This window comes from Corynebacterium sp. KPL2825 (genome assembly GCF_037908445.1).
Taxonomy (GTDB): domain Bacteria; phylum Actinomycetota; class Actinomycetes; order Mycobacteriales; family Mycobacteriaceae; genus Corynebacterium; species Corynebacterium kefirresidentii.
Map to the genome: position 1 here is coordinate 1 of NZ_JBBMGI010000011.1, position 57,671 is coordinate 57,671.

At 57.1% G+C, this 57,671-nt stretch carries 46 protein-coding genes and 1 pseudogene (1 of these 47 running past the window's edge); 20 read left to right on the forward strand and 27 right to left on the reverse strand.

The window, feature by feature from the left end:
- Positions 1-137: 137 nt before the first annotated feature.
- The 7 genes from WMQ00_RS09235 to WMQ00_RS09265 all read right to left on the reverse strand — a co-directional run bounded on the left by WMQ00_RS09235 (position 138) and on the right by WMQ00_RS09265 (position 4,234).
- The gene (locus WMQ00_RS09235) at positions 138-599 is read right to left on the reverse strand and encodes a hypothetical protein (RefSeq protein ID WP_340440963.1); all 462 of its coding nucleotides are present in this window, start codon (positions 597-599) and stop codon (positions 138-140) included.
- Positions 593-1,513, reverse strand: coding sequence for a helix-turn-helix domain-containing protein (locus tag WMQ00_RS09240; RefSeq protein ID WP_340440964.1), 921 nt, complete (start codon positions 1,511-1,513; stop codon positions 593-595). The genes WMQ00_RS09235 and WMQ00_RS09240 overlap by 7 nt, the downstream gene beginning before the upstream one ends.
- Positions 1,513-1,836, reverse strand: coding sequence for an HNH endonuclease (locus tag WMQ00_RS09245; protein ID WP_340440965.1), 324 nt, complete (start codon positions 1,834-1,836; stop codon positions 1,513-1,515). Before WMQ00_RS09245 ends, WMQ00_RS09240 begins: the two co-directional genes overlap by 1 nt.
- Before the next feature lie 206 nt (positions 1,837-2,042).
- Positions 2,043-2,783, reverse strand: a complete 741-nt coding sequence (locus WMQ00_RS09250) for an ERF family protein (RefSeq protein ID WP_340440966.1) — start codon at positions 2,781-2,783, stop codon at positions 2,043-2,045.
- Positions 2,783-3,343 carry an NUMOD4 motif-containing HNH endonuclease gene (locus WMQ00_RS09255; RefSeq protein WP_340440967.1) on the reverse strand — a complete coding sequence of 187 codons (561 nt, stop codon included), beginning with the start codon at positions 3,341-3,343 and terminating at the stop codon, positions 2,783-2,785. Before WMQ00_RS09255 ends, WMQ00_RS09250 begins: the two co-directional genes overlap by 1 nt.
- A gap of 3 nt (positions 3,344-3,346) precedes the next feature.
- Positions 3,347-3,928, reverse strand: a complete 582-nt coding sequence (locus WMQ00_RS09260) for a hypothetical protein (protein WP_340440968.1) — start codon at positions 3,926-3,928, stop codon at positions 3,347-3,349.
- A gap of 81 nt (positions 3,929-4,009) precedes the next feature.
- A complete protein-coding gene (locus WMQ00_RS09265; RefSeq protein ID WP_340440969.1) occupies positions 4,010-4,234 on the reverse strand; it encodes a helix-turn-helix domain-containing protein in 225 nt (74 codons plus the stop codon).
- 132 nt (positions 4,235-4,366) lie between these two features.
- Between WMQ00_RS09265 and WMQ00_RS09270 the strand changes: the two genes are divergently transcribed.
- The gene (locus tag WMQ00_RS09270) at positions 4,367-4,744 is read left to right on the forward strand and encodes a helix-turn-helix domain-containing protein (protein ID WP_340440970.1); all 378 of its coding nucleotides are present in this window, start codon (positions 4,367-4,369) and stop codon (positions 4,742-4,744) included.
- Here WMQ00_RS09270 and WMQ00_RS09275 read toward each other — a convergent pair.
- From WMQ00_RS09275 to WMQ00_RS09290, 4 genes are all read right to left on the reverse strand, one after another.
- Positions 4,694-5,947, reverse strand: a complete 1,254-nt coding sequence (locus WMQ00_RS09275) for a tyrosine-type recombinase/integrase (RefSeq protein ID WP_340440971.1) — start codon at positions 5,945-5,947, stop codon at positions 4,694-4,696. The two genes, WMQ00_RS09270 and WMQ00_RS09275, sit on opposite strands and share 51 nt — an antisense overlap.
- A 226-nt stretch (positions 5,948-6,173) precedes the next feature.
- Positions 6,174-6,473, reverse strand: a complete 300-nt coding sequence (locus WMQ00_RS09280) for a hypothetical protein (RefSeq protein WP_239206591.1) — start codon at positions 6,471-6,473, stop codon at positions 6,174-6,176.
- Positions 6,474-6,486: 13 nt separating this feature from the next.
- Positions 6,487-8,175, reverse strand: a complete 1,689-nt coding sequence (locus WMQ00_RS09285) for a VanW family protein (protein ID WP_316360686.1) — start codon at positions 8,173-8,175, stop codon at positions 6,487-6,489.
- A 34-nt stretch (positions 8,176-8,209) separates the two neighbouring features.
- On the reverse strand, positions 8,210-9,370 hold the full coding sequence (locus WMQ00_RS09290) for a glycoside hydrolase family 3 N-terminal domain-containing protein (protein WP_340440972.1): 1,161 nt from the start codon (positions 9,368-9,370) through the stop codon (positions 8,210-8,212).
- 58 nt (positions 9,371-9,428) lie between these two features.
- Here WMQ00_RS09290 and WMQ00_RS09295 point away from each other — a divergent pair, with 58 nt between their 5' ends.
- From WMQ00_RS09295 to WMQ00_RS09305, 3 genes are read left to right on the forward strand one after another with little or no spacing between them, the layout of a single operon-like run.
- The gene (locus tag WMQ00_RS09295) at positions 9,429-9,935 is read left to right on the forward strand and encodes a universal stress protein (protein ID WP_316360684.1); all 507 of its coding nucleotides are present in this window, start codon (positions 9,429-9,431) and stop codon (positions 9,933-9,935) included.
- A 22-nt stretch (positions 9,936-9,957) separates the two neighbouring features.
- Positions 9,958-10,155 carry a DUF2613 domain-containing protein gene (locus WMQ00_RS09300; RefSeq protein WP_005325448.1) on the forward strand — a complete coding sequence of 66 codons (198 nt, stop codon included), beginning with the start codon at positions 9,958-9,960 and terminating at the stop codon, positions 10,153-10,155.
- A 2-nt stretch (positions 10,156-10,157) separates the two neighbouring features.
- On the forward strand, positions 10,158-13,226 hold the full coding sequence (locus tag WMQ00_RS09305) for an alpha-(1->3)-arabinofuranosyltransferase domain-containing protein (protein ID WP_316331051.1): 3,069 nt from the start codon (positions 10,158-10,160) through the stop codon (positions 13,224-13,226).
- Here the strand turns inward: WMQ00_RS09305 and WMQ00_RS09310 are convergent.
- Positions 13,147-14,307, reverse strand: a complete 1,161-nt coding sequence (locus tag WMQ00_RS09310) for an acyltransferase family protein (RefSeq protein WP_340440973.1) — start codon at positions 14,305-14,307, stop codon at positions 13,147-13,149. The two genes, WMQ00_RS09305 and WMQ00_RS09310, sit on opposite strands and share 80 nt — an antisense overlap.
- A gap of 9 nt (positions 14,308-14,316) precedes the next feature.
- Here WMQ00_RS09310 and WMQ00_RS09315 point away from each other — a divergent pair, with 9 nt between their 5' ends.
- Both WMQ00_RS09315 and WMQ00_RS09320 read left to right on the forward strand, forming a co-directional pair.
- Positions 14,317-15,474: a DUF3068 domain-containing protein gene (locus WMQ00_RS09315; RefSeq protein WP_340440974.1), complete on the forward strand. Its 1,158-nt coding sequence runs from the start codon at positions 14,317-14,319 to the stop codon at positions 15,472-15,474.
- Complete coding sequence (locus WMQ00_RS09320; RefSeq protein ID WP_340440975.1) at positions 15,464-16,882, forward strand: hypothetical protein; 1,419 nt, start codon at positions 15,464-15,466, stop codon at positions 16,880-16,882. The genes WMQ00_RS09315 and WMQ00_RS09320 overlap by 11 nt, the downstream gene beginning before the upstream one ends.
- Here WMQ00_RS09320 and WMQ00_RS09325 read toward each other — a convergent pair.
- On the reverse strand, positions 16,797-17,906 hold the full coding sequence (locus WMQ00_RS09325) for a glycosyltransferase family 4 protein (protein WP_340440976.1): 1,110 nt from the start codon (positions 17,904-17,906) through the stop codon (positions 16,797-16,799). The two genes, WMQ00_RS09320 and WMQ00_RS09325, sit on opposite strands and share 86 nt — an antisense overlap.
- Before the next feature lie 24 nt (positions 17,907-17,930).
- Between WMQ00_RS09325 and WMQ00_RS09330 the strand changes: the two genes are divergently transcribed.
- On the forward strand, positions 17,931-18,674 hold the full coding sequence (locus WMQ00_RS09330) for a class I SAM-dependent methyltransferase (protein WP_316360493.1): 744 nt from the start codon (positions 17,931-17,933) through the stop codon (positions 18,672-18,674).
- Positions 18,675-18,718: 44 nt separating this feature from the next.
- Here the strand turns inward: WMQ00_RS09330 and WMQ00_RS09335 are convergent, their stop codons facing one another.
- Entirely contained in the window at positions 18,719-20,542 is a 1,824-nt protein-coding gene (locus WMQ00_RS09335; protein ID WP_316360492.1) for a phosphoenolpyruvate carboxykinase (GTP), read from the reverse strand.
- 347 nt (positions 20,543-20,889) lie between these two features.
- Here WMQ00_RS09335 and trmB point away from each other — a divergent pair, with 347 nt between their 5' ends.
- From trmB to WMQ00_RS09360, 5 genes are read left to right on the forward strand one after another with little or no spacing between them, the layout of a single operon-like run.
- Positions 20,890-21,666, forward strand: a complete 777-nt coding sequence (gene trmB, locus WMQ00_RS09340; RefSeq protein ID WP_259825190.1) for a tRNA (guanosine(46)-N7)-methyltransferase TrmB — start codon at positions 20,890-20,892, stop codon at positions 21,664-21,666.
- Positions 21,667-22,260 (forward strand): NYN domain-containing protein, encoded by a 594-nt coding sequence (locus WMQ00_RS09345; protein ID WP_023020053.1) that lies wholly within the window; start codon positions 21,667-21,669, stop codon positions 22,258-22,260.
- 12 nt (positions 22,261-22,272) lie between these two features.
- Entirely contained in the window at positions 22,273-24,426 is a 2,154-nt protein-coding gene (locus WMQ00_RS09350) for an MMPL family transporter (protein WP_316360491.1), read from the forward strand.
- A complete protein-coding gene (locus WMQ00_RS09355; RefSeq protein ID WP_316360490.1) occupies positions 24,427-25,443 on the forward strand; it encodes a lysylphosphatidylglycerol synthase transmembrane domain-containing protein in 1,017 nt (338 codons plus the stop codon).
- The gene (locus tag WMQ00_RS09360) at positions 25,440-25,769 is read left to right on the forward strand and encodes a DUF3054 domain-containing protein (protein ID WP_239208205.1); all 330 of its coding nucleotides are present in this window, start codon (positions 25,440-25,442) and stop codon (positions 25,767-25,769) included. The genes WMQ00_RS09355 and WMQ00_RS09360 overlap by 4 nt, the downstream gene beginning before the upstream one ends.
- 196 nt (positions 25,770-25,965) lie before the next feature.
- Here WMQ00_RS09360 and WMQ00_RS09365 read toward each other — a convergent pair whose 3' ends face one another.
- The 7 genes from WMQ00_RS09365 to WMQ00_RS09395 all read right to left on the reverse strand — a co-directional run bounded on the left by WMQ00_RS09365 (position 25,966) and on the right by WMQ00_RS09395 (position 38,897).
- Entirely contained in the window at positions 25,966-27,522 is a 1,557-nt protein-coding gene (locus WMQ00_RS09365; RefSeq protein WP_340440977.1) for an acyl-CoA carboxylase subunit beta, read from the reverse strand.
- Positions 27,497-32,191, reverse strand: coding sequence for a beta-ketoacyl synthase N-terminal-like domain-containing protein (locus tag WMQ00_RS09370; protein WP_340440978.1), 4,695 nt, complete (start codon positions 32,189-32,191; stop codon positions 27,497-27,499). Before WMQ00_RS09370 ends, WMQ00_RS09365 begins: the two co-directional genes overlap by 26 nt.
- A 78-nt stretch (positions 32,192-32,269) precedes the next feature.
- Positions 32,270-33,982: a fatty acyl-AMP ligase gene (locus tag WMQ00_RS09375; RefSeq protein ID WP_340440979.1), complete on the reverse strand. Its 1,713-nt coding sequence runs from the start codon at positions 33,980-33,982 to the stop codon at positions 32,270-32,272.
- Between the two features lie 59 nt (positions 33,983-34,041).
- Complete coding sequence (locus WMQ00_RS09380; RefSeq protein ID WP_023020061.1) at positions 34,042-34,956, reverse strand: cutinase family protein; 915 nt, start codon at positions 34,954-34,956, stop codon at positions 34,042-34,044.
- Positions 34,957-34,978: 22 nt separating this feature from the next.
- On the reverse strand, positions 34,979-35,410 hold the full coding sequence (locus WMQ00_RS09385; protein ID WP_301716238.1) for a hypothetical protein: 432 nt from the start codon (positions 35,408-35,410) through the stop codon (positions 34,979-34,981).
- A gap of 2 nt (positions 35,411-35,412) precedes the next feature.
- Positions 35,413-37,359 (reverse strand): alpha/beta hydrolase-fold protein, encoded by a 1,947-nt coding sequence (locus tag WMQ00_RS09390; RefSeq protein WP_023027781.1) that lies wholly within the window; start codon positions 37,357-37,359, stop codon positions 35,413-35,415.
- Between the two features lie 137 nt (positions 37,360-37,496).
- On the reverse strand, positions 37,497-38,897 hold the full coding sequence (locus WMQ00_RS09395; RefSeq protein WP_340440980.1) for an NAD-dependent succinate-semialdehyde dehydrogenase: 1,401 nt from the start codon (positions 38,895-38,897) through the stop codon (positions 37,497-37,499).
- A 342-nt stretch (positions 38,898-39,239) separates the two neighbouring features.
- On the opposite strand from WMQ00_RS09395, the gene WMQ00_RS09400 reads away from it, so the two are divergent.
- From WMQ00_RS09400 to WMQ00_RS09425, 7 genes are all read left to right on the forward strand, one after another.
- Positions 39,240-39,626, forward strand: coding sequence for a hypothetical protein (locus tag WMQ00_RS09400; protein ID WP_340440981.1), 387 nt, complete (start codon positions 39,240-39,242; stop codon positions 39,624-39,626).
- Between the two features lie 738 nt (positions 39,627-40,364).
- Positions 40,365-41,195: a GDSL-type esterase/lipase family protein gene (locus tag WMQ00_RS09405; protein ID WP_198010438.1), complete on the forward strand. Its 831-nt coding sequence runs from the start codon at positions 40,365-40,367 to the stop codon at positions 41,193-41,195.
- A 48-nt stretch (positions 41,196-41,243) separates the two neighbouring features.
- On the forward strand, positions 41,244-42,044 hold the full coding sequence (locus WMQ00_RS09410) for a GDSL-type esterase/lipase family protein (RefSeq protein ID WP_232212561.1): 801 nt from the start codon (positions 41,244-41,246) through the stop codon (positions 42,042-42,044).
- Positions 41,927-42,985: an SGNH/GDSL hydrolase family protein gene (locus tag WMQ00_RS12030; protein WP_084278981.1), complete on the forward strand. Its 1,059-nt coding sequence runs from the start codon at positions 41,927-41,929 to the stop codon at positions 42,983-42,985. Before WMQ00_RS09410 ends, WMQ00_RS12030 begins: the two co-directional genes overlap by 118 nt.
- A 1,155-nt stretch (positions 42,986-44,140) precedes the next feature.
- Positions 44,141-44,338 carry a hypothetical protein gene (locus tag WMQ00_RS09415; protein ID WP_445293066.1) on the forward strand — a complete coding sequence of 66 codons (198 nt, stop codon included), beginning with the start codon at positions 44,141-44,143 and terminating at the stop codon, positions 44,336-44,338.
- Positions 44,339-44,395: 57 nt separating this feature from the next.
- Positions 44,396-45,004: an IS3 family transposase gene (locus tag WMQ00_RS09420; protein ID WP_239208197.1), complete on the forward strand. Its 609-nt coding sequence runs from the start codon at positions 44,396-44,398 to the stop codon at positions 45,002-45,004.
- A gap of 57 nt (positions 45,005-45,061) precedes the next feature.
- Positions 45,062-45,217, forward strand: a complete 156-nt coding sequence (locus tag WMQ00_RS09425; protein WP_234288152.1) for an IS3 family transposase — start codon at positions 45,062-45,064, stop codon at positions 45,215-45,217.
- Between the two features lie 102 nt (positions 45,218-45,319).
- Here WMQ00_RS09425 and WMQ00_RS09430 read toward each other — a convergent pair whose 3' ends face one another.
- The 3 genes from WMQ00_RS09430 to WMQ00_RS09440 all read right to left on the reverse strand — a co-directional run bounded on the left by WMQ00_RS09430 (position 45,320) and on the right by WMQ00_RS09440 (position 51,501).
- On the reverse strand, positions 45,320-47,005 hold the full coding sequence (locus tag WMQ00_RS09430) for an AMP-binding protein (RefSeq protein WP_239208196.1): 1,686 nt from the start codon (positions 47,003-47,005) through the stop codon (positions 45,320-45,322).
- 38 nt (positions 47,006-47,043) lie between these two features.
- Positions 47,044-50,313 (reverse strand): cytochrome P450, encoded by a 3,270-nt coding sequence (locus tag WMQ00_RS09435; RefSeq protein WP_340440982.1) that lies wholly within the window; start codon positions 50,311-50,313, stop codon positions 47,044-47,046.
- A gap of 378 nt (positions 50,314-50,691) precedes the next feature.
- A complete protein-coding gene (locus tag WMQ00_RS09440; RefSeq protein WP_198010439.1) occupies positions 50,692-51,501 on the reverse strand; it encodes a GDSL-type esterase/lipase family protein in 810 nt (269 codons plus the stop codon).
- A gap of 885 nt (positions 51,502-52,386) precedes the next feature.
- Between WMQ00_RS09440 and WMQ00_RS09445 the strand changes: the two are divergent.
- Positions 52,387-53,579 (forward strand): annotated as a pseudogene (locus WMQ00_RS09445) (IS1249 family transposase).
- Positions 53,580-53,908: 329 nt separating this feature from the next.
- Here the strand turns inward: WMQ00_RS09445 and WMQ00_RS09450 are convergent.
- The 3 genes from WMQ00_RS09450 to WMQ00_RS09460 all read right to left on the reverse strand — a co-directional run.
- A complete protein-coding gene (locus WMQ00_RS09450; protein ID WP_023020077.1) occupies positions 53,909-54,922 on the reverse strand; it encodes an alpha/beta hydrolase in 1,014 nt (337 codons plus the stop codon).
- Positions 54,923-55,059: 137 nt separating this feature from the next.
- Positions 55,060-56,754, reverse strand: a complete 1,695-nt coding sequence (locus tag WMQ00_RS09455; RefSeq protein ID WP_316360324.1) for a hypothetical protein — start codon at positions 56,752-56,754, stop codon at positions 55,060-55,062.
- Between the two features lie 53 nt (positions 56,755-56,807).
- Positions 56,808-57,671, reverse strand: the 3' portion of a protein-coding gene (locus tag WMQ00_RS09460; RefSeq protein ID WP_023020079.1) for a decaprenyl-phosphate phosphoribosyltransferase. The gene runs 117 nt beyond the window's last position; the window shows 864 of its 981 coding nt (coding positions 118-981); the start codon falls outside the window, past its right edge — the gene reads right to left on this strand; the stop codon is at positions 56,808-56,810.

Here is a 57,671-nt window from a genome sequence, read left to right on the forward strand (position 1 = left end):
CGTCTTGTCACAGTAGTCATTCTGGCTTATCTCCTTATGCAGGTTGGAAACCCACACACAAACCATCAGACACTCTCTACCCTTGTTTACTTTTTGTAAAATTGTGGGTTGAGGTGAGCACAAACTCACCCAACCAACTACCCCCGCGCAGCCCTCAACCGGCCAGCAATAGCCCGAATATCCTCCACACTCGGCTGAGAAACCGGAGCCTCAACCTCCAACGGCCTATACCCCCGCACTCGGCCAAAAGTCCCCTCAGCCAACTGCCTATCACGCTCCACACGCAAACGCTCACGATGTGCTGCCAACTCACGCTTCTTAACCGGATCGTGCTCCCAACGCTCAATCACCAGCTTCGCCGCCCGCTTCATCTCACGAGGAGTCACCATACGGTCACCCACTAGATCCGTAGCCCACAACTTCACGGCCTCGGGCCATACCTCAGTCGGGAACGGCATACCCTCCAAGACGCTCGCCCACGCGTCCACTGCCTCAACCGATGGCGGTGGGAACCTATCAGGGGCCAGGCGCTTGCCGTATTGCAGCACGTTTGCCGCAAGCTCCCGCGCCTCCTCACGCGACTTGATGCGAGTTACCACGGCAGCTCACCTCGCGACTCCCAACCGAACGGCGGGGTAGTATTCCGCTGCCTATCCTCATGGAGGAGGTCTACAAAATCTTTCTTCTGCTGCGCAGCCGGAGCCTGCTGGCTACGAATATCCTCCACCGTGATTTCCTCATCATCCCACGATTCCGCATTCAACCACGTTGCCGGGTAAGGCATCTTATCTTTCGGCCTGTTCTCAACCGCCCAGGAGCGCTTAGAGCGGTCTAACCCAGCCTTGAGGACATCTACCTCCACACCGTTCTTACGAGCCTTGATAAAGGCTTTACGCGCCGCGCCCTTACCAGTCTTACGAGGATAATCCGTGTACCAATCGTCGAACTCAGACTCGTGCGTGGATTGCTGAGATGCGCGCTTGTCTTGCGAAGTAAACACGTCTTCACCTCGTTCAGAGCGCTCAGGGGCATATATATCTAGTTCACTTGGATCTAGTTCTATTGGATCTAGTTCTGTATGCTCTCTCGAGGTATACTCCCTCCCTCTAGAGTGGTAAGGGGTAGTGCTCTCACGAGGTACACCCCCTACTTCCTGAGTGGTAGGGGTATACCTCATGTCTAGTAGACGGTATCCATTCGACGTTTGCTCGGGGTACTCCTCCGAACGCTCGTAGGATATTTCCCCCTCCTCGTTCTTAAATCGGGGGAATGTTTGCAGCACGCCAATCTCTTTCAGCCTCGTGATGTACTGGTCAACCGGCGTAGCGGATTTATACCCTAGGTGGCGCGCCAGCGTGCGGCGGGACGGGTGCGCCAGCTTAGTGCGATGATTGGCGTATTTTTTCAGCCACGCGTACAAGGCTAAGGCGCGGGAGTCCCCATCCAGCGCCTCCATGACCTCAAAAGGAAGCATGACGAACTGGCGGGTTTCATCGTAAATATCGGCAGCCATTATGGTCGCACCTCCGTCCGGGTGGTGGTGCCGTCCTCGTTGAGGAGCACCCACACGCCACGTACGCACATCGGCACCTCAGCAGGGTTCGGGTGGTGCGAGTGAACAATCAGCCCGCGCTCGCGGCCCGCCTGCGGCGACTCATGAGTGATGTGGTGGTGGCATGCGTGGCAAAGCGCCGCCCCATTGCTCACAACATCATTCCCCCGCTGGCGACGCTGCCTGTGGTGCCATTCCTCCGGGGCGCCAGTACAGCCCTTTAGACCGGCCTCACAGCGGCCCCGCGCCCTATCCATGACCAGCATGTAAACCTGCTGCGGCATTGCACCTCCCCTACGTGGGCGACGCTTCATAGGGGTGCGTTTAAGTGGTGTTCGCTTCACCATGTTTCCTTTCTGTGTCACTCCCCAACCTGTGCGCTTGCAGGCACACAGTGGGTACAAGAATTTGAGTATAAGGGACGTTGAGGGCATTAAAAATAGCCCCACCCGGCTTGCGGGCAGGGCCACCCTCAGAAAAGCGCTAGGCGCTAAGCCGCCTCAGTATTCTGTTCCTCGACCACTTCACCATCAAGAACGGTCTGAACATTCTGCTGAGCCTGAGCGCGCTGCAAACGCTGTAGGGTTTCCTGCGCCATGCTGACTAGCTGGCCGTCGCCCTTTTGCTGGTAGTAGCGCAGCGCGGAGTTGAGCTTATCCACATCGTGGTTCTTCTCAGCATCCATCAGGCCCTGCGCCTGCTTAGATACGTACCCCTTACGCGCTGCGGCCTGCTGCTGGGGGTTAGTCTGCTGCGGGTACTGATTACCCGGCTGGGACGAACCCCGCTCAAAATAGGACTCATCCGGATCGGGTTCCTGAGTAGGCAGCGCCAGAGTCTGAATGTAGGCGGTACGCAACGCCACGGAATGCGCCTTGGCGGTCGCCTTGTCCGACATGTCGAAAGCCTCGCCCCACGTCACGGTGCGCAGGCCCTCGTCTACCGGGTGGCCCGCCAGCAGCCACACAACTTCCAACTCCAACAGAACGTGAGTCATGTTGCCGCCGTTCTTACGCGGAACCACATCCTTGATGTGCTGAAGTGCGCGGGGAGCCGCCACCACACCATGTTTGCGTAGAATGGGGCCGCAGGCGTTCAGCACGCCGTCAATACCACGGAAGTTGAAATTCTGGGCGTTATTGCGTCCGTCCTTACCCACGGCAGGCAAATCCACCATGATGGCGTTGAGCGCGGTAATAATATCTGGGTGCTTGGTTGTTTCGGTAGCCATTACTGTTCCTCCATGATCTTTTCGAGATATGCGTCTGATATTTCCTGGTAGCGAGGTTTATCCTCGGGGTGGCGTTTCACCCATGAAGTGGTGCGGCGGCATGTTCTACATGCTCTGCGGCGATTGTCTGGGCCAAACATGATGAGGTTTGCCCCGGTGTATGGATGCCCATATTTGCAGTGCGTTTTACGGGTTTGCCAATGAGTTTTCTGGTTCGCAGCGTCGTACATGTTGTCGCTGCGCGTGCCGTAGTAGAGGTTTGAAGGCTGGTTGTTAGCCGGGTTCCCGTCCTTGTGGCAGATTTCCTTGTTTTCTGGGTAGGGGCCAAGAAATGCCAGGGCCACTACTTGGTGAACGAGGGACGGGATTGTCTTTCCATCTTTTCGGAGGTCAATTCTCAGGTGACCAGAGGGCATAACCGTTCCTTTTAGTACACGGCCCTTTAAGTGGTATACGCGTCCGTCTGACCTTAAAATACTTCGGTCAACCGACCGTATATAGCCCGCGTCGCTAGCCTCATACAATCCCTCAAAGCCGGGGACTGGTATCCACTCACTCATGGTTTATTTTCCGTCTGTGATTTCAGCAAGAGAGTTAGATGCGCTGGTGATCATGTGCTCAATAGCAGCCTTAGCCACCTCGTCCGTGCCCTTGCGGATAGCCATGCGGGAAGCTGAGCTGTCCTTGATTTCCCAGCCGGGAGCAAGGTCGCCGTTAATCTGCCACTCCTTTAGCACGTGGTCTGCGAGGTGCTTTTCATCTTCTCGGGAAATACCGGAGTCCAGCAGGTCGGGGCGGGTCTCAAAAAGCAGGTCAATGATTTCTTGGTGGCGCGGATCGTCTGGGGCGGGTAGCGCGTCGATGATTTCCAGCCCGTGATCGTCTGCCATTGCTAGGAGTACCGAGTGGTCGGTGCAGACTGCTTTCTTATTAGGCTGGCTCATGGACGCGGTGCCCAGCTTCACACCCTGGTTGTTAGTGACGGTGCGCTTATCGCCGGGGGCGAGCTGCTTTTCCAGCTCCCGCTTCTCTTCCTTGTGCATCTCGTACAGCTTGCCGAGTACAGCGGATTGGAGTACTACACGCTGGGCGAGGTCAAGACCATTCGCTTTAACGTGGTCGGGGGTGTTATCCTGAGTGTGCATCAGGTTTTCAGTTTCCTTTCTGACTGGTGCAAGCCTCCACATTTATGGTGTTGCAGCGCCGTGGGGGCTTTTCTTATGCGCTTAGGCTGCGGCGGCTAGTGCCTGCTCCGTCTCGATGAATGTGTCGAGGTCGCGGCGGGTAAACAGTAGCTTGCGTCCGGGGCGGGACGCTTTAATTAGTCGGTTTTCGTTGGCGGGGCGGTTCATGTACGAGTACACGGTAGTGCGGCTAATTCCTCCGAGGTATTGCTGCGCTTCTTTGATGTCTAGCAGTCCCTCGGGGTGGCCTTTGATGTAGATAGCCAAGGGGTTTTCCTTTCTGACTGGTGGTTCGCCTTGCAGGGCGGGGCTATTCCTTAACCCTGTACTAAACTGTACTATACGGTACTCCGGTTTGTAAAATCCCCCGCCCCGCAACGAACTTGATAATCTAAGCCCATGACAACCCCCGACCAATGGCTCCCCGGCCAACTCCTCCAACAAGCGCGAGAATACAACGGCCTATCGAAAGCAGAAGCCGCCCGCCGCTCCGGCCTATCCGAATCCTGGTGGAGACGATTAGAAACCGGAATCAACATCCGCAACGGACAAAAAATCAGAGTCACCGCCACCCCAGAAGCACTAGCCAAAGCAGCCCAAGGCGTAAACCTACCCGTCAACCAAATATTCGAAGCCGCAGGACTAGAAACCACAACCCCCACCAACCTCAGCGACGAAATCACCACCGAAGCCAAACGCCTCCCACCCCGCCTACAACGAGAAGCCTTAGCCTTTATCCGAGGCCTCACTGTAGCCGCTAGGCAAACCGAGGAATGAAGAATAATCACTCAAAGCCCGCTGAGCCTGCGCCGCATTCACATGCACATAATTAAACGTGGTATCCACCTTAGAATGCCCAAGAATCGACGCGATAACCTCCGGCCCTACACCACACTCACGCAAAAGTGACGCAGCCGTATGGCGAGCTGTATGCAGGTCAACAATCGGCAATCCAGCATCCCGCAAAGCCGCCTTCCACCTGATAAGCGCCCGCTCAGGACGAATAGGCAACCTTTTCTCAGACACCCACACCAGCCCCCACTCATTACTAGGCGTGGCTGCAATATGCCGCCTCAGAACCTCGTCAAGCGGAGACGGAACAGGAACAATACGACGCGATTTAAACGTCTTAGGGCGAGCCAAAATCATCGACCCATTCAGCTCCTCCCACTCGTACCCTGGCGGCACCGCATGACGTTTAATCGGACACCACCGGGCGCCCGCCCCACCGCCACACTTGCAACCCCGACCATGCTCCCACGGCACACTGGAAGCAGCCCACGAAAGATCAATCTGAGCCATACCAGAAACGAGCGACACCCGATCGCGGGTGAGGCCTAATAGCTCACCTTTTCGAGGACCAAGGAAGAGATACGCCGCCCATAATGAAGCCAGCGGGTCGCCATTTTGTGAGGAGTGAAGAATGAGGTGCCGCGCCTGGTCGACACTCAAGGCGGTGCGGGGTCGGGATACGGCACGGGGCCTATCAACACGCGAGCACGGGTTAACCTCAATGAGTCCCCGGCGTACCGCATCGGCCATGCAGGTTGAGAAAGTGGAGTGGATTATCTGCACGGTTCGGTCTGAGCATCCAGAATTGCGCACAGATTGGTCTAACTCCCTCACTTCATCGGCCCCTACATCTTTCAGTGCGTACTGGCCGAGGGTGGGAATAATGTAGTTCCGGCAGTGACCTTTAACGTTTCTTAGTGAGTTGGGGGAGTACTTTTCAACCGCTGTGGAGGATAGCCAGCGGGTGACAAAGGTTTCCACGGTCATTTTTTGGGGTGCGGACGCGCCCTGTTTTAGTTGTAGATACAACTCATTGCGGCGGCGAACGCACTCCACTTCTGTCTTAGCTGAGACGGTGCGACGCACCTGGCGACCTTTACCGTCCCAGCCGATGGTGATAGCAGCGCGCCAGCGCCCATTTTTGGTTTGGTAGATGGAGCCGAGTTTCAGGTCTTTTACTGGTTTCATGGTTGTGTAGCTGACTTGGTAGCTGTGTGGTGGTAGCTGTATTGGTAGCTGCCACCCTGTACTGGTTCGGACACCATAGTACAGTTTGTGAGCTGCCAAGAAAATACCCACCGCCAGAAACCGACCCTGTACTGGTACAGTCCAATAACCGACTATCAAATTCCCAAGCTGCTAGCGCGGGTTCGATTCCCGTCGTCGGCTCCAATTTTCGGGGGGAATTTTCTTGCTAGTCTGTGGCGCTTAACCACTGGGCAAGTTCTTTTTGTGCCCGCTCTACCCCTCCTGGATAGTGCGCCTCTAGTTCTGCGGCGGCCGGCTTCAAGAATCTCTCCACAAGCTCGGCCATATCACGCTGAGGCACGGTGCCACGGATATTATCCAGCGGGGCACGGAACGTCACTCCCAGGTCAGTCCGGAGCTGATATCCGCGCCAATCTTCGCTGTAAACGCGCAGCTCTGCCCCGCGCAGGTTCGATTCGATAACCACATTGCCAAAGATGAGCGTTGTCAGAGTTCTCTCTTCCATGGCTCCGAGCCTACTAGCCGCAGCGGACGATGGGCTGCGGGTCGTAGACCGTGGTGGTGGTCTCGCGGGAGAGCTCTTTGCCGCCGAGGTCCTTGATGATGCGGGTATCAGACGTCGTAAAGCCTGGCGCACCAGAGGAAGGCGAGCAGTCGCTGCCTGGCACAGACATCGGCTGTGGGTCGGTATTGGCCCAGCGGCCATTGTTCACAGACTCAACGTCAACGGTCTTGGTGCCCTTCAAACGCACGGTAATCTTGCCGCCCCCGAAGTCGGTCTCAATGCGGACCGGGGTGTTGAAGGTATTGGTGAACTGCAGGTCGATGGCGCCTTCGTAAACGGTGGCCTCGCGGCCGGCGGGGTAGCGCGAAATATAGTACGAGTGCGGGGTGTGGGCGGTATCTTCCATGCCCGCAAAGTAGGCAGCGTTGTACAAGGTAGTGGCGAATTGGGAGATGCCACCGCCGACGGCGGAACCGGAGTGGCCATCAATAATGATGCCGGATTCCACATAGCCCTGGGCAGTGCCGCGGGGGCCGGTGTAGCCATTGAGGGAGAAGGTCTCGCCGGGGTTGACTACAGCGCCGTTGACCTCTTGGGCCACCAGCTCGATGTTCTTGCCCGAGGCAGCGGAATAGCCCTCGGTTGTGAACTCGCCAACGGTATCGTTAAAGGTCGCCTTCTTGGCGTCTTCGGTGGTGAACTCGGCAGGGTCCGGCTTATAAGTAGCGTCCCACTCGCGGTCGTCACCGGTCACACGCTTGTCAAAGTCCTTCATGGTCGGCTCCCAGTCGATGATTTCGCCATCTTCGGACGGGGTGACCTGCTTGTCGTTGCCGTTGAAGGAAATCTTGGCATTCACACCGGGCACATCGGCGCCCTCAGAGCGCTCCGCCAACAGCTCCTGCGCGCGGTTGGTATCCACGGCGAGCTTGAGCTTGCCGTCCTTCTTTTCAATGCTGGTGAATTGGGAGATTTCCGGCTTATTCAGGGTAGCCGTGACATTATTTTTAGCCTTCAAGGTAATCGGATTATCCAGCGCCTTAGCGGCGTCGCCGGTGCGCATGGCCTCGATGGCCGCATCATTGATGGCCGGTTCTACCTCTTCTGGGTCCACGTCCACGCCCTCGGAATCGAGCCAGTTTTCTGTGACCGCGTTGTGCAAGGAGCCGGCATCCACGGTTTGGCCAAGCTTCGGGTCGGTGACCTTGAGCTCGCCGTTGTTAAGCTCCAACATGCCATCGACAGGGTGGGTGGAAAGGTTTTTCTTCACCCGCTCCAAGGCAGGCTGCAGCTGGGCTTCATCTACGTTGGTCTCTACCGGAATATCCCGGGTGGAACGGAAGAAGCTATACAGGCGGGTGAAAGGGTTGAGGGAAGGCTCCTTAATATTGTCCACGGCCCGCTGGTTATCCAGGGCAAGGCCCGATTCGGAAGGGACGAGTTCTGTGTGAAGGTCACCGGAGGTGACGGAAACGGGTTCGGTCTCTACGCCCGCAAGCTCATCTTCGAGCTTCTCCACGGCGGCAGTGCGATCCATGGCGGAGATGTCCACGCCGTTGACGGAAACGGCGCGCGGAATCTTGTCCTGGTTTGCCGCGACATCCCAGGCATAAGCAATACCCGCGATCAGGACAAGGCCGACAAATACACCGAGCGCGATGAGCCAGCCTTTAGCACCGTTTTTTCCTTCTGCCTTTTTCACGCCTTAAAGGTTAACGGTTTTAGTGGTATTTTTCCTAGTCCTGTGCGGCCTCGGCTGCAACGTCGGCCGGTGGAACGCTGACATGGCGGGCCGCATCCTCGAGACGCTCGCGCGGCAGGCGCCCCTCGTCCACGGCACCGACAACGGCATCGATTACCGCATTGATATCGCCCTCGGTGGACCACAGGGGCATATCGGCACCGGCATTGAGGGAGGTCACGACGGCGTCGGCGAGCGGGAGCGAATCCGCAATCGCCTTCATGCCACCGATGTCATCGGTATAAATAGGGCCGTCGTACTGCAGGGTCTCGCGAGCCAAGCCATAAGCCTCCGGCAGCATAGAAGCAGGAGTCTGGCCATCGCCCAAACCGGGCACGGCGAGGTGGCCCATCATGAGCGCGGCATTCGGCGCTTGAGGGAGGGCGGTTTTAAAAGAAATGAACTCGTGTCCCTCCAGCTCTTCCAGCGGCGGGGTAACGGCCTCGGCCAGGTGGGTATCGCCAGAAGCACGGCCGTGTCCCGGGAAATGCTTGAATACGGCCTTGACCCCAGCGGAATCCAACCCGCGGGCAAAGGCGGCGCCGTATTCACCCGCCTGTGCTGGATCGGTGGAAAAGGACCGATCGCCCACCACCTCTAGGCCATTGCCATCGACGTCGAGCACCGGCGCAAAGTCCACGTTGATGCCATGAGCCTTGAGGCTCGTGCCAATCTCGTGGGCCAGCTGTTCCACCTCTTGCGGGGAACGCTCGGCTGCCATTTGTTGCGGTGCGGGATAATCGCCCAAGATCTCTGAGAAACGCTGCACCCGCCCGCCTTCAAAATCGATGGAGACTTCAAAGTCGCGGCCTACCTCTTGGCGCAGGGCATTAATATCGCGGCCCTCTTCCTGCAGCAGGTTGGGATCCGCCCAGCTGGGAATAAAGATTCCGCCCACGCCAGCATCCAGTTTGGCCTTAGCATCGTCGTAATTGGTGACCGGGGGCATCAACACAGAGGCGGCCATGGCGCGGATGTCCTGCTGCGGGGCTGCTTCCTGCGAAGTCTCTTCTTGCGTCTCTTGCGTCGCGGCCGGTGAGCTCGATGCCGCTGGGGTGGTGGAGTCCTGACTCTCGGCGTCCTCCTGAGGGGAGGTAGAGCAGGCGCCCAAGGCCGTCACGAGGGCAAGGCTGGCGAGAATGCGCGGAGTTTTCATGCCTTCCAGTGTGCAATATTCCTCGCCTTCTGTCTGAAACGGTGGGTAGACTAGCCACATGAGTAACGGCGAGACAATGCTAATTGCCTACGATGGCACCGAACGAGCCGGCCGCGCCCTCGAGCACGCGGCCCAGCTGCTGCGGCCCACCACGGTGGAAATCCTCACCGCTTGGGAACCCGTAGCCCGGCAGACCGCCCGCGCCGTCAGCCGCACTGGAATGCACCAGTCCACCGTCTCCCCGGACGGCGTCGAAGAGGATCCGGCCTACGAGGAAGCGTTGAAAATCTGCCGCCAGGGCATCGAACTAGCCGAAAGCCTGGGCTTGGCTGGCCGCGCCCACTTGGTGGAATCCGCCACCACTATTTCCTCCGCCATCATTGATGCAGCACACGAGCTGGACGTGGATGTCATCGTGACCGGCACCCGCGCCCTGACAGGTTTCCGCGCCTGGTGGACCAACTCCACCGCCGATCAGATTGTGCGCAATGCCGGCCTTCCCGTCTTCATCGTGCCGCAGGAAAACGAAGATGACGCGGACAATGATGAGGCAGAATACTTCTAAATAGCTGCTAGTATTTTTAGCCATGGCTCTGGAAACCGATTCTTTGAACAAGCGCACCCTTGGCCCCGCCATCGGTAGCGCTGTTGTGGGCATCGCGCTCGGCGTCATCACCATCATCGGCATCGCGCAGTTCTCCGGCACTGATACCGTGCCGGAAGGCAATGCGGTTTCTGCTTCCGATGCGGTTTTGGGCGGCCCTGAGTACGGATCCCGCAACTAGGTGTGCGTACCCTCCGCGGGCGGCTTGCCCGCCCCTACCCGCTGGGGATCTTTGCCCTAGCGCTCATCCTCCTCGTGCAGCCGTGGGGGCTGACAGCTGCCGATACCAAGCATGATCTGGCCGCCAATCCGCTGCATTTTCTCCGCGGGGCACTGAGCGCCTATACGGATACCTTTACCCTGGGACAACTACAAAATCAGGCCTATGGCTATCTTTTTCCCCAAGGGCCCTTCTTCGTTTTGACCCAGCCACTGCCCGATTGGCTGGCCCAGCGCCTGTGGTGGCTGGTGGTCTTAAGCGTTGGCTTCATCGGCTTTCATAAGCTCGCCTGCAAGGTAGGCCTGCGCGGCGGGTGGGTCTGGGTGGCGGCGATGCTCTACGCGCTTTCCCCTCGCGCGCTTTCTACCCTGACCGCCATTTCTTCCGAGACCTGGCCGGTCATGCTCGCCCCCTGGGTCATCCTGCCCTTCCTCAATGCCAAGCTCACGTGGCGCGACGCCGCCGCAGCCACCATCCCCGTAGCGCTCATGGGTGCGGTCAATGCCACCGCCACCATCGCCGCCTGCACCCCGGCCGCGGTAATTGTGCTTTACCGCCGCGCATTCAAACCCGGCGCGGCCTGGATCCTAGGGTGCCTGGCGGTATCGGCGTGGTGGATCGGCCCGCTTATCGTACTTGGCCGCTACGCCCCGCCGTTTACGGAATTCATCGAATCCGCTCGCGTGACCACGCGCTGGCTCAACCTGCCAGAAATCCTGCGCGGGACCACGAGCTGGACACCGTTTGTAGATACCGAGCGCGTGGCGGGCAATGCGCTGGCTACCGAATCCTTCTTCGTGCTGGTCACCATGGGCATCGCGGCCGTGGGCATCTACGGGCTCACCAAACTGCCGCGTGTGTGGGCCGTTGTCCTAGTGGTGGGCATCGCGGTGCTGGGCTGCCAGGCGGGGTGGTACCTCGATGCTCTCGATGGCCCGCTGGCCGCGCTGCGCAACCTGCATAAGTTTGACCCGCTGGTGCGCCTCCCACTGCTTTTGGGTGTCGCACGCGCCTGCGCACAGCTGCCGCTACCGCACAGCTTGCGGCCTACCAAGAAGCAGACGGTAGGCGCGCTCACGTTACTACTGTGCATCGCGGTCATCTCCCCGGCATGGTCGCAGCGCTTGCTGCCGCTGGGGGCGTATAAGGAGGTTCCCTCCTACTGGCACGAGGCCACGGACTTTATCAATACCCATGCCGCCGATACCCGCACCCTTATCTATCCGGAGGCGTCTTTTGCCCGGCAGACCTGGGGGTGGACGCGCGATGAGCCGGCCCAGCCGCTGCTCGATGTCCCTTGGGCCGTGCGCGATGCCATTCCGCTCGTGCCACCAGAGGCTATCCGTGGGCTCGACGGTGTGATGGCCGCGCTCAAGGAAGATCCGGCCACCGGTGTGCGCTCCCTTCAGCGCCTGGGCATCGGCGCGGTCATGGTGCGCCACGATCTCTTCACCGGTGAGGACGAGGCCCTGGCCAGTAAATTTGGCGGCGAGGTCCACCGCTTCGGCGAGGTCGATGTCATCTTGCTCAACCACGCCGGCATGTCCTTAGGGCCCACAGACCCAGTCCGCGTGGCCGGCGGCGGGGAAGCCTTGGCGCTTCTCGACGCCCACTGTGGCCCCACCACCCGCCAGCTCGTCGATCGCGACGCCGATATCGTCACCGATACCCCGACGCTTTCGGACCGCAACTATGGCACCCTCGACGGCCCTATCTCCGCACCCCTGGGTGCAGACGACCCCAGCCACGTAAATAACCGCCTGCGCGATTATCCTTCCGCGGGGCCTCTTAGCCAGGTCGAGACTCACGGCGGTTCCGTGGCGGTTTCTTCCTCTGCGGCCGATGCCACGGCCTTCGGTGGCGCCCAACCAAAAAAGTCTGCGACGGCCGCGGTGGACGGGGAGAACTCCACCGCCTGGTGGCCCGCGCCGGGCGATGACTCCGGGTGGATTGAGCTGCGCGGTCATTTCACCCAACCGCGCCTAAAGCTCATGGCCACCAGCGCCACTACGGTTACGGTGCGCTCCGGCAGCGCCGCAGTAGACGTGGACTTACAGCCCTTCCGCTCGCAGGAGGTACGCGTACCTGGCGGCGATACCGAGGCCATTCGCGTGGAGCTGTCTCACCGCACCGGCATCGCGGAACTAGGGGTAGAGGGCCAGCCGGTCGAGCGCGTAGTGACCGTGCCGGATACCTCCCCCGATGTGCACCAATTCTTCTTCCAGCAGATGCTGCAAGATACCGGTGTGCTCATCCGCGATTTCACCGCGCCGCGCCCCATGCGGGTAAAGGTGGATTCCACCAAGCCCGTGCTTATCGACGCCCACCGCTACTCCCCCGGCGATTCCCTCACCCTGAGCCCCGGCACGCACCGCGTGCGCACCACTGGACCGTGGGTGAGCCTTCGCGAGGTGGGCTGGCGCCCGCCGGAGCCCTCGAAGCCCACTGGATACTCGATTAAAGCCAGCGAGGAAGACCGTCTCTTGGTCACCGGACGCGCCTTTAATAAGGGCCTGCGCGGTTATTTGGACAATGAAGAGCTCACCCCGCGCGAGATCGACGCCGCCACCCAGGCTTTTGTCATTCCGGCCGGCCGTTCCGGCGACTTCCATATGTCCTTCACCGCCCAGCCGGTTTATCGCGCCACCCTCCTCTTGGGCGGCTCCTTGGGATTGCTGACGCTCGGCCTGTGCCTCCTGGCGGCCGCGCGCCACCCGTCCCAGCCCGCCTGGCACGCACCGCGTGGGGGCGCTGCCTCAGCCGCCGTGGCACTTGGTGCACTGGCCCTTACCGGCTGGCCGGCCGCAGTGGCGGCCGTGGCCGCGTGGTTGGTAGTGCGCTGGACCACCATCCCGCGCGGCTATCTCGCCCCCGGCGTAGTCGCTGCGGCTGGAGCCATCCTCGCCCGCGCGCCGTGGACGTCTGGTTCCTATGCGGGTGATTCGCTCTTGCTTAGCTGCTTGTGTGCCGCGGGCGTGGCCTGTCTTTTCGCCGCCGACCGAGGAGAAGATCCCGGCCGGGACGCTCGATGAGCGTATAACTAGCGGCCGAAACCACCACGGTGCCCACCACAGTCACGGCCAGAATGACCCAAAAGTCCAGGGGTTTCCCGCTAAAAAGCGGCACCCCGGTAAGGGGAAAGACCAGGCCCAAGATGGCCACATGCCACAAGAAAATGGAATAGGACCATGTACCCAGTGCCTGCATGAGTGGGCTGGTCAGCCAAGATTTCTCCCGCGGGGCTAGAGCCACCGGTACCACCACGACTGCGGCAAAGGCCGCGCCCGCCATGATGCGGCGAGAAAATTCCGCGGGTTCGGGATGGATAAGCCCCTGCGGCCCAAACCACTCGCGACTGGCAACCCACAGCACCACCGCCGCCGCGAGCCACCACGCCCAGCGCGGCCGCAGCACGCGCTGCACTCGCCGACTGATGCCGGCCTCTTCGCATTCGGCGGCCAGCATTCCCACGGCAAACCACGAGGCATACGCCGGCGGCCAGATCTGCGAGTTGACCTGGTCCTTGGCGTAATCGGCTACAAAGGGCACGAATCCCCACGCCCAGCTGAGCACTCCTGCCAAGACAATGGCGGCAATGCGCCAGCGCCGCGGCAGCGTTCCAAGCAGCCACACCAGCACAGGCAAGAAGAGATAAAAGAAGAATTCCACGCACAGCGACCACAGATGGGTAAGACCTGGGGCCAACCCGTCGACCACATAAATTTGCGTGGAAGTAAGATTGCTCAGCAGTTGGGTGAGGGTGAGTGAGTGGGCGTCGGGAAGCAGGAGCATCACCGCCACCACGCAGGCATAATAGGCCGGTAAAAGACGTGCCACGCGCGAGCGCGCAAAGCCGGCTAAGCTGTGCAAGCCACGGCGGCGCCACAGCAGGAAGGCGCTGAGGGCAAAGAAAACGGCGACGAAAAAATCGAAGCGCCCAGCAAACCCCCACCCAGTTCCGGTCTGAAAAGACACGTGGGTGACAATGATTCCAAGGGAGGCGACCGCGCGTAGACCGTCTAGCTCCGGCAGATGCTGGGGTACGCTTTTCACAGATGCCTGCGGCTGCACGCTTGCTCCTAACCCCGGATCGATCTGAAACTGATTGGACATATTACTGCAATGAAACGCTACCTTTGGCCACGCTCGCCACTGGCGTGGGTTGTCATTGCCGCCGTCATTTTCTTAGTGCTGGGCACTGTGGTGCCACCGCTATATAACAATCAGACCCGACCCCTCGCCTTCGACCAAAACATCAACACTGTCACTGCACCGTCCGCCGGCGTGTGGATGGATGCGCCCGCTTTTATCGGCAGCGCCAAGGCCACAGGCGATAGCAAGAATCCGCAGTGCCAGGAAAAGAAGGCACCCATCTGGTGCTACCTGCACCATGACCTGCTGACCATCGAGCGCAACACCAGGACCGCTGAGGTGGCAGAAGACGATGCGCTCGCTCACTCTGATTCTTTATCGCGCCTGCTCGCCGGAGAGACTCCGCTCGCCCAAATCACCGAGCACTCCGTGTTGAACCGAGAATCCACCTACCCGGTGGCTGCCCCTAAGGATAAATGGGAATTCCTCCTGCCGGCAGTGGATACGGGCATGGCCCGCACAGATTTCGAGCGAGATGGCATCAACTACTTTTTCCCCTCCGGAACCGAGCAGCGCTCCTATCCCTTTTTCGATCTGGCCTCACAATCCTCCACGGCGGTGGATTTCACCACTACGGAAAAGCTAGATGGTATCCCCACCTATTCCTTCCACCACGATATTCAGCCCATTTCCCTGGCTGATATGCGCAGAAACATCACCACCGAGGCGGTCGATTCCGGTAGCGGCGAAAAGCAGCTGGCCGCTAAGGACTTCCGCATCTCTGGGCCGGCGAAGCGATTCTATGACGAAGACTCGCGCAAGCTCCTCGGCCTAGATCCCACTGACCGGGTCACGGTGGAACCTTTTTATACCGTCGGCCGCGATATCTCCGTGGAACCCACCACCGGCACCATCGTGGATCTGCGGGAAAATATCAAGATTTTCTTCGCTGCCGACGAAAAACAAGCCGGCACCATGGTGGCCAATAACGATACGGAGGATCGCTCCATCTTCGCTGCCGATATGCGCTGGTCCGATGACACTCGCGCGGAGCGCCTCGACGAGGTGCGTCCGGTCATTCGCACCATTCGTGCCTTGATGGTCGTCGGCTGGGCGGGCAAAGCCATCGGCGTCGGCCTATTGCTCTGTGCTGCCTATATGTACATGCGCCGCCACCGTGAAGGCTAAGCGTCTAGTACTCCTCGCCTGGGGCTTCATCCTCGTGACCGCGGTGTGTTGGCCCTTCGCCCTGCCCGGTGAGTTCCTGTGGCGCGATATGGCGCTGCTTGACCATCCGGCGCTTTCCCCTTCGGCTTTCGGCGGCGGCAGTTTGCCTGCCCGCAATGCCCCGCAAGACGGCTTCTTGGCTGTAGTAGGCGGCGCGTGGGCGGCGCGGGTGCTCATTTTTGCCGCCGCGGCGTCCTCCGCGCTCACCGCGGCGCGCTGGGCGCGCTCCACAGCCTCCGCGGTGAGCGCGATGGGGGTGGCGGTGGCCAATCCTTTCGTTATCGAGCGCTTCCTCCAAGGCCAGTGGTCACTTGCTGTGGCCGCGTGGCTGCTCCCGGTCATCGCGTGGGCCGGAAAGCAGCGCAATTGGGTGGCGTGGCTCGCCATGTGGGGCGCTTCACTTACCCCTACGGGTGGGCTCTTTGCCGTGGTGACCGCGGCGGTGACCTGCCGCAAGCGGGTGGCACTTGGCGGCGTGGTCTTGTGCTTGCCGTGGGCCATTCCAGGAATGTTCTATCCCACTGCGCCCGGTGATACCGCTGCGGCGGTGGCTGCGTTTGCCCCGCGAGCGGAAGAGCACGTCGGCACCGGGGGCGCGTTGTTGCGCCTGGGCGGCATCTGGAATGCACAGGCAGCCATCGGGTTCGCGATATGCGGTGTCATCGTGGCGATCATCGCCTTGCTCGGGGCGTGGCGGGTTCCCGTTCGGCTGAGCATACTGGCAGCTATTGGTCTTGGCGGCGCGATGTTTTTCTGGCTGGTTCCCGGCGCGCTGGTGTGGTCCATCGATCACGTACCGGGGGCGGCGCTACTGCGCGATAGCGGAAAGCTGACCATGCTGGCATTGCCGCTTTATGTGGCCTCGCTGGGTGCGCTGCCGAACCTGCCGGCGGCACTAGCCACCGTGGCCGCGGCCGTGCAACTGATTCCGGTTCCGGGGCGGCTAGGGGTGCTCGCGCCGCGGGATACGGGGGTAGATAAGCAGCTGGTGCGCGAGATTGACGGCCGGGTGGCTTTCTTTCCAGAGCGCGCCAACCTTGTAGAGGTGCCTGGCGGTGTGGCGGTAGATCCCTATTCCAAGGCGCTGGCCATGGTGGAATCCGGGGAATTGAGCGTAGACGGGACCGTAGTGGATCAAGCCTCGCCGCAGTATCGGGCGGCGCTGCGTGCGTGGGAAGACCACGATATGAACCGCTTGGAACAGATCGGCGTCGGTGTGGTCGTGGTCGACGGTGTCATAGTCGCGGAAACGGATGCGCCGCGGCCCGAGGTTCCGTGGGCACTTAGCGCGTTGTGGATGGCTTGTCCGCTACTAGCCCTTGCAGCAATTCCGCGAATTGCTCGCCGGTCTTCTCCCACGAGAAGCTAGCGGCAAAATCGCGCGCGTTGGAGCCGAGGGTGCAGCGTAAAGGGGCGTCGGCAAGCAGCTGCTTGGTGGCCGCCACGAAGTCTTCCTCGCGCTCTACCAGGATGCCGGTCTTGCCATTGATGACGCTGTCACGCAGGCCAAACGTATAGCCAACAGTGGGAACCCCATGTTGGGCGGCCTCCATAACTGCCAATCCCCATCCCTCTTTGCGGGAGGGCATAAGCAGGGCATCGGCCCGGGCGAGCAGTGCATGCTTATAGTCCTCGGTCACCTGGCCGCGGAAGCGCACGCGATCGCTGACGCCGTGTTCCTCGGCATAGGCACGCAGGTTAGCCTCCCACCAACCGGAGCCTATGACATCCAGGACCGCGCCCGGGGTCTGCGCCACCGTATCCATGGCATGCTCAATCTGCTTATGCGGCACCAGGCGCGAGAGCGTTACCAAGTGCACGTCGGCCTCTCGTTCCAGGGAAGGCACATGGTCCGGAACCGGGTCCAGACCATTGGCAATGATGTGCGCACCCTTAATTCCCAGTGCCTCTAGATCCTCGCGGGAAGCCTCAGAAACGGTGACATAAGGAGCGCCGCGATACACACGCGGAGCCACCCGGGACTCAAGGAACCAGCCGAGGCGGCCCAGGAGGGGACCTGCCACCGGCCACTGCTCGCGGTGGCAGTGGTGGGTAAGCAGCACCGTCGGTGCTCCAGATACCAAGCGGGCAAAGAAAGGAATGCCGTTTTGGGTATCGATTACCGCATCCACCCCGCGCAGGTCACCCAGCCCCACACGGCCTGCCAGCATCGCCACCCAGGCACGCGGATACACGCCGAACTTGGCGCCACCGCGGCTATAGCGCACGCCGTCGCGCACCTCCCGGCGCGCGGCATTCATGTGCTTGGAGGTGCGAAAAACCACCTCGTGGCCCTGCGCCGCGAGGTATTCGCCCACGCGCTCCAAGTAGCGCTCCGAGCCCCCGCCTTGCGGGTGGGTGGAATCGCGCCAGCATAGTAAAAGAATCTTCATTGTGAGGTATTAGCCTAGTGGGTTATGAGACATACCCGTGAGATGGCCACGCTGCGCCGCTCCTTGCAGCTGTTGCGTTCCTTTCGCTTTGAGCAGACGCACCCCGAGATTTTCTACGGTGGGCTAGCGGAAGATACGGCCGCACTGGTAGATAACCTCGGCCGCGACCTGGGCGTGCAGCTTCCCGGGGCGAGGGTACTCGATGTGGGCGGCGGACCGGGTTATTTTGCGGATGCTTTTGCCCGGCACGGGGCCCACTATGTGGGACTAGAGCCAGATGCCGGCGAAATGTCTGCGGCTGGCATCCACTTGAGCAACTCGGTGCGCGGGGACGGCACCAACCTTCCCTGTGCCGATGACTCTTTTGACGTGGTCTATTCCTCCAACGTGGCTGAGCACATCCCCAATCCTTGGGATATGGGCGAGGAGATGCTGCGCGTGACCCGCCCGGGTGGCCTGACTATCCTGAGCTATACGGTATGGCTCGGCCCCTTTGGCGGCCACGAGACCGGCCTGTGGGAGCACTATGTGGGCGGCGAGTTTGCCCGCGATCGCTACACCCGCCGCCACGGTCACCCGCCCAAGAATGTCTTTGGCACTTCGCTTTTCGACGTCCCCTGTTCCGCCGGCCTCCACTGGGCACAGCGCACCGGCGCGTGCAAACTCGCCTTCCCCCGTTACCACCCTAGCTGGGCTTGGTGGCTAACTCGCGTGCCAGGTGTGCGGGAATTCGCGGTTTCTAACCTGACGTTGGTGCTGCAAAAATAGCACCCAGCAACAGTGCTGTCGCTGGGTGCTATTGAACTTAGAGCTTAAGAGGCGTTCTCTACGCGCTCCTTTAGAGCGTGGAACTGGTCCCACACCTCAGATGGCACTCGGGAGCCTAGGAAGTTGAGGTAGCTGGCGTTATCCTGCATATCGCCTTCCCAGTCCTCCGGGTTGACGGCGAGTGCAGCGCGCACATCCTCGATATCAAAGTCGATGCCCTCGAGGTCGATATCCTCGGCGCGAGCGGTGTGACCTACGACGGTCTCCTCAGCCTCAACATTGCCTTCGATGCGGTCAATGATCCACTTGAGCACTCGGGAGTTCTCGCCGAAGCCCGGCCACAGGAAGCGGCCATCGTCGCCGCGGCGGAACCAGTTAACCAGGAAGATAGACGGCATACGGTCGCCGCCCTTTTCACCCATGTCAATCCAGTGCTGCAGGTAATCGCCGGCGTTGTAGCCAATGAACGGCAGCATAGCCATCGGGTCGTGGCGCAGGGTGCCAACGCTGCCCTCTGCTGCAGCGGTCTGGCCAGAGGCCAGCAGGGCACCAATCATAGTGCCGTGGTTCCAGTCAAAAGCCTGGGTGACCAACGGAACGGTGGTCTTGCGGCGGCCGCCGAAGAGGATGGCATCGATCTTTACGCCCTGCCAGTCGTCATACTCTGGAGCGGCGCTCGGGCACTGGGAAATCGGCACGCAGTAGCGGGAGTTAGGGTGTGCAGCCTTAGTGGACGAAGACGGAGTCCAGTCCTGACCGGTCCAGTCGATGAGGTGCTCTGGTGCCTCCTTGGACATCTCCTCCCACCAGACATCGCCGTCGTCGGTAAGCGCAACGTTGGTGAAAATGGTGTTACCCGGCTCCATGGTCCGCATGGCAATCGGGTTGGAGTCGTAGTTGGTGCCAGGAGCCACGCCGAAGAAGCCGTTTTCCGGATTTACGGCGTAGAGACCGTCTTCGCGCAGGTGTAGCCACGCAATGTCATCGCCGACGACCTCAGCCTTCCAGCCCGGAATGGTTGGGGTAATCATGGCCAGGTTGGTCTTGCCACATGCCGACGGGAAGGCGGCTGCAACGTGGTACTTCTTGCCTTCTGGGTTGGTCAGCTTCAAGATGAGCATGTGCTCGGCCATCCAGCCCTCTTCCTTGGCCATAACGGAAGCGATGCGCAGCGCGTAGCACTTCTTAGCCAGGATGGCGTTGCCGCCGTAGCCAGAACCGTAGGACCAAATTTCCTTAGTTTCAGGGAACTGGGTGATGTACTTGGTGTCATTGCATGGCCATGCCACGTCTTCCTCACCCGGCTCCAGCGGGGCACCCACGGAGTGCAGCGCGTGGACAAAGTTGCCGTCAGCACCAATTTTCTCCAGGGCTTCCGCGCCCATACGGGTCATGATGCGCATGGAGAGTACAACATAGGCGGAGTCAGTCAGCTGCACGCCCAGCTTCGGCTCCGGATCGCTAATCGGGCCCATGCAGAAGGGAACCACGTACATGGTGCGACCCTTCATGGAGCCACGGAAAGCTTCCGTCATCTCTTCCTTCATCGCCGCAGGCGGAGCCCAGTTATTGGTAGGGCCAGCGCCGTCTTCATTCTCGGTACAGATGAAGGTGCGAGATTCCACACGTGCAACGTCGGAAGGGTTGGAACGAGCCAAGTAGGAGTTAGGTCGCTTTTCCTCGTTCAACTTGATAAGCGTGCCTTTTTCCACCAGCTCGCCGGCCAAACGGTCAGCCTCGTCCTGGGAGCCGTCTACAAAGACCACCTGGTCCGGCTGGAAAAGCTCAACATTCTCGCTAATCCAGCCGATAAGCTTTTCATTTTTAGTCGGCAGCTCTCCGACGAGCCCTGGGATAGTGGCGGTCATTAGTAATTCTCCTGAGGGTGGGTGTGAAAATTGGAGCGAAAAGCCCCAACTGTGCCTTCCACCTCAAGATTAACGTGCTCGCCCGAATAATTTGCGCAGAACTTGCTACACCGGTTATATCCACCACGTTAACCAGAACTTCACCAAGCGCATACGAAGGTAATGTGTTAAAAATCGCCTTTTCCACTCCCCCTTTCTGGGGGTTCATTGTCCCACTTTTCCGCCTCGAAACGATCTTCTACCACCCCCAACTGGGCCCACTGGTTATATCCGGGATGTCATCGCCACATGTATCCCTCGGCGCGGCGTATTGCTTGGCGGGGCTAAGCAGGGGAAAATAGGCCGCAATGAATAGCACAGATAATTCTCAAAACACCCGCGCTGGGGAAATGCCCCCTGGCCGCCCGCCACAAACCGACTTCAACGCCGTTTTCCACAACGAGCTTGACTACCCGCGCCTAGGCAACGTCACTTTCCGCCGCGGCACGCTGACCGAAAACCAGCATGAACTTTTTGAAAAGCGCTGGCCGGAGCTCGGACGCGTGCTGGAAGACGAGGTCATTGATCTCGCTTCCTGGTTCGGCCGCAGCGGCGCCAAGACGATCGTGGAAATCGGTTCCGGTACCGGCACCTCCACCGCTGCCATGGCACCGAAAGAAGCCGATACCAACATCATCGCCGTCGAGCTCTACAAACCAGGCCTTGCCAAGCTGCTCGGCCAGATTGAGCGTGAGGGTATCGAAAATATCCGCATGATCCGCGGCGATGGCATCGAAGTCTTGATGCGCATGTTTGAACCGGAATCCCTCGACGGAATCCGCGTCTTCTTCCCGGATCCGTGGCCAAAGGCGCGCCATCACAAGCGCCGCATTATTCAGTCGGGCACCCTCAATCTTTTTGCCTCCCGGTTAAAGAAGGGCGGTGTGCTGCACGTCGCTACCGACCACGCCGGGTATGCCGAGTGGATCGATGAACTAGTTGAAGTAGAACCAAGCCTGGATTACAAGGGCTGGCCATGGCCGGAGTGCCCGCAGCTGGTAGATCGTCAGGTCATCACCAAGTTTGAGGGCAAGGGCCTAGATAAAGAACATGTGATTACGGAGTATCTCTGGGAGAAGAAATAAATGAGCACCTATCTGCTTGTCTGGGATGCACCCAATATGGACATGGGCCTAGGCTCCCTGCTGGGCGGTCGGCCTACCGCCGCACACCGCCCGCGCTTCGACGCCATCGGTCGCTGGCTGGTACATCTTGCTCAAGACGTTGATGCTGAACCGCGCGCCGATGTCTTTACTAATGTGACCCCCGGCGGCGCAGATGTCATTCGCCCATGGGTAGAAGCCATCCGCAACGTGGGTTTCGGTGTTTTTGCCAAGCCCAAGATCCACGAAGACGATGACGTAGATCCGGATATGCTCGACCACATCGACAATCTTCGTGCGGATCTGGCCGGTGTCATTGTCGCCTCCGCCGATGGCCAAAACTTCCAAGAGCCTTTGGAGGAACTCATCGCCGCGGGGATTCCGGTTACGGTCCTGGGATTCCACGAGCACGCCGCTTGGGCCGTCGGCCACGCGGATATCAATTTTGTGGATCTAGAAGACATCGAGGGCGTATTCCGCGAACCGCTACCGCGCGTGAATCTGGATAACCTGCCCGAGGGTGGTGCATGGCTGCAGCCATTCCGTCCCTTGGCGGCCCTGCTTAATAACCGCTAGGAGGCTGCCCCAATGTTTGAGAAATGGGGACGTTTTTCCTATGCGCACCGCCGGCTTATCCCCGCCATCGTTGTCGCTGCCATCCTTGCGCTCTTCGTGGGCTTTGGCCTGCAGCTTGAAGACCGCATGAGCCAAGAGGGCTGGGAGGATCCCAATGCGGCGTCGACAAGCGCGGCCCAGATCGAGGAGGAAACATTTGGCCGCGATAACTCCGGCGATGTCATCTTGCTCTTCCACTCCCCCGATGAGAACTTCGACGCCGCCAAGCAGCACTTGGCGCAGCTGAAAGCAGAGTATCCCGAGCAGATTGATTCGGTGACCAGCTACTTCGATACGAAGAACCCCAACCTGGTCAATGACGATCACTCCCTAGCTTTCGCCGCCATCGGTCTTAAAGGCGATGATGAGCAAACACTCAAGGATTTCCGCACCATCCAAGGCGCGCTTACGGATACCTCCGCCCCAGTGGAAATCGCGGGCGCTACCGCAGTTGCTGATGCCCTAGATAATGGCATGTCCCACGATATCTCCCGCGCCGAAAAGGCGGCGCTTCCTTTGGTGGGCATCCTCCTGCTGGTGGTTTTTGGCTCCGTCGTTGCGGCCTGCATGCCGCTTATCGTCGGTGGCCTCTCCATCCTGGGGTCTTTGGGAATCCTGTCCATCTTGGCGGGATTTTCCCAGGTCAATGTCTTTGCTCAGGCCATTGTCACGCTGCTGGGCCTCGGCCTAGCCATCGATTACGGTCTCTTTATGGTCTCGCGCTTCCGCGAAGAGCTGGATAAGGGTCGCTCCACCGAGGAGGCCGTTGCTACCACCACCGCGACTGCCGGCCAAACGGTGGTTTTCTCGGCAGCCATGGTCGCCGTCGCACTTTCGGGGCTCTTCCTCTTCCCGCAAGCCTTCCTGAAGTCCGTGGCTTATGGCTCCATTTCCGCCGTGGGTCTAGCAGCGCTGCTTTCGGTCACCGTCCTGCCCTCAATTTTTGGCATGCTCGGCCCCAAGATCGATACCTGGTCTGTGCGCCGCACCTCTCGGACGGCGCGCACCATCGAAGACACCTGGTGGTACAAGCTGCCGCTTTGGGCAATGCGCCATGCCCGCGGGTTGACCATCGCCGTGTGCGGCCTGCTTATCGCACTTACCCTGCCCATCATGAGTATCACCTTCGGCGGCATCAACGAGTCTTACTTACCGCCCAACCAGGAAACCCGTGTGGCGCAGGATAGGTTCAATGAGGAATTCCCTACCTTCCGCACGGAGCCGGTAAAGCTCGTCGTGGAAAATGCGTCTAACCAGCAGCTGGTCGACGTCGTCATGCAAGTCCGTGGCCTCAATGGCCTCACCGAGCCCATGGCGCCGACAACAGCCACCAAGGACGGCACGACAGTTCTTTCCGCCGGCATTAAAGACCGCGATGATTACGCGAAGATTGTCCACGAACTGGAACAAGTAAAGGCACCCGAGGGCGTGAACCTGTACGTGGGAGGCACGCCTGCCATGGAAGTGGAATCCCTTGATGCGCTCTTCCATAAGCTGCCGTGGATGGCACTCTACGTGGTGCTGGCCACGTTCCTGCTCATGGCGTTGGTCTTCGGTTCCTTCGTGCTCCCGCTCAAGGCAATCGTGATGACGCTTTTGACCTTGGGGGCAACGCTGGGCATTTTGACCCTGATGTTCGTCGCTGGCCTTGGCTCGGGCGCCCTCAACTTCACCCCTGGCCCGCTCATGAGCCCCATCTTGGTTCTTATCATCGCCATTGTTTACGGCCTGTCCACCGACTATGAGGTCTTCTTGGTCTCCCGCATGGTGGAGGCGCGACGGCGTGGTTCCACCACCGATGAGGCCATTGCGGCCGGCACCGCGCATACGGGTGGGATCATCACTGCGGCGGCGCTCATCATGATTGTGGTCTGTGGCGCTTTCGGCTTCTCCGATATCGTGATGATGAAATACATCGCTTATGGCATGATTTTTGCCCTGCTTATCGATGCCACCATTGTCCGCATGCTCCTTGTCCCCGCTGTCATGCACCTGCTGCGCGAAGATAACTGGTGGGCACCTAGCTGGCTGCGCCACGCCACCACTGCTCTGACTGGTGGCGCTAGACACCGCGGCAAGACTGTTCCCTTCTCTGAGCTCAAACAACGCCTCGAAGGAGATAAATAAGTGAAGAACTGGCTGCGGCTTATCGCCTCGCTCATCGTCCTGTTTATCCTGATTTATGTCTTCCGCGATGAGTTGGACTTCCTGCGCGAAGGCTTCTCGCGGCTGTCTCATTCTGACCCGGCTGCGGTAGCACTGGTGGTCATCGCCTCAATCGTGGCAGTCCTTGCCATGGGCGAGGTTATGCGCCTGCTCATTCGCGCCGGCGGCGTACATGTGCCAGCCTCAGAAACGGCCGCCCTCACGCTGGCGGCTAATGCTTGGTCTACCACGCTTCCAGCGGGCCCGGCCTTTTCCGCCATCCTCACCTTCTACGTGCAGCGCACGTGGGGTGCTTCCGTCATGCTCTGTGGGTGGTTCTTCGTGCTGTCTTCGGCCATTTCCACCATGTGGCTCGTACTCATCGGCTTGGGCGGCGTGCTCTTCCTCAATGCTGACATGGCATTGTGGTCCCTCATTGGCACCCTGGTGCTCATGCTGGCGCTTTCCGGCGGCCTTTTCTGGCTGACCAATCACCCAGACACCATCATTCGCTGGCTCAACCGCCAGAAGCTCGTTAAGGGCTCCAAGCGCGAAGCCATCGTGGACCAGGTAAAGAATCTAGAAGAGGTTCACCTCACCCGCCGCCAATTCGCTTGGGTTTCCTTTTACTCCCTAGCCAACCGCCTCATCGATATGGTCTCGCTGTGGGGCTGCGTGTGGGCCGTAACCGGCCACCTCCCTGCCCTGCACGCGGGTGAGGACACAACGACTATGGCCGGCGTAGCACTGGCGTATCTTACCGCCAAGCTGGCCGGCTCCGCCCAGGTCACGCCCGCCGGCCTAGGCACGGTAGAGGCCGCCATTATCGCTACCCTGGTTGCCACCGGTATGACCGCGGTGGATGCAACCGGCGCGGCAATCATCTATCGGCTGATTTCCTTTGCCCTTATCACCATCATTGGCTGGGTAATCTACTTCTGGCACTATGCTCGCAAGGGCATTACTTACGCCGCCTTGAATCGAAAGGAAAACGCATGAGAATCGCCCCCGTCATCGATATCATCGCCTTGATGCTCTTTGCTGTGGCCGCCCGTCTCGCCCACGGCGGACTAAGTTTTTCCACCTGGGTTGATGCCTTCTGGCCATGGGCCATCGGCGCGCTCATCGGCTGGGCTATCATCCTGGCCGCCAAGGTGCAGGGCAAGTGGAAGGAAGGCGGCGTCGTCTGGCTAAGCACCATCGTGGGCGGCATGGCCCTGTGGATGCTGGTCAATGGCCGGCTACCGCACTGGAGCTTCCTCATCGTGGCAACCGTCATGTCCGCGCTATTCTTCTTCGGCTGGCGGCTTTTCGCCCGCAAATAAAAATAAGGAGGGTTGAACCCTCCTTATTTTTTACTCGTTTTACTTGGAGCTTACCGGTACGCCTGCTTGATTGAGGATATCGGCTACGAAACCAATGATCTCGCTGATGAGATCCACAGCGCTAGATAGAATCATAAATAACTCCTTGACTAGGATTGGGACTTTATATTCCTATCGCTAATCCAAGCACATGACGTTACATCGGGGCAATGGTGTGCTTTTTCGGCAGATCGCTTTCCTGCTTCGTTGCCAGCTGCCGCAGCGCTTGGCGGAGCGCCAACCGGGATTGATTCGGCTGAATCATAGCGTCCAAATAGCCGCGCTCAGCCGCAACATAGGGAGCAGTCATGGTCTCATCGTAGAAGTCCATGAACATCTTCTTGGTCATCTCGCGCTGCTCAGGGGTCTCGGCGGCGTCTAGCTGCTTACCGGCGATCATCACCACGGCGGCTGCGGCACCCATAACGGCGATCTGCGCGGTTGGCCACGCCAAGTTGATATCACCGGTGAGGTTCTTCGACCCCATCACGGCATAAGCACCGCCATAGGCCTTGCGCACGATGAGCGAAACCTTGGGCACGGTGGCTTCTACCACGGCGAAAGCAAACTTGGCGCCGCGGTGGATAAGGCCGACCTTTTCTTGCTCTACGCCTGGTAGGTAGCCCGGAGTATCCACCACGAAGACCAACGGAATGTTGTAGGCATCGCAGATGCGGATAAAACGTGCGCCCTTATCGGCGGCGTCCGCATCAATGCAGCCTGCAAGGTGCATGGGATTATTGGCTACAAATCCCACCGTCTTGCCATCGATGCGCCCAAAGGCGGTGATCATATTGGGCGCAAAGTTCTCTTGAATTTCAATGATGTCCTCGTCATCGCCCAATTGGGTCAACAAATCCATCATGTCGTAGCCGGCATTGGTGTCATCCGGCATGAAGGAGTTGAGGTCTTCGTCTTCGGCCACGTCGGCGTCGGAAGGCGCGGCGAATTCCGGGGCCTCATCAAAGCACGTTAGCGGCAGGTGGTCCAAGAGATCGCGCACCATGTCGAAGGCGTCTTCCTCAGAGGGAACGACGGCCGAAACGTTGCCGTTGAGCTCCTGCTGGCGAGCTCCACCCAGCTCGGCGGAAGTAATGTCCTCACCGGTGACCTCACGAATCACGTTGGGACCAGTGACATACATTTCCGCTTCCTGGTCCACGGCAATCACAAAGTCCGTGGTCACAGGAGCATAGACGGCGCCGCCAGCGGACTTACCCATCATGATGGAAATCTGCGGGCTGCGGCCGGACAGCGGCAGCTGGCGGCGGGCGATCTCGGAGTACATGGCCAGCGAGGTCACCGCATCCTGGATACGGGCACCACCGGAATCCTGAATGCCAATGACAGGGCAGCCAATCTTAATGGCCATATCCATGACCTCGGTAACCTTCTTGCCAAAGGTCACGCCGACAGAGCCACCGTAGACGGTCTTATCGTGAGCGTAGATGCACACCGGGCGGCCGGAGATGCGGCCATAGCCGGTGACCACGCCATCAGAATAGATGGCCTCAGGGTCACCAGGGGTCTTGCCCAGAGAACCAGTCTCGACGAAGGAACCCTCATCTAGCAGTTCATTGATGCGCTGGCGAGGCGTGGTGCGTCCAGCCTCGTCGCGGCGCTTGCGCGAGCGCTCACTTCCTGGGTCCTGCGCCTTATCCAGACGCTCACGCAGATCAGCGAGTTTCTCAGCGGTTGTCTGCTTGGCCGCCACGTACCTTCTCCTCGATCCATTCGTTCATATGCTTGCCCACGATGCCGATGGCCGGCTCGTCCGGTACTGCAAGGTGATCGCCTTGCAGCTGCACAATTTCTAGATCCTTAACGATAACTCCCCAACCTCCGTCGGGGTCAATCTCAGCGTAGCGCGGCTCCAGTTCAATCGCACCGTCATGCATGCGCTCGGAGCGGAAAAGCAGAACCGGCACGGTCACATCGGCCCAGCGGTGGAAGTCAATCTTGGCCAGAATCTGGTTATCCACAAAGGAGGCACGCTGGTGCTCTAGCACGCCCGCGGCTAGGCCGTGCTCGGAGGCGTCGGTAGTAGCGAGGAACTCCGCCAACATGGTCATGAGCGCATCCTCGCCCATGGTCTCGAGCATCTCGTACGGGGGTTCAAAATCCAGCCCGTAGGTCTTCTTGGCAAAGGCCGCGTAGCGCGCCCAGCGAGCACGGGTTTCCTCCGGGGTATCCGGGGCCGGGTGGGATGGCTGGGTGGTATCTAGCAGCGCAATAAACGCCACCTCCACCGAGTCCTGGGTGCGCTTGTGCAACTGGTAGGCCACCTCGTAGGCCAGCGCGCCGCCAAAGGACCAACCGCCGAGCACGACCTTGCGGCCACGAGCGTAGTGCAGGATGTCCTCGACATATACCTTGGCTCGCTCCTCTAGCGAACCCTCGATGCGCTCGACTCCGTAGACAGCCACATCCTCGGGCAGGCGGCGGGTCAGTGGCTGGTAGACCACCGTGGTGCCACCGGCTGGGTGGAACATGAATACAGCGGGGCCGTCGGCCTCGCGCAGCACGCGGATATTGCCCTCTACCTCGGTCTCTAGTCCCTCACGGACCAAGTCAGCCAGGCTCTCCAAGGACTCAGCCTCGTGGACCTGCTGGGTAGTGACTTCGATGCCTGCACGTTCGGTGAGGCGCTCGGCAATGTTGCTAGCAACCTCGTCGCTTACCTTTGGCAGTGCAGAGGTCACTCCCGCCGCGGCCTTGCCGGTAAAGGTAGCCCACGTGCCAAAGACCATGCGCTCGGAGGCATCGCGCGGGGCAACACCCACGCCCTGGCCCGGCTCATCTTCTTCTGGCGCAGGGGTGTCCTCGGAAGCAATCTCGCTGGTATCTACGTTGCCGCCGGCTACGGCCTCTTCCACCATGGCAATGACGTCCGCCAGGGAGGCGTCGCGCAGCGCCTGCACCTGCAGCGGCGGAATCTGGAAGTCATTTTCCACGCGATTCTTAATGCGCATACCCATCAGGGAATCCAAGCCCAAGTCAATGAGCGGCAGCTCTCGCGGCAGGTCAGAGACGTCATAGCCCATGGACTCAGAAACGATGAGCGCGAGGCGGTCCTCCACGGTTTCCTCCGTGGGATCCCAGCGCACGGCATCGACTTCTTCCGTCGCTGCAGGCGCGCTTTCGGGCACCTCAGCCACGCCTGGAATAGGCGCCGCACCCAAATCCAAAGCGGAGGCAAAGCCTTCCGCCACCAGCTCTGTCTGTGCACCACGAACAGCGTAGACAGCCACGGACATACCGCCGATGGACTGATTTACCACCGTGGTGACCTCGCCGTGCGGTGGCAAATCGGCGTGTTCCTCGGTGGCGATGATGCGTGCTCCTGGCTTGACGGCCTCGGCCGCAGCCTCGACGATGGCCAGGGCGGATGGCGCTTGGTCCGCATTGGTGGAGAAGGCAACCTTGCCCTCGGGCAGGTTAACGCGTGCGCCCGGCAGGCCAGAAACGCCGGCCGATGGACGGGCATTGGTCCAGAAACGTTGGCGGTTGAACTGGGTATAGGGGGCCTCTACGCGTGCGCCAGAGCCAAAGACCGCACCGAAGTCCACCGGCATGCCGGCGACATAGAGCTTGCTGAGCAAGTCGAGGAGAGACTCGGTGGGATCTACCTTGCGCTTTAGGGCATACAGCAGTTGCGCATCGGCCTTGCCTACCGCAAAGGCGGTGGACATGAGCCCCATGAGCGCAACCGGGTTTGGCGAGATTTCTACCAGCTGGTTGTGCCCGGCAGCGAAGGCTGCCTCGGTGGCATCCTGCAGGTAGACCGAGTGGCGGGTCATGCGCAGCCAGTAATCCTCATCATGCACGGTGGTTCCAGGACGATAGACCGTGCCCTTATCGACGGAGGAAAATAGCGGGGTGTGCAGCGGCTTGGCTTCCATACCTGCGATGGCAGCATGCAACTCTCCCAGGATGGGGTCTACGGCCGAAGTGTGCCCGGCCGCCTTCACATTGAGAGCGCGGGCGAATTTGCCCTCGCCATCGAGCTTTTCCACCAAGTCCAGCACCTCTTGGCGCGGGCCGCCCACGGTGGTCATACCTGGACCGGTGTACACGGCAGGCTCGATGTTTCCATCAAGCGCGGCAATATCCTCGGCAGAGAGCTCAACTACGGCCATGGCTCCTTGTTCGGCATCGCTTAGCGACGCCTCACCTTCACCCATCAACCGCGCGCGGTGGCAGGCGATTACCATAGCGTCCTCGGCGGAAATACCGCCCGCGGCATAGGCCGCTGCGATCTCGCCCATGGACATGCCCATCACACCGGCAGGGCGCACACCAAAGGAGGCCAGCAAGTCCGTCACTGCAATCTGGATAGCAGTAATGGCTACCTGAGCAGTCTCGGTGTCATATGTTTGCGCATCATCGTTGACAATGTCCATGATGGACCACCCGGACTCAAAGTCCACGATTTTATCTAGCTCTTCCAAGCGGGCCTTGAACTGTGGCGAGAGCGCAATCATGTCCTTGGCCATCTTGCGGTGCTGAGAGCCAAATCCGGAGTACACAAATACCGGACCCGGCACCTGCGGGGAATCCGCAGCGGCAATTCCCATGGAAACCTTGCCCTCGGCCACCTGGCGCAGGCGCTTGACTGCTTCCTCGGCGGAGCTAGCCACCACGACGGCGCGAGAGCGGGAGTGATTGCGGCGGGCGACGGTACGGCCGACGTCGACAAGCGCGGGCTTTTCCGCCTCAATGAAGTCCGCCAACAGGGCCGCAGCGCGTGCCCGGCGCGATGGCAAGAGGCCAGAGACCGGCAACGCGACCGTGTCGGTGGAAAGCTGCGGCTCGCGCTCGGCCGGGGTGCCGCGGTAATCGGTGAGCACGACGTGCGCATTGGTGCCACCAAAGCCAAAACCGGATACGCCAGCGACCTTGCGGCCGGAGTATTCGGGCCACTCGCGCGGGTCCTCGACTACTTCCAGGCGCTCGGCTTCGAAATCGATATAACGGTTCGGCGCCGAGTAATTGATATTCGCCGGAATCACATCATTGCGCATGGCCTGGATGACCTTGATAAGGCCCACCACGCCCGCAGCAGATTCGGAGTGGCCGATATTGGTTTTGGCAGATCCCAGCAAAATCGGCGCATCCGCGCCACGACCGGCGCCGAGCACCCGCCCCAAAGCGGAAGCTTCGATCGGATCACCCAAGATGGTGCCGGTGCCGTGGGCTTCGATATAGTCCACGTCCTGCGGATTCACGCCCGCATCGGCATAAGCTCGGCGGAGAACATCCTCCTGTGCCTCCGGATTCGGGGCGGTCAAGCCATTGGAGTGCCCATCGGAGTTGACGGCCGAGCCTTTAATGACAGCCAAGATATCGTCGCCGTCCGCCTCCGCGTCCTCCAAACGCTTGAGGACGAGGACACCAGCGGCATCGGCGCGCACGATGCCATCGGCGTCGTCAGAAAAAGCGTGAATGGCACTCGTCGGAGAGGTAACGCCCAATTCAGAAAACGCCGTCGACGCGTGGGGAGCGGCGAGGATATTTATGCCACCGGCCAGCGCCACGTCCGCGCTTCCCGTGCGCAAGTCCTTCACCGCCTGATTGACGGCTACGAGGGAGGAGGAGCAGGCCGTATCCACATTGATGGAAGGGCCGCGGAAATCCAGGGCATAGGAAATGCGATTGGCCACCACAGCCGAAGAAATACCGGTCAGCGCATAAGGATGCATCTCGGCAGAATCGGCGGCGATGAGCATGCCATAGTCATTATTGGTCGAGCCCATGTACACACCAGTCTGCGTGCCGCGCAGCTCGTTGGCAGGAACACCAGCGTTTTCTAGCGCTTCCCACACCAGCTCCAACAGGATGCGCTGCTGGGGGTCCATATTGGCGGCTTCGAGTGGAGAAAGACCAAAGAATTCAGCGTCGAAGGAAGCAATATCCTCGATATAGCCACCATCGGTATTTTGCTGGGCGATCTTCTCGCTCATTACAGGGTCCGCCGAGTACTCGGACCAACGTCCTACCGGCAGTGGACCTGTTCCGGCGCGGGATTCGGCCAGCATGGACCAGAATTCCTGGGCATTTTTTGCACCCGGGAAGCGGCCCGAAAGACCAATAACCGCGACATCGGCTCCATGCGCTATGCGAGGAGAGTGCGCCTCAGGCTGAGGCGCTGGAGCGTTCAACAGGCGATTTGCCAGCAATTCGATGGTTGGGTACTCGTATGCCACGGTGGCATCGAGGCGGGTACCGAGTAGATTTTCCAGTTCGCCAGATAGCACTACAGCATCCCGCGAAGAAAGACCATAGTTTTCCAGGGGCTTGGAATCTAGGATCTCTTCTGGGGAAACACCGGTGGCCTGGGCGACCCAGTCACGCAGCCATGCTCGCAGTTGCTCGATGGTCATAAAAGGTCTTTCATTACGAGAAGTTATTAAATGGCAAGAGGGTATATCGCTATATTTTGTCACTTTGTTAGCGATAAATCAGATCCCTACATAGTTCTTCTTAGCTACACGGCGCGCAATCTTGCCGGAAGAAGTACGGTTGATTTCCCCTGGGGCCTTCCACACGATGTCATCTGGCGTAATTCCATGATGCGAGGTGACGGCGGTGCGGATGACTGCGGACGCCTCTGCATCGCCGGCCGGCTGCGCATCATCGGCGCGCTCAACCAACAATACGAGAGATTCAGAATCCTTGCCTTCCACAGAGAAGGCGGCAACGGAGTCCGGTCGCACCTGCGTGGACGCTGCTTGTACGGTGCTTTCAATATCCTGCGGATAGTGATTGCGCCCAGCGATGACGATGAGGTCCTTCAGGCGGCCAGTGATATAAAGCTCACCATCCACGATGGCGGCTAGGTCACCGGTTGCCATCCAGTAATCGTCTTCTGGCAGGCCGTCCTGCTGGCGCTCACCCAAGGTATTGCGGAAGGTCACGGCGGTTTCCTCAGGCCGATTGAGGTAGCCGGTAGCCATATTGGGACCATGCACCCAGATTTCACCGATTACGCCGTCCTTGACCTCAGCGCGCGTTTCCGGGTCCACGATGGCAAGGTGCTGATGCGGCACGCACTGCCCATTGGACGCATAGGCCACAGTCGCGTCGGACTTATCCTCGATGATGGCGCGTCCCGCGGCCAGTTCGGCACGATTGAAGTGGGAGATGACTGGGCGCTTGTCGGTTTGCGGGGTAGATACAATAAGCGCCGCTTCTGCAAGACCATAGGACGGGCGCAGCACGGAACGATCCACACTGAAGGCATTCAAGAAGGAATCCACGGCTGCCTCCGTTACTGGCTCGGAGCCGATAATGATGCCTGCTACGTGCGAGAAATCAGCGTCCTTGGCATGGCGCGCGGCCAGTTCCAGCGCAAAGTTGGGGATAGCGGAGTACGTAGCTTGCTCCCGGGCGGTCAAACGCCGGATCCAGCGGTCTGGGTGTTGGATGAAATCGCGTGGGGTCATCATCTCGAAGTCCAAGCCCAAAATGGTAACGAATACGGCCAAAATGATGCCCATATCGTGGTGCATTGGCAGCCAGGAGACGATGCGAGCCGGCATCTGCAATTGCAGTGCTTGGAAGATCTGCGCAACATTGGTGATAATCGCTCGGTTGGTGAGCTCCACGCCGGCCGGGGTCCGAGTGGACCCAGACGTGTACTGCAGGAAAGCGGTGTCCTCCGCGCTTCCCTCCACGGGTGTCCAAGAACCAGCCAAGGAATCAGGAAGAGCGTCGAGGGAAATAATCCGCGGGCGCTCACGCTGGGCAGAGAAGTACTTACGCACAGCGGCGGCAGAAACACGATTCGTCACCACGATAGGCGGTTCGCAATCACCGAATACCGCCTCCAGGTGGTCCGCGTGGCCCGGTTCATTGGGGTCATAAAGCGGAATCGGCACCATACCCGCGTACAGTGCACCCAAGAAGCCAAAGACGTATTCCGGTGAATTACCAGCCAAGATGGCAACGCGCGTGCCCGGATCTGCTACCTGCTGCAGTCGCGCCGCCACTACCTTGATGCGTTTATTGACCTGCGCGCGGCTAAGCTCCCGGCAGGTTTCTTCCTCACCGTAGATCCACTGGCGCATAACCACACGGTCTGGGTCTGTCTCCGCCTGGTAGAGCCTTTCTGCCAGCTGGGGCAAACTGAACTCGGGCGCTAGGAATTGCCCCATCTGCGCTTTCAGATCCATGGAATCTCCTTAAGTGAATGGTTTCTTTAATAAAACTATCGGAGGGTGGGGAATTGCTGTTACGCGGCGTCGATAAGCTGTCGGGCCCAGCCCACTACCCACTGGTTAGCCGTCGTGCCATCAATGACACCACTATTAGAGGCGTACTGCGCATGGACGCCATTCGCGGCAATCAAACCCTGCGCGCGCTCCAGCGCATTAGACACGTTTGGCGGGGCATCACAGACTGAATCATTGGGCGCACAGATCTGGAAGGTCCGATCCGCCAAGCTACCGAACCCATTCGGGCGCGCACCACGCATGGACGCACCCGGAACGATGGGCTGAACTAAACCGGATACCGGCTGGAGGGCAATTTCCGCACCCACGCCGCCGACCTTGCGGCCTGGGTTTTGGCCAACGCCATTTTGGCGGCGACCATCTGCAATAAGGGCCACACCTGCAATGCTTTCCGCCGGCACTGCACCCTGGCCGCCACCGATCTCATCGGCAACGTCACCTGCAATGACCGCCCCCTGAGAAAAGCCACTCACAATGAATTTGGTTGCCGGGCAGCTCTCATGCACACTGCGCAGCTCATCATTCATCTTGGCGGTTCCCTCATTGCGGGAATCGTCGTAGCTCATTTCATGCTGTGCATTGATGTTTTTAAACTGCGCGGTATAAGGAAGGGTCCATACCTTCACGTCCTCCCCGTAGGCCTCCTGCAATGGCTTCGTAATAGACAGCATGAACGAGCGCGGATTGGCAGAAGGATTAAGGGGATCGTCGTCAGCCGCAGATTCCCACGTACCCGGGGCGGAAATGAACTCCACGCGCGGGCACCACTCGGGCTGCTGCGGCGGTGGCGCAGCCTGCTCCGTGGAATGCGGAGCTGGGGAGTCATCCGTTCCACTATTGAGGTAACGCGACGCGCCCACGCCGATAACAGCTAAAACGACGAGGACTGCGACAACGGTAATGGTTTTTCTCATGGATTAGTTGTACCAGGTGAACCTAGCAAATCCCTGTACGTGCGGAATCCGTAATCAGCTTAGAAAGCTCTTCAAAGCCCATCGTGGTGCGCTGTTGCTCAACAAGCTGGCCGGCGACCGCAGAGAGGGTGACATCATTCTCATCACAGGCTGCTTTGCCCGCGCCGAGGAGCTGATCTTCTACGCCATCAACGTTGACGCCGGCGTCTTTTAGCCTGCCTAGGTACTTGGCTTCCGATTCCGGCAGCTCGGCGGTGGGAATTTCAGAGATCTCACGCGCACCGCGGTCTTCCTGCGACTTAGAGGATGTCTCTTCCGCAGAGGTAGGGGCCTCCGACTCCCGCTCGAGGGGCGCGACCTCGGTCTCTTGCGAAGGTTCGCTATCCACCGTGGCAGAACCGCACCCCGCAAGGGTCAAGCACAGCGCCGCGCCCACTACTACTAGCTTGCGCATGACTACTTCTTCTCGGTCCGAACCTGGCCCAGAACCTCGCTGATCTTGCCGTGCTGGAATTCCTGGCTCAAGCCACCAGCGGCAATCTCGGAGTAGTCAGAGGTAGGCCAGCCGAACTCGCCCTGCTCCCAGCCAGCCTGGCCCCAGCGGTCCATAATCTTGCTCTTCAGAATGTAGTGCGCACCAGTCTTCGGGGACCAGTAGATGCTGCCCTTTTCAAAGGTCTGGAAGAAGCCGCCATTGACTGCGTTCTCTCCGGACGTCGGGAAGCCGAGCGCAGACTCCGCGCCGCCCATGTCCTTGTACTTGGCGCCGATAGCACCGTGTACTACCTGGTTGGAGCCATCCGGGTTACGGGTAAGGATTCCGTCCTGGAATTCCTGCATGTAGCCCTCACCGACCTTCTTTACCGAGCCGGTCGGGTACTTCAGGTCGCCCTTTTCGTAGCCATTCTTGCCCCAAGCCTGGAACATATCGCCGGTAATCTCCCAAGCGCCAGTCTCCGGGGACCAGTAGATGGAGCCGTGCTCAAAGTGCACGAAGCGGCCCTTTCCATCTGGCGTCTTGGACTCGCCGGTCTTCGGGAAGCCAAGCCAGGAGGTTGGTCCGCCGATTTCGGCGTAGCGAGCACCAATGCGGCCGAAGAGGGCATGCGCACCGGTGTCTGGGGACCAGTAAGCGGTGCCAGACTCGAAGTCCTGGGCCTTGCCCTTCTTGGCGACGTCGTACTCATTATTCAAGCAAGAGCCAATAACGCCGCTCTTGGTCTCCTTAGCGATGGCTCCGATTGCCTCACAGTCCGCACCGCGGTCGGCCTTGTCCATCTGCAATGCATCCGCGATGTATGGCCATGCCTGCTGCATCTCAAACTGCCAGTATTCCCAGCTGTGCACGCCGGATGGGCGGAACTTAACCACAGGGTCAATCTTGGCGCGCTTCGCATAATCAACATAGGTCTGGGTGGACATACGGGAGATGACCTCCAAGCCCATGCCAGCGAGGTTTGCCTGGCCCTTAGCCACGGAGTTGGCGTTGCCAAAGTCATCCTTGCCCGAACCTGCGGAGACATATACCTTCATGTCCTTCAGGTTTTCAATGCCCAGCTTTGGATCATGGTCGATCCAGTTTTGGGAGCCCGGCTGGCCCCACATCTTGCGGGAATCATAACCGCCGGCATCGCGCTGCGAAGCCATGATGGCTTCCGGCATGCCACGCGTAGTGGTATCGAGGTAGCCGGAGAAAGAACCCACGAAGCTAAACAGGTGCGGGTTGCGCTCAGCCAGGTTCATCGCGGCAGTACCGCCCATGGACAGGCCGGTTACCGCGCGCTTGTGGTTGGAGCGGTACTCATTGTCCAGGATCGGGATCAATTCCTTGGTCAGGAAGGTCTCCCACATATAGTGCTTACCGCGGTCTGCTTGCTCCCAGTCCGAGTAGAAGGAAGACTCGCCGCCTACCGGCATGATCAGGTTGACGTTGCGGTCGGCGTACTGGTTCAAAATATTGGTTTCAATGGTCCAGCCGGACTCATCGTCACGTGCACGCAGGCCATCCAGTGCCCATACCTCTGGGAACTTCTTTTCTGGGTGGGAGTACCAGTCACGGGCGAGCTGGATTTGCACCTTCTGCTCTTTGTCCGGCATCGCCGCAGACTTGATGTAGACCATCAAGTGGCGGTTGGTTAGGTACTCCACGCGGTTGATCTTCACGCCCTCCGGCAGGCCCTTAACATCCGGGTATTCGGTGTTCAGCGGGGTGCGGGCGGGTGGATCCTTCGGTGCGAAATGATCGGACAGGCTGGAATCGCCGCCGATTGCGGAAGAGAGATCGCCTACAGAAGATTGTGCGGTGGCGTTTGGCAGCAGGGCCAAACCCACGGCGATGGCGGTAGGTACTGCGGCCACAGCAAGGCCCTTGCGAGCCTTGCTCGGGGAAGTGCTTTTGCGCATAGGTAAACGTCCTTGAAGATTTGCCGCGGTACCTTTCCGAGGGTTCCCCTCCCCCGGACCGATGCCTACGGCGTGAGCTGTCTATCGTGTACTCAAGTTTAAGTTGAACTTGAGACTTACGCTAGACAGACACGCCGCTACATTGCCGGGGAATTACCCGGATTATCCTGTCCGCTCACGCGGTACAGGTGCTCGTTGACGAACTCGCCTACGCCCCAGCGCGCCAACTCGCGGCCATAGCCGGAGCGATTCACGCCGCCGAATGGCAGGCCTGCTGCGGTTACCGACGCCTCGTTAACAAACGTCATGCCATCGTTGAGCTGGTTGGCTATTTCAAACGCAGCATCCAAGTCAGTGCCCCACACGGAGCTAGACAGACCGTACTCAGAGTTATTGGCAATCTCGATGGCCTCTTCGACGTCCTTGGCCTTGTACACAATCGCCACTGGGCCGAAGATCTCGTTGCAGCCTACGTCGGCGGATGGGTCGACGTCGGTAAGCAGGGTAGGCTCCATGTAGGCGCCCTCGCGATCGATCTTCTTGCCGCCTACGCGAATCTTGGCGTCGCCGTTGGCCGCGGCCTTTTCGAGGCGCTCCACAATCTCATCGCGGGCGCCGATGGAAGACAGCGGACCGATATCGGCATTCTCCTCATCATAAGTACCGACCTTCATGTCCCCGATCTTCTTTTCCAGGTACTCCACAGTGCGGTCATAGAAGTCCTCTAGAACGATAAGGCGCTTCGGCGCATTGCAGGCCTGGCCGGTGTTATACATGCGAATCAGGTTGTACTGATCCAATACCCACTCCAGATTCTCATCATCGATAACCAGGAATGGGTCATTGCCACCCAGCTCCAGCACGGACTTCTTGTAATTTTCACCAGCGGTCTTAGCAACGGCAGAGCCTGCACCCTCGGAGCCGGTCAAAGAAACGCCCTTGATGCGCTTATCCGCTACAAAAGCATCCATCTGGGAACCGGAAGCATAAATGTTGATATACGCATCCTTCGGCAGACCAGCTTCTTCCAAGATGTCCTGACATGCCTGGGAAGACAGCGGACAGATGGAAGCGTGCTTGAGCACGATGGTGTTACCCAGCAGCAGGTTAGGAGCTGCGAAGCGGGCTACCTGGTAGTACGGGAAGTTCCACGGCATAATGCCCAACAATGGGCCAATCGGCTCCTTGCGTACCACGGTCTTGTGCGCGTTCTGAGCCGGCAGGTACTCATCTGCGAGCAGCTCGTGCGCATGCTCGGCATAGTAGCGATAGATATCGGCAACAATCTGCACTTCAGCCTTTGCCCAACGGGTCAGCTTGCCCATTTCACGACCGATGTGGTCTGCCAACTCATCGATGCGCTCTTCATAAAGGTCTGCAGCGCGGGACAAAACCGCGGCACGCTCCTCGATGCGAGTACTACGCCATGCATCGTAGGCCGCCGTGGAGCGGTCTAGGATGTCATCGCGCTGCGAATCATCGATGCGTTCAAACTTGTCTTCACTCTTGCCTGTGCTTGGATTCTCAATAGCGAACATGGGCCCCTGTATAGTCGCGGATCACAACCCACGCAAGCTTATGGAGCGACGAAATCGGCTCTAGATTGGGCTAGTTACGCAGGATTTACAACTCCCCAAAACCCCGGTAAACGAATAATTTAAGGATCGTTTATTTAATGATTATTTGATGCCAAGCGACAGGCCAATGCCCCCCATCCAGATCCAACACCTATGTCCGGCTTGAATGCCACTAAGAAGCAGCCCACGTAGCTTCTCGGAACCTGTACTGACGCAAAAACATATGAGACGTAACTGTTGCACCCTTTTGTAACACCTGTGAACGTACCACCCAGTACTATCCCCACGATTGAAGGAATGGCTATGGCCGTACTGCTTCAAATCAACGAAATCGTTTCTGGTCCCATTAAAGACCTTCTAGTTCACATTTCTGGAGGAAACTTCCCAGAAATTAAGCTCCCGAACATATCTTTGCCGGAAGTAAACCTCCCGGAGCTTCCACCAATGTCGTCTCCGACTTACCCAGAAGAGGTTAACCTTGAGGTTGGCGGTTCCTCTTTCGGCGACTTGGGTTCCTCGAATTTCCTCAACGAGACTGGCTCTTCCGAGCTACTGAACGACTTTCAGTCTTCCGAACTGGATCTCAGCGCACTAGGCAGTGTTTTGGGCGGTTACCCCCCCCATTTAACACTCGGCACCTTACCACATGCTAGTGATATTGAAAGCTCCTGCAGCACGGCACTAGTTTAGGCATGCGCCTCCCACCCGCAATCTTTTATCATCTAGTTTTAGGGAAAACGTCCTCTTGATTGGCGTGCTACAGGTTGGGCGCCTATTGCTAGGCCATAGGTTCTTTCAGATCTTATGAAAAGCGAAGCAATCGGTTAGTACAGCATGGACGTAGAAGATTGTCGACTTTAACCAGTTTTCTTTTCCAAAACTCTACTACATGTCGAATTGGATCAAGTCGTTAGACAATCGCGTTTTCGAGGGGAGGCACCATTCGGACAGTCTTCCCTGTCGATCTCCTCCCCAATGCGATGCGTTTGAGCCGCTCTTTAATTCCCCCTCCTCTGACTGGCTGTCAGTGGCCGTACGGCCATCGTTTCGGACGACGGTTGCAAGTCAGCGGAAAACCGGTTTTCTATACGCGACGTTGCAGTATTTCATAGCGTTCGCGCACTCCCGTTGCACCTATTCCCTACCTATTCCCTCTGCTAGTTAAATATACACCGGTGCATCAGCGCCTATTCACGCGTTACTGTTTCAAAACACTTAGGCCGGGAAACTCGCACTTGTCACAAACGGAAAAATGATACTTTCACAGACTCGGATTCAAGAGCCTCTAAGCTCACACGGCTACCAATTTTCACCCCCCATAACAGGAATTACTGCCCCTCAGAGTTGGATATTCTCTGTATAAGCACTACGTTTGTCGGGGTGATGAGCAAACCTCACACACTCCTATTGTTCCCGATCCCTAAGACCATGAAAAATATAAAAAACAGGATAGCTGCCGGCTTCATCGCCCTCACCGCGAGTTTCTCCCTCGCCCAAACTGCCAACGCAAGCCAAGGGCAGGAAATGGTTACCTTCGGTGATTCTATTACCGCCAACGGCGGAGCACCTGGTAGCCGCGCATCTACAAGCCCCTACAAGCCCTACATCCAATTCCACCCCTGCTTTAATGACAAACGGAACTGGGCGCATCAAACCGCCGATAACTTCCATTACACCCTCGCAGATTATTCCTGTAACGGGACCAGCTACTCGGTCGACGCCTACGTAAATGACGCTATTCGTACCGGCAATATCGGACTCAACACTAAAGAAGTCGTTTTCATGTATGGGGGCCTTCAGCCAGACACTCACATAGATGCCCTAGCCAACTCCACCCTCCCAAACATTCCTAAAGGATCCAACTATCGAGCGCTGCTTGGCTTAGAGTTCGGCAAAATCCGCCGAGTTGCCCCCAAAGCGCGGATCACTATGGTCAACTACCTGCCAATGACTGTAAATGACACGCTGTGCGCGATTAACGATGGCATCAGAGTTGTGCCTATCTCCTTCCCAGGTGCTACTAATGCGGAAGCCGAATTCAACCGTGAAATCGGACGCGCAGCACAAGCTTTAGGAGCCAACTTCATCAACCTCTATGACCAGGCCAAGACCCACGACACTTGCCAACCTGACGCCACTCAGCGTTGGACTGTAGCGTTGAAAACTCAAGCGGCACCTTCCGTCATGCCTATGCACCCGACAGATATCGGACACGACGGAATGGCCAGAATCATCACCAGCGAACTTCAAAAGCGTTAACCAGACGACAATCCCAGGAAGAACCTAAGAATGCGACTCCACACTAAAATGGTTGCAACTTCCATCGCAGCCGCAGCTCTCATGGCCGGAAATATCACTGCAACAGCCGCAGTAGCAGGCAACACTGTCCTCACCGGAGACAGCGTGGTAGCAAACCCAACGCTCACCGATTTCTTGCAAAATAAAGCCAAAGTCAAGACAAATACCGGAGTAGGCTGCGTCACCGACGGCTCCATTGCCAATGAAATAGCCATCGCTTCTGGGGGCGCCCACGTGGATCAGTACCAATGCGCAGGCGCCTCTTTCGCAACTGGCGGTATACACATTGAAGACACGCTTCGAACTGCCGCACAACGCGGCGATCTCAACCCACAGACCAAAAACGTAGTCATTGTCGCAGGCGCCAACGATACATACCCATACGGGTCTGATGTTGCTGCTTCGGAACGCGCAATCCGAAGCGGTCTGCGTAACGCCATTAACGTAGCACATCGCCATGCTCCAAATGCTAAAGTCACTGTTGTCGGCTACCCACATGTATCTTTCAATAACATGTCCTGCTACAACAGTGGCTTGGGGTCATCAAACCCACTACCCATCCCAGCCGGTAATACCGCTGGCACCGAACAGCGCCTCCAAAACACACTCCGTGAAGTCACGCAACAAAACAACGCTACCTTCCTCGACGCATGGCCGATGTCCCAAGGACACGACGCCTGCTCCCCAGACCGATGGTGGGTAAATCTCGTCGACATCATGCCACCAGCACCAGGAAACCTGCCTTTCCACCTCAATGCCCACGGCACACACGAATATGGCCGTTTCATTGGGCGAAACATTGCAAAATAGCCCCATGCCGCCAGTTCCGAGTAAACAATCAAAGGCCTAGGCTTTTCTTCCCTAGTACATTGGATAGACTCTTGCACGCCCAAAGAATCACTGCCGCACTTTTAACCGCAATACTTACAACCACGGCCCTAGCACCCTCCGCTCAAGCCCTCCGACCAGGAGACAAATACGTAGCACTCGGGGACTCCTACGCCTCCACGGGCACAATCACACGGCCTGCTCCGGGGAGCACCCCGGCCTGCGTCAGGGACCGAGACAACTACCCCCACCGACTAGCTGAGCTCCTCAACCTCCAGCTCGACGATGCCACCTGCGCTTGGGCGTTTACCTACCAATATGACAACCCTCAACATCACGCTCTGCCTCTCACCGCTCCAAGTCCTCAGAAGCAACATCTCACCCCCGACACAAAAATAGTCACCATTAGTCTCGGGGGAAACGACGCAGGCCTAGCCGCCCTTTTTGCTAGTTGCGCACCCCACGTTCAAATTCCCGGACTACCCGAGTGCGCGCCCCTCGCCGAGCCTGTAACAGATGGAAGTATCTACAACCCCGATTTCACTGGCAGGAATCTTAAACAGCGACTGATCGATATAGCCAACGATGTAAAGAGACGCGCACCGGCAGCCCAAATATTCTTCACAGGTTACTACACAGCCGCGACCCCAGAGCACACGTGCCCAGAAAGTGGCTTTCTCTCCCTAAGCGATCGACGATACATTGAAAGCTTTCTCACTAAGGTGAACTATACGCTTAAACAGGCAGCTTTGGAGTCACACACGACTTACATCAGCCCCCCAAATGACGATGAAGGTTGGTGCAAACCGCCGCATCAACGAAACTCCAACTTCCACGGGCTTCCCGAGGGCAATCTAATCGCTCATCCCACCGCATTAGGCCAACAACACATGGCACAAGAAATCGCCCGCAAGGTTCGCTAACCTCCTGCCCGAGCGGAGCAGTTGAAAATTTCAGTGGCTACTGGCCTAGACAGTCGAGCAATTCGAGCCTTAGGTAGTTCGGAGGCTCGTGATTTCCTCAGATTGTAAACACCGAGCGCGGTTATCTGGTCGTTCATGCGTCTGCCGGAGACCTTTGGTTGCGGTGACTGTTTACAAAACGCGTTAATGCGGCCGCGGCATTCGTGTAGCCAGGCGAGAAAGGATTTTACGGTGCCTAGCTTCACGAAGTCTACACCAATCAACCAACTCGGGTCTCAGAGGTCCTCCTCTAGCGATGGACAGCCAAGTTAGCGAGACCTGGATATTGACAAGCACGCCAAACTTGACGTACCCCGTAAAGAAGTAGCTAAGCTAAACATGAAAAGGGAGTTCTTCTCAAAAACGGCAGCCTACTTCGTCACAAAGCAAAGAAGATAGAACGTTTGGGGATGCGGGCATTTCAGGGCTTTTCAGAGTAGCAGCTTGCATCGGCGTTGATTGATGCTTAGCCCCAAGCGTTCTAGGCTTTCTCATATAGTGATATGAGTACGGGGTCAAAAATACCCCTTTAAGCAATGAATTGTTCAATTTAACAACCAGTGGATAGCAGTCGAAAGAGAAATCCACCGAATCCCCCGTCGAGGAACGGTCCCCACTCAGTTATGTTGAAGAAGTGTAGTTTAGTCGCTCTGGTTAATCTTGGCGGCATCTCGAAAAATTTGAGCAACTTGCTAGATTGCTCGTAGTTTTAGCTGGATGTAGAGTGACCCCACTATATAATTTTCCACCACCCGGGCATTCAGAAGTATTCCCAACTGAAGCCCCCAGCCTTTCCGTATTGTACTGCTCCCCATTACTTCGCCTGAGAAATCAATTACCGACTCTAGTGGGGAGCAGTTGTATTCGCGCACGTAGTTCGTTGTCAGTGGCGCAGCGGGAGAATTGGCGGCCCGAGTTATGGTTACTAGGCTGCAGCTCAACATGTTGGTGTTCGCGTTGATCCAGTCCTTGTTTTGTTTGGTCGAGTCTTGCTCCATGGCAAGCTATGTCTTGTGAAAAGCCCTCAAAGCGGCAGTACTCCTTCGAGGTCAAAAAGAAGTTGTCCAACGCCACCTCGCCGGCGAGACAAAGAACAATCTTGTCCGTGAGTTTGGCCTGTCGCCAGATCAGGTGGTCAGAGATCGGCCGCGGAAATGGCGAAAAGGCGGTGATGAAGCGTTAAAGCCCAAGCCGAAGGGTAGGCCTAAAGGCGCAGCTAACCCGAAGATGCTTACTGAAGGAGACAAATTGCCTCGCGAATACGACCAGTTGCGAACCGATAATGCCTATCTAAAAAAAAATTGCGGTACTTGAGAAACCAGGGACACTCCTGAAAAACAGGCGATCGTTAACCCCAAGCCGCCACACCGCTTGGAAGACCTCCTAGCAGCGGCAGGTATGCCACGGGCGACATTCTTCTACGATCAAAAGCGACTCGAAAAGCCAGATAAGCATGCTGCGGTAAAGCAAACAATCCTAGGAAGCATCGGGCGCAACAAGCATCGCTACGGCCACCGGCAAGTGTTGCCGGACTTGCGTAATAAAGGCTGGCTGGTCAACCACAAACTCGTCTACAAGCTCATTCGCCAGATGGGCCTTCGGACCAAAATCCGTCAGCGCAAGCCCTTCACTTCCTACGCAGGAACCATCCGTCGCATTGCTGGCAAAAAGTTTGACTGCAAGTTCACTCCAGACAAGCCCAACACCATCTTTGTTAGCGACGTTACCGAGTTTAGGACTGCAGGCCGCAAAGTGTATTTGTCCCCAGTAATGGATCTCATCGACCGTCCCATTGTCCCTCACACCGTGTCTAAATCACCGTCGATAGCGTTTATCGTCAAAATCATTGACAAAAGCGATTGCGGCCTGTGCGCCGAAGGCTGGGTGGATGATGCACACCTACCCAGGCTTCCAATACCAGCAGTCGACCTGGCGTACTTTGATTCACGCCAACGGCAGTGCTCAGTCGATGTCGCGTAAAGCCAACTGTGACGACAACGCAGTAATGGTCAACTTTTTCGGACACTTAAAACCGAGATGTACCACGGAGAAGATTTTAGCAACGTCGAGGAACTCACCCATGCTATCGAAGATTACATCCAGTGGTACAAAACCGAACCCATCCAACAACGACTAAAGGGCCTGACCCCGATGCACTATCGGAATCAAGCCCTTGAACGTCTAACCACCTAGAATTAAACCAGTCCAACTTTTGGGGCCGGTTCATATCAGGAGGCAAGCAGAGGGGAGAATAGGCTTAGAAAAATCTCATCCTACACAGACGAATTGAACTCTCTAGGCTGTCGACTTGCCAGGAAGCTCAGGGCGTATAACCTTACCCATTGGGTTGCGAGGAAGATCAGTAACGAAAAACACGTCGCGAGGAGTGTGCGCGTCGGACAAGCCCTCGCGGACTAGCCGGCGAACTTCATCTTCTGTAAGCTCCTCCGAACTCACGCCGTCTTCCCGAATGATGTAGGCACGGAGAGCCTGGCCAAAGTCAGGATCTTGAACGCCGTGTACATGTACCTCTGCGACACGACTGTCTCGGATCAGTAAGTCCTCTAGCTCAGAAGGGAAAATCTTCTCACCATACTGCGTAATTACTAGGTCGTCCGCACGCCCGCCCACGTATAGCTTATTTCCCTTCTTATAGCCGCGATCACCCATACGCAGTAGCCCATTTTGAGTTTTAATATCAATTGATGGATCGGTATATCCGGCAAACATGTCGTAGGCACCGGCGAAAATCTCCCCTACTTCGCCGTCGGGAACCACTTGACCGTCATCGTTTCGTATCTCAATCATTGAGCCTGGGTGAATAGTACCAGTCAACGTTGGGTCTGCCGCCAAGTCTTCGGCTGCCGAAATCGCAAGACCAGAAGTTTCAGTGGAACCGTAGCAATTGTGGAAAATGGGGCCGAACTTTTGATTTACCTTTTGCACCTCGTAAGGGGTGAGGGGGCTACCCGAGGACGTTACAAACTCAAGGCCAGGCACGCGGTCAATACCGTTCTTATCCAAATAACCTATCATCCCGCGAAGCCGAGAGGCGGAGCTGATCCACGCATCCACACCATACCGTTCCACTTGTTCAAGTGCTTTCGCTGAATCGAAATTGCGTTGAGTAATTATCGTCGAACCGGTAAATAAGCACAACAGCATATTACCCCAGCCGTAGAAGTGAAATAGTACGCCTGTAAGAAGGACAGACATATCTCGGCGCCATGGGATAGCGTCCAAAACCGGTCCAATACCCTGAGGCGACTTAAGCTGACGGCGTACAACTCCCTTCGGCATTCCTGTGGTACCCGAGGTCATCACGACATGCTGAGACTTCGTAGGCTTTTTGGGCAGGAGGCTCAAATTAGGACTGCCGGCTTCTATGATTCCCTCCATAGTAAGGACACCCTCAGGGAGGGAGGAGCTATCCTCCACGTGACCAATAATGATCTGACACGTCTTCTTAGTAGTCTCCGTAAGCCTTTCGTAGAAACATTGGTCCACGATGAGGGTTTTAACTTCATGGAACTCAAGCACGCGCTCGATCTGAGGGCCAGAGCTGTTGGCGTTAATCATGAAAATATGGTAGCCAGCCATCTGACGTGCGCAAAGCGGAAATATTGCAGCACGCCCGTTTAGTGCCATGACGGCTACATTGCTTCCGTCCTCCACACCGTTTTTGAGAAGTCCGGTTGCTAGTCGAGTCACTTGCTCGAAGCACTCACCAAACGTTAGCTCGCCGTCATCATCAACTAGGCCCAGACGTTCAGGGTGACGGCGTGCGGTATTCGCCAATGCGCCACTTTCCAACGTCCCAAACCTTCGAATAGTCTCAAAGTCGGACCTTACCTCCCGCGCCGAACCGAACTCAAAGATGTTGTTTTTCCGAATGACGTTAAGAAAGTAAAGGAACTGACGAACAACTTCCTTCCTAGGAACACCATGCTGAGTGTTAGGTTGCAGTGTGTATTTTGACATTGTTTTCCTTTCACGGCTTAAATTACCTAGTTGCAATTTTATGAAAATGCATCAGTGACATAGGTAAACGATTCTCGTTCCATCTTTCCAACTGCAGCGGCGGCAGCGCTTTCATCTAGGTTGAGATGTTCCCCAACAATCGTTCGCATGACTTCACGCACCGAGGGCGCAACCTTGGTCGCATCTCCGCAAACTAGGACCCTCGCGCCCCTGGAAATATAGTCCATTACCTCGTGACGATTCTCGTATACTTTGTCTTGGACGTACTTCACCTCATTTTGGGAAGAATTCATTTCTGGATGCCTAGAAAAGGCTGTCCTAACGTCGACTAGACCGTCTTTCTCCCAGACTTCCAATTCTTCCCGATACAAGTAATCCGAATCTGGTCCGTGGCATCCGAAAAAGAGTAGTACAGGTTCCACAGCACGCCTACTATTCCGTGATTGAATCGCGCGTTCCTCGATAAACGCCCTTAAAGGTGCGATCCCTGTACCCGCACCAATCATCACCACTGGTTTGTCCACGTCATCGGCGCGGAAATGGGGGTTTCCACCAACAACGGAAACGCAAACCTTTGCCCCTGGTTTTAGTCCAGCTAGATAGTTAGAGGCAACACCGGAAAAAACTCCACTTCCAGACCAAGCTGGAGACTCTAGCCTAGAGAAGGTAAGGGACACCCGATTCGTAGACGCCAAAGAGGAGGAGGAAATAGAGTAGCGGCGGGGCTTCAGTGGCTCAAGGAGGGACAAATACTCTTCAAAGCTCAAATCAATTGATGAATACTTCTCGAGGAGGTCTATCAATGAGGTCCTATTCCTCAACAACTGAGCATAAGTGGCCGGCTCAAGGAGCATTTCCAATTCCTTCTTTTCCGGGGGGCACACACAGTTGCGTTGTAGGATGCCGATGTGCTGTTTACTAACTGGAGTTGCAAGCTCAACGTAGTTAGTAAGCAGTTCAGTAAGAGTCATCACTTGGCCGACTGGAAGAATCGTAGATTTGCCGTTCAGCTTTATGCGGGCTTCGCTTGACAGCCTAAATCGATCCAAAACGCGATTTACTGAAACTTCTGGATTTCGCGGTAGTACTTCAAGATAGTCACCTGTAGAATAATTAACTTCTTGAGGTAGCTCTATATCCACCCGGTACTTATCATTGATCGGTCCATCTGCGGCGGTTGAAAGCCTGACAACTCTTTGAACTTCGGCCTCAAAAAACTCGCTCTCCGAATCGGTCGACAGGGCATCTGCTCGACCTTCGCTCATGTACTGGATCTGAACTGAATTCGCTTCGTCTTGGCTGTTAATTTCTACCGAAAGATGATCTCCAATAGCCTGCCAAAGCTGCTTTTCCCAGTCCGCGAAATCCGAGAGGTAGTCTCCGCGAACATCTACAGCTCCTCTATCGACGAGCCGGTTAGCCCCCGCCGCTTCCATAGCCTGATCGATGACTGACGGCACGCGTTGGAACGTTTCCGCCCATTCGGAATTACCACTACCAACTACGGCAAAGCTTACTTCACCTAAGTCAGGACAGTCCCCAGTGGTCAGCCACTTGAAAAAAGACTTCGCATTCTCCGGCGGCAATCCCTCATAAGAGCTGGTAGCAATTATTACTACGTCTCCAGAGTGCAGGTCATCAACTGCATCATCGAGGTCAGCCACCTCCGTTTCAAAACCTTGCGAATTAGCGAACGCTTCCAGTTTTTTCGCATGATTCCGAGAAGTCCCAGCATTGGATCCGACGAATAGCCGCAGCTTATGCCCGTTTGGCTCGGCAACCGCAACCTTGTCAAACTTTTCCTCGCCGGAAATCGACCCACCTGCTTCGGTCTCAGACTCCCCGCCTCGACCCCGGTACGGGAACTTTTCTCGCGGAGCGATGTTGATCAATAGATCTTTCGGTTTCGAAGTGAGTCCATCCAACATGGTAAGTTCGTATGAAGGATCAGCGAATTCAAGATCGAAGTGTTGGATAATTAAAGCAAGAACCATTGTCGCTTCCTGCATGGCGAATGCACGGCCTAAGCAGGATCGCTCGCCGTTGCCAAACGGCTTCCAGGCGTTGTGCGGAATTTTCTTTGCACTCTCAAATTCAAACCTCTCCGGTATAAATTCCTCAGGACTATCCCACACAGCCGGATCACGATGCATGTGTCCCAAAAGGACAAGAAGAGTGTCGCCTGGATTAACAGTTACAGGGTCGCCAGCCGTTCCTCCATTTTCGCCGATTGTGGTGGTTTCATAAGGTGTCACAGCATATGCTGGTGCCGTCGGGTATAGTCGCAAGCCTTCACGTAAGATCTGGTCTATGTATCCCAGATTTTTAAGATCTTCATACTTAGGAAAGCGACCATTCAAAACCTTGTCTGTTAATTTTCGAGCTTTCTGAAGGACTTCCGGATTCTTGATTAACTCATACACCACAAAACTTAGAAGTCCTGAGGTAGTCTCGTGGCCTGCAATCAGAAAAGTAATGAGCTGATAACGAAGGTTCTCATCGCTTAGCTTTTCACCAGTCGACGGATCTTCAGCATTCATCATCACGTCGAGAACATCTTCATCACCCTCAGCGCTGGGATTCCGACGCCGCTCTGAAATCAACTCATCCACCGTATTTTCCATGGTTTTAATGTCCCCCTGGAATCGGTGTTGACCAATAAAGTCAAGCTTTTTTTGAATTTCAAGTGCGTGAGCCTTTCGGCCTGCATGATGTAGGCCTCTTGCCATTGCATTGACAAACGGGTGGAAACCTTCGGTGTAAAACGAGTTAAACCGATAGCTGAACGAGCATAGCGCGATCGTATCGAGAGTCAAACGAGTGAAATCATTAGCAACGTCAACTGCCGCTCCTGAAGAATTTCTGGACCACTTAAGCATTAACTGGTCCGCAATGTCCGTCATTTGACCATACATACTCCGCAACGCTAACGGGTTGAACGCCGGCATGAGAATACGGTGGGCTTTGCCCCACTCCGGATCATCATATTCAGAAGTAAACAGTCCATTCCCCGCAAAATTACGCACTACTTGCAGAGCAGGGTGGACTAATTTATGGAATCGGGATTCATCCGATAGTTCATCCACCAGTGCGAAGGAGCTCACTACATAGAAAGGCTCTGTCCCAGGGATTACCTGTCGATAAAATCGCCCATGTTCTTTAGCAAGCTTAGTTGCGGATTGTACAATGTTATTAGGGTCAACCGAATATGCAGTTCCGACAAACGGGTAAACCTTGGGTCCTGGCAATTCCGCCAAACAAGTTGAGTTATTGTCATTTTTCGAGGCGTTGGTGATAGTGCCAGTCATCTAGATTAGCTCCTTCTTTGAATTCACATCGCAGTAATACGTCTCGGATTGAAGTCCTTGTTGGACTTACAGATAGGAATTTGTACAGCTACGTTAAATGGCTCTTGAAGGCGTACTTCTAGAATAATTGAAGTACTTGTTGAATGCTCGGCCATGCATTCAAGGTTCTGTCCAAGAAATTGTCTAAACGCAATGTACCGGTTAGATGAACCAGCGGCGTCGTGAGCGGATAGTTCTGGACCAGTGTGAATACAAACTCAGGAGTCATATCGTCGTTCTTTCTGTGTCAATGACGAAATTGCCGTCTCTTCTAGTAAAAGTCATAGACAGGAATTAGTGGCTATTTCCATCACCTGCCTGTTGACCCATTTGGATGCCTTAGCGATAAGTTTCGGCAATACGCCTACCATAATATCCGTGCCCGGCATCAGTGAGATGCCCGGCCAACTTATGCGGTGAATCGTCAAAGATCGAGGCACCATAACGTCCAGGATCATTAGAGCACCCATTCTTGCCACTTTGAACGGAAATCTCGGCGACCATATCCAGAAACTCACTTCCCGTATGCAGAGCGGCCAATCGTTGCTGTTCTCGCACTTCATCTTGGTAATAGGCCACAAGTGGGAAATACCAGTGACTGGTAACCCCTAGAAGATTGGAGCCACACGTATGATTGTGCCCATCTGTTTCATCTGGGATTCCCAGAAGAATTACTTTTGCGTTGGGGGCGACGCTTTTCACACGGTTAATAGCACCTGTCATTGCCGCATCGTAACGAGCCATTCGTTGGGGCTGTGTAGTCATTGATGGCAAGTTATTTGGCTGGTAAGTGTCGTTAACTCCAGCACTGATAGTCACCAGCCGCGTATTCGCATCGAGCTTACGATCCGCTATTGCTCGCTCAACCTGCTGACGAACTGTGTCATGTGGGATTGCATCATTTCCGTGCGGTTCGACGTATGCAGTCGCTCCCGGACAAGAATAGTCCTCTAGGCGCAGGCCAGTACGCTTCGCAGCCTGAACTGCAAAGTTGTTAGGATCCTGTGCGCAGGAGCCATTGCGAATGGTTGGCCACTCAAGATTCGGGACGTTCTTTTTAGTCTTGTATACCGCCACGTCTAGTGCTGTAGGGTTGGCCGCTACGGAATCGCCAAAGCTCAGATAGGTTTCCCGAACGTTTTGGTTCACTTGAGGCTTTGGTTGGAGGTTTATTGGTGCCGCTGGAAGCGGTGGCATTTGCGGCAACGGGGGAAGCGGTGGCATTTGCGGCAACGGGGGAAGCGGTGGCATTTGCGGCAACGGGGGAAGCGTCGGCGCTTGTTGAGGTAACGATGGTAAAGAAGGGGCTGCCTGTGCAATTGGCACCCCTGATACCCCGATGGCGAGCGCGACTATTACACCGCAAATTTTTCGTATCTTCATTGGTCCTCTTCTCAAGGTTAAAATTGACTGGCCAATCTTTGAAAGTACCACAGTGGCACTATTTATAGTTTGACAGCTTTCGTTAAAATGTTACACGTCATCTCAAAGTTCCTCAGGGATATTCTGTATAGCTTGTAACTTTTTTAGAAATCCCTTTCTGCGCTGTATCCCATGTCTCCCCATTACTTGCTAAATCTCCTCGCACTGGAGCACTATATTTGCGCGGATTCCACTACATGCAAACCATAAATGCTTGACCAGCGTTCGGACATTCCTCCGTCTTTTGAGCAGAAGGCGTGTCTAGTTTGTAAGCATGCATTCGAGTTGACACATTGGAATATCGCTTTGGCGGTGCACTGCTCCTTAGTAGGGCCGTTTTTCGTTCAATGCACCGGAATGGCACCTACAGGCGCTAACTGACTGCTAGTGCGCTTTACCGCTGATACCAAAATTCCCTTGACGCTCTCTTTACGCTGTTCGAATAAAACGGGGGTTGAGGGTCACAATGCATGTCCAAGGTCAGGTAATTTTAGATTCTGACCTGTAGGGTTTCGCAGGATATATGCTTCGCGGGCGTATATCTGAGCTTCAGATGCGAAATCCACGATGTGGTAGCCAACCCGTGGTAATAGGCGGTGGTCTGGTGGCCCAATGCCAAAGGATCGACCACGTTGCCACTGCGGCGGCGATACCAAATGCAAAGGAACTACCCGAAGGCGGTGTAAGGCCTGCGGAGTTTCAGTCAATAAAAGCCGACCAGATGTCACCAAAGCTGCCGCATTGAGCCAGTTCATCGAACATTGCATCTCCACAACCTCACTGGAAGCTTTGGCTACACAAAATGGTGTCAGTGCTTCAACAACGAAACGACGCTTTAGCTGGTGCTGGCTTGTAGATGTTCTCGACCTCATCGTCGGTCATACCGGGCGGATCTATGACCAAGTCTTTATCGACGGCACCTACACCGCCAACAGATGTTTAATCGTGGCCGGCACCCTAGACCACGTCATTGCCTGCCACTGGTGCAAGCGCGAAACCACCCATGCCTACACACAGTTATTGGAACGAATATCAGCGCCTTCAATCGCCGTCATTGACGGCGAGCAAGGAGCTGCTAGCGCCATCAAACAGTGCTGGCCTACCACTGTCATCCAACGCTGCCTGGTGCATGCTCAGCGTGTGGTACGCCGCTATACCACCTCACGTCCACGTACTGATGCTGGGTGCCCCATCTACCAACTGGCACCCAAACTCACACGCATTACCACTATCGACCAAGCCAGCCAATGGGGCGCACAACTGAATGGATTCGCCTCGGTCTACCGCACCTGGTTAGAGGAAAAGACCCTCGTCAAAGACCCCAAACAGTCCATTGAACGCATACGTTGGCCCATGCAAACGTGCGCAAGGCCTACAACAGCCTGGCGTAGCGACCTGCTGCTTGTCTACCTCACCCCGCCTGAAGGAGTCGTTGATACTCACGAATATAAGCCACCACCAATAGTCTCGAAGGCGGAATCAACCCCCAGTTGAAATTACTAGCGAGAACAAACCGCGGACGACGCGGAGAACGCCAACGCCGAATGCTCGAGTGGTGGCTCTATCTAAAAGCAGAACTACCCGACGAGCCACTACGCATCGCCAAGCAGTCCCACTGGGGCCAGGACCAACTCGCCAAAGTATCCATCCTGACCCACACCGAGAACCAAGCCGACCACGAAACAGGACGACCAGCCCTCTACGACAACGGTATCGACACCGAGTACACCCACTCAATCGGCATCCAAAAAGGCCAAATCCAATCCCAGCGACACGCCGAGCCAGACACACATTTTGACCCTTAAGCCAAGTTCTCCTCAAAACATCTCGTATCCCACAGGAAATTTTTATCTGGTACGCACGCTACAAGGCGAAACGGCGGAACTCGTGGTGCTATCACTGCTCCATCAATTTGATGGCTATGACCGCAAATAAAATCGGACTAGTCGCGTAGAACCACACCCGTGTCCACTCAATCAGATGTGGCAAGAGACGACCCCCGTAGGGCCATTCAGATTCATACCAATTCAATATAGCGAGACCATGATTGTACTGCGATCTTCAACTCTAGCTGTCGGCCTTTAGTTATAAGGACACTGTTCAAACAACCAACTCTAGTAAATGAACTACTGCGCTACCACGCGTTCATCACGTTCAGAACTTGAGGTTTAGAGCGATTAAGCTGATAACCAAATTGTTCCCAGTTGTGCAGGCCTTGGGCTGGGTAGCTTACAGTCGGATTTAGACCTTGCAGCCGCGCAGCACCTTCCCACACGTGAGTAGTCACGTTAGACCCGACCTCTAAGGCTGCCCCAGCGGCTTGATGCTCTGGCAGATAATGGCTGTCCCCAGGACCAGGAATACCAGAGGCCGAAGAAATATATAGATTAGTGTTACGCAATTGAGGGATCAGCAACAGCGGATCGTTTTGGAAACGCTTCGGATTAAACAGCGATCCGTACATTGCATTGATATTGAAGCCACCAGCATCCAACATAGCCAGACGCATGAACGTCTGTGCCCCCGGAACAGTGGTAGTCAAGAAACCGGAAAAAGACAGCGCTTGCCGGAATTGATTCGGGTGCTTCGCTGCCAGGGTTAGCGCGGCACCAGCGCCCATCGACAAACCCGCAATAGAGTTATTGTTACGTGCAACGCCGAAGTTTCGCTCCAGATAGCCTGGGAGTTCGCTGGTCAGAAACGTCTCCCATTTATAATTAACGGGGTTTGATAGATCGTAGGTCGCAGGCCCCTGCCAATCAGCATAGAAGGAAGCGGCACCGCCAACCGGCATAGCCAAGGTAATGTTGTGCGGCTCGTAGGTCCTTGCAGCATTGACGTCGTTTACCCACGCGTTGGTGCGATCGGTGGCACGGAGACCATCAAGCAAATAGAGGGCAGCATTGCCGCCGCGCTTTGCGGGCTGAATCTGTACCGGGATGGTGCGGCCCATGGCCTGGGACCAAACGTCACAGCGCTGGACCCACCAGGCAACCTTGTCCCACTCGCACGTACCAGTGGCGTCACGGCGCAGCCAGTCGCGGTTGGCTGCTTCTGCCGGCTGGGACCCCGCCACGACGGCTAGGCCCAAAGCTACGGCAACTGCCATGATGACTGAAAGGACGCGACCCTTGATGGAAGCAGTCATCTTTCTCCTCCAAACTACTCGGTGATTGTCACTAAGCTCTATCGTCCGAACCCTGTATATCGTTAACGTCACGGATCGATAACAATGTCACAGGTTAGTGTAACTTAGGTTGGCCCTAAAGTCTGCATTTGAAGGAATTAGTGCAGGTAGTCCGAGGGATCCGAGGAGAAGGCTAGGGTCCGCCCATCTGTCAGGGAGAATTTAATATTTTTCCAGAAACGGTCCCAAGTTAAAGGATCCCTGTAGGTAGCGAAGAGTTTCTGAAAATCGGCGTCGGCAAGAGCGGCGCGAGCCTTGGCAGCCTCGTACTTATCAATCCACGCAGGAACCTCGTCAATATCGACGGCAGAGTCTGCCACCTGCCATGACATGTCCAAGCTCTTGTCGTGCCCAATGCGCCCACCCTCGATGCGTGGCTGGCGCGCCGCCAAAGGATTGCTGAGTCCAATATTGTCCAGCACGCGAATATCCAGCGGTGCATTCATGGAAGAAAGGCCCAAATTGAGCAGGTAAACGGTGGGTGGGTCGGTGCGCGAGGGATCTGCGGGGGCCGCCGTCCACGAGAACCTATCTTCCCCCTTGATATAGCGGAAGGTCATGGCGTCGCCAGCCTCCAGCTCGTCGATACCCTCTTGGTAGTCCTCCATAAACTTGGCGCCGAGGAATTCTTCGGCTCGCCTGGGAGGATTCTCACGCTGGGTCGCGTTGGTCCAGAAATCGCGCTCATCCACGATGGAGATCTCGCCCTCGTAGATGCTGCGGTCCACCGGATGTCCGCGCAGAACGATAACTAGCGCCCATACCGCACAGAACACGGAGGCTATCCATACTCGAACGCTGACCACAAAAATGGGAAGCAGTGCCGCAAAAAGTGGGAGCAAAAGCATGCGACCATGCATGAAATCTCCGCCCACGCGCAGCACGTAGAGCGTGTGAATGAGCGCAGTGCCTTCAAAGAGATAAATAGCGGTGGCAGTAGAACGCACCGCGGTGGGGCGCAGATTTGCCTTCCATAGACCTGCCACGGCGAGCACGATAAGCGGCAGGAAGAGCCAGTATGGGCCGACAAAATCCGCCAGGTAGGTAAACCCCTTGCCCCATTCGGAACCGGCCGCAGACTTAGCCACGGCCGTGTGCGGGGTTAGTAGACCGTAGTAGCCCATGCGGAAAATCTCATAGGCCAACGGCAGCGGCACCGCGGCGGCAAGAATCTTCCACGAGCGGTGGGATACAAGAAGCACGATTCCCACCAGACCGCCGTATAAAGCGAGCTCTGGGCGCACCAGCCAGGACAATCCGGCCCAGAAGGCGAGCCAATAGGCATCGCTATTGCTCCCAGAGTGGCGGCGCGGGCGCGTCCAACGCAGCAAAAGCCGCCACAGCATAGCGAGATAGAAGATGCACAAGCCCCATTCCAGGCCAGAGGTAAAAAAGTCTCGGGCCGGCGGCAGGGCCAGATACACTAGCGCGCCGGCCGGAAGAACGGCGCCAGTGCGCATGCTTGCCGCAGCGCCCGTACCGACTACCATTGCCGCGACCGCCAGAATGAGCCCCAAGTAAATGGCGATGCCTTCTAGGTTTGCGTGGGTTACCCAGCGCACCAGGAAAATGAGGTACTGCCACAGCGTGGAGGTATTGGCCTCTACGCGTTCGCCCATATTGAACACGGGCCCATTTCCGGCTTCGAGGTTGCGCACGGTGCGCAGGACAATGAGTCCGTCATCGGAAATCCAGCGGCGCGCAAAACCGCCCCACAAAGATAAAACACCGATCACAAGAACGACCGCCGGGGTACTCCAGCGGGCGATACTCTTGTGGTCGGTGTTAAGCACGGGAAGAAAGTTTATCAGCCCCGCGGAAAATTTCTATATCGATTCAGCTGTGTCTAGAACAACGGCATGATATACACCGCCATGGCGATGCAAGCGAGCCAAGCCAAAGCGAGAACCTGCAAAGTGCGGTCCTCCAATGCAATCTCATCCGGAGCGCCACCCTGGCCGCGGTCCACATCGGCCGCATAGCGCAAGATGGCGATGGTAAACGGCACCATGGAGACTTGGTACCACACGCCACCGGTCTGGGCATCGTTAGCAAGCTCGAAGCCCCAGAGGGTGTAGCAGATAACCACCGCGGTGGCGGCTAGCGTCCACACGAAGCGCAGGTAGGTAGGCGTATAACCTTCCAGGGACTTGCGGATTTTCGCGCCGGTTTGCTCCACAAGAAGGATCTCCGAGTAGCGCTTGCCTGAGGCCATAAATAGCGAGCCAAAGGCCGCCACCAACAGGAACCACTGCGAAAGCTCGATGCCTGCAGCCACGCCACCGGCCATGGTGCGCAGCATGAAGCCGGAGGAAACCAGGGCGATATCAATCACCGGCATGTGCTTCCAACCGAAGCAATAGCCCAATTGCAACGCGATATAAATCGCCATCACAATTGCCAGCTGCGGGCCAGCGGTAGCAAGGAAGGATAGCCCGATGGACAAGCAGATGAGCACCACGGCCATGACATAGGCGAGCTTGATGGGCAGCACGCCGGAGGCAATCGGGCGGAAGCGTTTGGTCGGATGCTCCTGATCCTCGCGCCAGTCCTTCGCATCATTGATCAGGTAGATGGAGGAAGCGCCGAGGCAGAAGACGACGAAGGCCAAGAGGACATCGACAAGCACGCGGCCGTGAAATAGGGCATCGGCGCCGGCCGCGGCGGGGGCCGCCAGCACGAGAACGTTTTTGACCCACTGCTTGGGACG

Excerpts from the sequence above, each read along its gene's own strand:
- WMQ00_RS09240 (WP_340440964.1), bottom strand. The coding sequence starts at position 1,513 with ATGGCTGCCGATATTTACGATGAAACCCGCCAGTTCGTCATGCTTCCT.
- WMQ00_RS09245 (WP_340440965.1), bottom strand. The coding sequence starts at position 1,836 with ATGCCGCAGCAGGTTTACATGCTGGTCATGGATAGGGCGCGGGGCCGC.
- WMQ00_RS09250 (WP_340440966.1), bottom strand. The coding sequence starts at position 2,783 with ATGGCTACCGAAACAACCAAGCACCCAGATATTATTACCGCGCTCAAC.
- WMQ00_RS09255 (WP_340440967.1), bottom strand. The coding sequence starts at position 3,343 with ATGAGTGAGTGGATACCAGTCCCCGGCTTTGAGGGATTGTATGAGGCT.
- WMQ00_RS09260 (WP_340440968.1), bottom strand. The coding sequence starts at position 3,928 with ATGCACACTCAGGATAACACCCCCGACCACGTTAAAGCGAATGGTCTT.
- WMQ00_RS09270 (WP_340440970.1), top strand. The coding sequence starts at position 4,367 with ATGACAACCCCCGACCAATGGCTCCCCGGCCAACTCCTCCAACAAGCG.
- WMQ00_RS09275 (WP_340440971.1), bottom strand. The coding sequence starts at position 5,947 with ATGAAACCAGTAAAAGACCTGAAACTCGGCTCCATCTACCAAACCAAA.
- WMQ00_RS09280 (WP_239206591.1), bottom strand. The coding sequence starts at position 6,473 with ATGGAAGAGAGAACTCTGACAACGCTCATCTTTGGCAATGTGGTTATC.
- WMQ00_RS09290 (WP_340440972.1), bottom strand. The coding sequence starts at position 9,370 with ATGAAAACTCCGCGCATTCTCGCCAGCCTTGCCCTCGTGACGGCCTTG.
- WMQ00_RS09295 (WP_316360684.1), top strand. The coding sequence starts at position 9,429 with ATGAGTAACGGCGAGACAATGCTAATTGCCTACGATGGCACCGAACGA.
- WMQ00_RS09300 (WP_005325448.1), top strand. The coding sequence starts at position 9,958 with ATGGCTCTGGAAACCGATTCTTTGAACAAGCGCACCCTTGGCCCCGCC.
- WMQ00_RS09310 (WP_340440973.1), bottom strand. The coding sequence starts at position 14,307 with ATGTCCAATCAGTTTCAGATCGATCCGGGGTTAGGAGCAAGCGTGCAG.
- WMQ00_RS09315 (WP_340440974.1), top strand. The coding sequence starts at position 14,317 with ATGAAACGCTACCTTTGGCCACGCTCGCCACTGGCGTGGGTTGTCATT.
- WMQ00_RS09325 (WP_340440976.1), bottom strand. The coding sequence starts at position 17,906 with ATGAAGATTCTTTTACTATGCTGGCGCGATTCCACCCACCCGCAAGGC.
- WMQ00_RS09330 (WP_316360493.1), top strand. The coding sequence starts at position 17,931 with ATGAGACATACCCGTGAGATGGCCACGCTGCGCCGCTCCTTGCAGCTG.
- WMQ00_RS09335 (WP_316360492.1), bottom strand. The coding sequence starts at position 20,542 with ATGACCGCCACTATCCCAGGGCTCGTCGGAGAGCTGCCGACTAAAAAT.
- trmB (WP_259825190.1), top strand. The coding sequence starts at position 20,890 with ATGAATAGCACAGATAATTCTCAAAACACCCGCGCTGGGGAAATGCCC.
- WMQ00_RS09345 (WP_023020053.1), top strand. The coding sequence starts at position 21,667 with ATGAGCACCTATCTGCTTGTCTGGGATGCACCCAATATGGACATGGGC.
- WMQ00_RS09350 (WP_316360491.1), top strand. The coding sequence starts at position 22,273 with ATGTTTGAGAAATGGGGACGTTTTTCCTATGCGCACCGCCGGCTTATC.
- WMQ00_RS09360 (WP_239208205.1), top strand. The coding sequence starts at position 25,440 with ATGAGAATCGCCCCCGTCATCGATATCATCGCCTTGATGCTCTTTGCT.
- WMQ00_RS09370 (WP_340440978.1), bottom strand. The coding sequence starts at position 32,191 with ATGACCATCGAGCAACTGCGAGCATGGCTGCGTGACTGGGTCGCCCAG.
- WMQ00_RS09375 (WP_340440979.1), bottom strand. The coding sequence starts at position 33,982 with ATGGATCTGAAAGCGCAGATGGGGCAATTCCTAGCGCCCGAGTTCAGT.
- WMQ00_RS09380 (WP_023020061.1), bottom strand. The coding sequence starts at position 34,956 with ATGAGAAAAACCATTACCGTTGTCGCAGTCCTCGTCGTTTTAGCTGTT.
- WMQ00_RS09385 (WP_301716238.1), bottom strand. The coding sequence starts at position 35,410 with ATGCGCAAGCTAGTAGTAGTGGGCGCGGCGCTGTGCTTGACCCTTGCG.
- WMQ00_RS09390 (WP_023027781.1), bottom strand. The coding sequence starts at position 37,359 with ATGCGCAAAAGCACTTCCCCGAGCAAGGCTCGCAAGGGCCTTGCTGTG.
- WMQ00_RS09395 (WP_340440980.1), bottom strand. The coding sequence starts at position 38,897 with ATGTTCGCTATTGAGAATCCAAGCACAGGCAAGAGTGAAGACAAGTTT.
- WMQ00_RS09400 (WP_340440981.1), top strand. The coding sequence starts at position 39,240 with ATGGCCGTACTGCTTCAAATCAACGAAATCGTTTCTGGTCCCATTAAA.
- WMQ00_RS09405 (WP_198010438.1), top strand. The coding sequence starts at position 40,365 with ATGAAAAATATAAAAAACAGGATAGCTGCCGGCTTCATCGCCCTCACC.
- WMQ00_RS09410 (WP_232212561.1), top strand. The coding sequence starts at position 41,244 with ATGGTTGCAACTTCCATCGCAGCCGCAGCTCTCATGGCCGGAAATATC.
- WMQ00_RS12030 (WP_084278981.1), top strand. The coding sequence starts at position 41,927 with ATGGTGGGTAAATCTCGTCGACATCATGCCACCAGCACCAGGAAACCT.
- WMQ00_RS09425 (WP_234288152.1), top strand. The coding sequence starts at position 45,062 with ATGTACCACGGAGAAGATTTTAGCAACGTCGAGGAACTCACCCATGCT.
- WMQ00_RS09430 (WP_239208196.1), bottom strand. The coding sequence starts at position 47,005 with ATGTCAAAATACACACTGCAACCTAACACTCAGCATGGTGTTCCTAGG.
- WMQ00_RS09435 (WP_340440982.1), bottom strand. The coding sequence starts at position 50,313 with ATGACTGGCACTATCACCAACGCCTCGAAAAATGACAATAACTCAACT.
- WMQ00_RS09450 (WP_023020077.1), bottom strand. The coding sequence starts at position 54,922 with ATGACTGCTTCCATCAAGGGTCGCGTCCTTTCAGTCATCATGGCAGTT.